Source organism: Streptomyces sp. NBC_00038, from assembly GCF_026343635.1.
Lineage (GTDB): Bacteria > Actinomycetota > Actinomycetes > Streptomycetales > Streptomycetaceae > Streptomyces.
The window spans coordinates 4,238,836-4,296,506 of the sequence record NZ_JAPELQ010000001.1 but is presented as its reverse complement, the minus strand read 5'-3'; the positions used below and the strand labels follow the sequence as shown (position 1 = coordinate 4,296,506).

At 69.3% G+C, this 57,671-nt stretch carries 41 protein-coding genes and 3 rRNA genes (1 of these 44 running past the window's edge); 21 read left to right on the top strand and 23 right to left on the bottom strand.

Translation table 11 applies throughout. The features are described 5' to 3' along the window. Window positions 1–290: 290 nt before the first annotated feature. The 3 genes from OG219_RS19440 (at window position 291) to rrf (ending at window position 5,469) form a co-directional block, all read left to right on the top strand. A 16S ribosomal RNA gene (locus OG219_RS19440) occupies window positions 291–1,818 on the top strand. Between the two features lie 323 nt (window positions 1,819–2,141). Then, window positions 2,142–5,265: ribosomal RNA gene (locus OG219_RS19435) — 23S ribosomal RNA — on the top strand. An 87-nt stretch (window positions 5,266–5,352) separates the two neighbouring features. After that, a 5S ribosomal RNA gene (rrf, locus tag OG219_RS19430) occupies window positions 5,353–5,469 on the top strand. Together the 16S, 23S and 5S rRNA genes form the textbook arrangement of a ribosomal RNA operon. Window positions 5,470–5,589: 120 nt before the next feature. Here the strand turns inward: rrf and OG219_RS19425 are convergent. Genes OG219_RS19425 through OG219_RS19405 form a run of 5 tightly spaced genes read right to left on the bottom strand, consistent with a single transcriptional unit; the run spans window position 5,590 to window position 11,230 of the window. After that, window positions 5,590–6,900 (bottom strand): DUF58 domain-containing protein, encoded by a 1,311-nt coding sequence (locus OG219_RS19425; RefSeq protein ID WP_266828199.1) that lies wholly within the window; start codon window positions 6,898–6,900, stop codon window positions 5,590–5,592. Continuing rightward, window positions 6,900–7,889 carry a MoxR family ATPase gene (locus OG219_RS19420; RefSeq protein ID WP_266828197.1) on the bottom strand — a complete coding sequence of 330 codons (990 nt, stop codon included), beginning with the start codon at window positions 7,887–7,889 and terminating at the stop codon, window positions 6,900–6,902. Before OG219_RS19420 ends, OG219_RS19425 begins: the two co-directional genes overlap by 1 nt. Further along, complete coding sequence (locus OG219_RS19415; RefSeq protein WP_266828195.1) at window positions 7,889–9,094, bottom strand: DUF4350 domain-containing protein; 1,206 nt, start codon at window positions 9,092–9,094, stop codon at window positions 7,889–7,891. The genes OG219_RS19420 and OG219_RS19415 overlap by 1 nt, the downstream gene beginning before the upstream one ends. Further along, complete coding sequence (locus tag OG219_RS19410; RefSeq protein ID WP_266828193.1) at window positions 9,091–9,843, bottom strand: DUF4129 domain-containing protein; 753 nt, start codon at window positions 9,841–9,843, stop codon at window positions 9,091–9,093. Before OG219_RS19410 ends, OG219_RS19415 begins: the two co-directional genes overlap by 4 nt. A 4-nt stretch (window positions 9,844–9,847) precedes the next feature. After that, complete coding sequence (locus tag OG219_RS19405; RefSeq protein WP_266828191.1) at window positions 9,848–11,230, bottom strand: glycerophosphoryl diester phosphodiesterase membrane domain-containing protein; 1,383 nt, start codon at window positions 11,228–11,230, stop codon at window positions 9,848–9,850. Between the two features lie 140 nt (window positions 11,231–11,370). Here OG219_RS19405 and mtnA point away from each other — a divergent pair, with 140 nt between their 5' ends. The 7 genes from mtnA to OG219_RS19370 all read left to right on the top strand — a co-directional run bounded on the left by mtnA (window position 11,371) and on the right by OG219_RS19370 (window position 20,377). Further along, window positions 11,371–12,516 (top strand): S-methyl-5-thioribose-1-phosphate isomerase, encoded by a 1,146-nt coding sequence (gene mtnA, locus OG219_RS19400; protein ID WP_266828189.1) that lies wholly within the window; start codon window positions 11,371–11,373, stop codon window positions 12,514–12,516. Window positions 12,517–12,524: 8 nt separating this feature from the next. Further along, a complete protein-coding gene (gene mtrA / locus OG219_RS19395) occupies window positions 12,525–13,214 on the top strand; it encodes a two-component system response regulator MtrA (protein ID WP_199820881.1) in 690 nt (229 codons plus the stop codon). Between the two features lies 1 nt (window position 13,215). Then, the gene (mtrB, locus tag OG219_RS19390; protein WP_266828186.1) at window positions 13,216–15,294 is read left to right on the top strand and encodes an MtrAB system histidine kinase MtrB; all 2,079 of its coding nucleotides are present in this window, start codon (window positions 13,216–13,218) and stop codon (window positions 15,292–15,294) included. Next, window positions 15,284–17,137: an LpqB family beta-propeller domain-containing protein gene (locus tag OG219_RS19385; protein ID WP_266828184.1), complete on the top strand. Its 1,854-nt coding sequence runs from the start codon at window positions 15,284–15,286 to the stop codon at window positions 17,135–17,137. The genes mtrB and OG219_RS19385 overlap by 11 nt, the downstream gene beginning before the upstream one ends. 160 nt (window positions 17,138–17,297) lie before the next feature. Further along, window positions 17,298–18,416 carry a ComF family protein gene (locus OG219_RS19380; protein WP_266828182.1) on the top strand — a complete coding sequence of 373 codons (1,119 nt, stop codon included), beginning with the start codon at window positions 17,298–17,300 and terminating at the stop codon, window positions 18,414–18,416. 283 nt (window positions 18,417–18,699) lie between these two features. Further along, window positions 18,700–19,425: a ribosome-associated translation inhibitor RaiA gene (raiA, locus tag OG219_RS19375; RefSeq protein ID WP_266836149.1), complete on the top strand. Its 726-nt coding sequence runs from the start codon at window positions 18,700–18,702 to the stop codon at window positions 19,423–19,425. A 205-nt stretch (window positions 19,426–19,630) separates the two neighbouring features. Next, entirely contained in the window at window positions 19,631–20,377 is a 747-nt protein-coding gene (locus OG219_RS19370) for a response regulator transcription factor (protein ID WP_266460726.1), read from the top strand. A gap of 57 nt (window positions 20,378–20,434) precedes the next feature. Here OG219_RS19370 and OG219_RS19365 read toward each other — a convergent pair whose 3' ends face one another. Next, window positions 20,435–21,625, bottom strand: a complete 1,191-nt coding sequence (locus OG219_RS19365; protein ID WP_266828180.1) for a winged helix-turn-helix domain-containing protein — start codon at window positions 21,623–21,625, stop codon at window positions 20,435–20,437. Window positions 21,626–21,815: 190 nt separating this feature from the next. Then, entirely contained in the window at window positions 21,816–22,385 is a 570-nt protein-coding gene (locus tag OG219_RS19360) for a GNAT family N-acetyltransferase (protein ID WP_266828178.1), read from the bottom strand. A gap of 244 nt (window positions 22,386–22,629) precedes the next feature. Here OG219_RS19360 and secA point away from each other — a divergent pair, with 244 nt between their 5' ends. Continuing rightward, the gene (secA, locus tag OG219_RS19355) at window positions 22,630–25,443 is read left to right on the top strand and encodes a preprotein translocase subunit SecA (protein WP_266828176.1); all 2,814 of its coding nucleotides are present in this window, start codon (window positions 22,630–22,632) and stop codon (window positions 25,441–25,443) included. 102 nt (window positions 25,444–25,545) lie between these two features. Here secA and OG219_RS19350 read toward each other — a convergent pair whose 3' ends face one another. Next, on the bottom strand, window positions 25,546–26,202 hold the full coding sequence (locus OG219_RS19350; RefSeq protein WP_266828174.1) for an Rv3235 family protein: 657 nt from the start codon (window positions 26,200–26,202) through the stop codon (window positions 25,546–25,548). Window positions 26,203–26,539: 337 nt separating this feature from the next. On the opposite strand from OG219_RS19350, the gene OG219_RS19345 reads away from it, so the two are divergent. The 3 genes from OG219_RS19345 to OG219_RS19335 all read left to right on the top strand — a co-directional run bounded on the left by OG219_RS19345 (window position 26,540) and on the right by OG219_RS19335 (window position 33,618). Further along, window positions 26,540–27,055: a hypothetical protein gene (locus OG219_RS19345; RefSeq protein WP_266828172.1), complete on the top strand. Its 516-nt coding sequence runs from the start codon at window positions 26,540–26,542 to the stop codon at window positions 27,053–27,055. A 382-nt stretch (window positions 27,056–27,437) separates the two neighbouring features. Next, complete coding sequence (locus OG219_RS19340; RefSeq protein ID WP_266828170.1) at window positions 27,438–28,103, top strand: HAD family hydrolase; 666 nt, start codon at window positions 27,438–27,440, stop codon at window positions 28,101–28,103. A 577-nt stretch (window positions 28,104–28,680) separates the two neighbouring features. After that, complete coding sequence (locus OG219_RS19335; RefSeq protein WP_266828168.1) at window positions 28,681–33,618, top strand: NAD-glutamate dehydrogenase; 4,938 nt, start codon at window positions 28,681–28,683, stop codon at window positions 33,616–33,618. Between the two features lie 76 nt (window positions 33,619–33,694). Here OG219_RS19335 and OG219_RS19330 read toward each other — a convergent pair whose 3' ends face one another. Both OG219_RS19330 and OG219_RS19325 read right to left on the bottom strand, forming a co-directional pair. Then, on the bottom strand, window positions 33,695–34,510 hold the full coding sequence (locus tag OG219_RS19330; RefSeq protein WP_266836148.1) for an ABC transporter ATP-binding protein: 816 nt from the start codon (window positions 34,508–34,510) through the stop codon (window positions 33,695–33,697). 1 nt (window position 34,511) lies between these two features. Further along, complete coding sequence (locus tag OG219_RS19325; RefSeq protein ID WP_266828166.1) at window positions 34,512–35,465, bottom strand: ABC transporter permease; 954 nt, start codon at window positions 35,463–35,465, stop codon at window positions 34,512–34,514. A gap of 179 nt (window positions 35,466–35,644) precedes the next feature. Between OG219_RS19325 and OG219_RS19320 the strand changes: the two genes are divergently transcribed. After that, window positions 35,645–36,361 (top strand): TetR/AcrR family transcriptional regulator, encoded by a 717-nt coding sequence (locus OG219_RS19320; RefSeq protein WP_266828164.1) that lies wholly within the window; start codon window positions 35,645–35,647, stop codon window positions 36,359–36,361. A 26-nt stretch (window positions 36,362–36,387) separates the two neighbouring features. On the opposite strand, the gene OG219_RS19315 is transcribed toward OG219_RS19320, so the two are convergent. After that, window positions 36,388–36,576 carry a hypothetical protein gene (locus OG219_RS19315; protein WP_266828162.1) on the bottom strand — a complete coding sequence of 63 codons (189 nt, stop codon included), beginning with the start codon at window positions 36,574–36,576 and terminating at the stop codon, window positions 36,388–36,390. 197 nt (window positions 36,577–36,773) lie between these two features. Here OG219_RS19315 and OG219_RS19310 point away from each other — a divergent pair, with 197 nt between their 5' ends. After that, window positions 36,774–37,985 carry a sensor histidine kinase gene (locus OG219_RS19310; RefSeq protein ID WP_266828160.1) on the top strand — a complete coding sequence of 404 codons (1,212 nt, stop codon included), beginning with the start codon at window positions 36,774–36,776 and terminating at the stop codon, window positions 37,983–37,985. Continuing rightward, on the top strand, window positions 37,973–38,620 hold the full coding sequence (locus OG219_RS19305) for a response regulator transcription factor (protein WP_266828159.1): 648 nt from the start codon (window positions 37,973–37,975) through the stop codon (window positions 38,618–38,620). The genes OG219_RS19310 and OG219_RS19305 overlap by 13 nt, the downstream gene beginning before the upstream one ends. Window positions 38,621–38,634: 14 nt before the next feature. Here OG219_RS19305 and OG219_RS19300 read toward each other — a convergent pair whose 3' ends face one another. The 3 genes from OG219_RS19300 to OG219_RS19290 are packed head-to-tail and all read right to left on the bottom strand — an operon-like array spanning window position 38,635 to window position 40,980. Then, window positions 38,635–39,333, bottom strand: coding sequence for a class I SAM-dependent methyltransferase (locus OG219_RS19300; RefSeq protein WP_266828158.1), 699 nt, complete (start codon window positions 39,331–39,333; stop codon window positions 38,635–38,637). A gap of 46 nt (window positions 39,334–39,379) precedes the next feature. Continuing rightward, window positions 39,380–40,342 (bottom strand): ADP-ribosylglycohydrolase family protein, encoded by a 963-nt coding sequence (locus OG219_RS19295; protein ID WP_266828157.1) that lies wholly within the window; start codon window positions 40,340–40,342, stop codon window positions 39,380–39,382. Then, window positions 40,339–40,980: a TetR/AcrR family transcriptional regulator gene (locus tag OG219_RS19290; protein ID WP_266828156.1), complete on the bottom strand. Its 642-nt coding sequence runs from the start codon at window positions 40,978–40,980 to the stop codon at window positions 40,339–40,341. The genes OG219_RS19295 and OG219_RS19290 overlap by 4 nt, the downstream gene beginning before the upstream one ends. Window positions 40,981–41,116: 136 nt before the next feature. Between OG219_RS19290 and OG219_RS19285 the strand changes: the two genes are divergently transcribed. After that, entirely contained in the window at window positions 41,117–42,043 is a 927-nt protein-coding gene (locus tag OG219_RS19285) for an oxidoreductase (protein WP_266828155.1), read from the top strand. On the opposite strand, the gene galE is transcribed toward OG219_RS19285, so the two are convergent. Beyond that, a complete protein-coding gene (gene galE / locus OG219_RS19280) occupies window positions 42,040–43,020 on the bottom strand; it encodes a UDP-glucose 4-epimerase GalE (RefSeq protein ID WP_266828154.1) in 981 nt (326 codons plus the stop codon). The two genes, OG219_RS19285 and galE, sit on opposite strands and share 4 nt — an antisense overlap. A 93-nt stretch (window positions 43,021–43,113) precedes the next feature. After that, window positions 43,114–44,370, bottom strand: coding sequence for a glycosyltransferase family 87 protein (locus OG219_RS19275; RefSeq protein WP_266828153.1), 1,257 nt, complete (start codon window positions 44,368–44,370; stop codon window positions 43,114–43,116). Window positions 44,371–44,493: 123 nt separating this feature from the next. Here OG219_RS19275 and OG219_RS19270 point away from each other — a divergent pair, with 123 nt between their 5' ends. Beyond that, on the top strand, window positions 44,494–45,987 hold the full coding sequence (locus OG219_RS19270; RefSeq protein ID WP_323183285.1) for a glycosyltransferase family 39 protein: 1,494 nt from the start codon (window positions 44,494–44,496) through the stop codon (window positions 45,985–45,987). A gap of 124 nt (window positions 45,988–46,111) precedes the next feature. On the opposite strand, the gene OG219_RS19265 is transcribed toward OG219_RS19270, so the two are convergent. After that, window positions 46,112–46,600, bottom strand: coding sequence for a MarR family winged helix-turn-helix transcriptional regulator (locus tag OG219_RS19265; RefSeq protein ID WP_266828152.1), 489 nt, complete (start codon window positions 46,598–46,600; stop codon window positions 46,112–46,114). 124 nt (window positions 46,601–46,724) lie between these two features. Between OG219_RS19265 and OG219_RS19260 the strand changes: the two genes are divergently transcribed. Next, a complete protein-coding gene (locus OG219_RS19260) occupies window positions 46,725–47,138 on the top strand; it encodes an organic hydroperoxide resistance protein (protein ID WP_266828151.1) in 414 nt (137 codons plus the stop codon). A gap of 12 nt (window positions 47,139–47,150) precedes the next feature. Here the strand turns inward: OG219_RS19260 and OG219_RS19255 are convergent, their stop codons facing one another. The 5 genes from OG219_RS19255 to OG219_RS19235 form a co-directional block, all read right to left on the bottom strand. Continuing rightward, window positions 47,151–48,713: a hypothetical protein gene (locus tag OG219_RS19255; RefSeq protein ID WP_266828150.1), complete on the bottom strand. Its 1,563-nt coding sequence runs from the start codon at window positions 48,711–48,713 to the stop codon at window positions 47,151–47,153. 339 nt (window positions 48,714–49,052) lie between these two features. After that, a complete protein-coding gene (locus OG219_RS19250; protein WP_266828149.1) occupies window positions 49,053–51,356 on the bottom strand; it encodes a bifunctional glycosyltransferase family 2 protein/CDP-glycerol:glycerophosphate glycerophosphotransferase in 2,304 nt (767 codons plus the stop codon). A 140-nt stretch (window positions 51,357–51,496) separates the two neighbouring features. Next, entirely contained in the window at window positions 51,497–52,378 is an 882-nt protein-coding gene (locus OG219_RS19245) for a carbohydrate ABC transporter permease (protein ID WP_266828148.1), read from the bottom strand. Continuing rightward, on the bottom strand, window positions 52,375–53,730 hold the full coding sequence (locus OG219_RS19240; RefSeq protein WP_266828147.1) for a carbohydrate ABC transporter permease: 1,356 nt from the start codon (window positions 53,728–53,730) through the stop codon (window positions 52,375–52,377). The genes OG219_RS19245 and OG219_RS19240 overlap by 4 nt, the downstream gene beginning before the upstream one ends. A gap of 11 nt (window positions 53,731–53,741) precedes the next feature. After that, window positions 53,742–55,112, bottom strand: coding sequence for an ABC transporter substrate-binding protein (locus OG219_RS19235; protein ID WP_266828146.1), 1,371 nt, complete (start codon window positions 55,110–55,112; stop codon window positions 53,742–53,744). On the opposite strand from OG219_RS19235, the gene OG219_RS19230 reads away from it, so the two are divergent. Continuing rightward, on the top strand, window positions 55,111–55,272 hold the full coding sequence (locus OG219_RS19230) for a hypothetical protein (RefSeq protein WP_266828145.1): 162 nt from the start codon (window positions 55,111–55,113) through the stop codon (window positions 55,270–55,272). The two genes, OG219_RS19235 and OG219_RS19230, sit on opposite strands and share 2 nt — an antisense overlap. 593 nt (window positions 55,273–55,865) lie before the next feature. On the opposite strand, the gene OG219_RS19225 is transcribed toward OG219_RS19230, so the two are convergent. After that, a protein-coding gene (locus OG219_RS19225) for an FHA domain-containing protein (protein WP_266836146.1) crosses the window boundary here: on the bottom strand, window positions 55,866–57,671 show its end. Its footprint extends 1,872 nt past the window's final position; the window shows 1,806 of its 3,678 coding nt (coding positions 1,873–3,678); the start codon falls outside the window, past its right edge — the gene reads right to left on this strand; its stop codon occupies window positions 55,866–55,868.

Here is a 57,671-nt window from a genome sequence, read left to right as displayed (position 1 = left end):
GTCTGATAGAGTCGGAAACGCAAGACCGAAGGGAAACTGCCCGGAGGAAAGCCTGAGAGAGTCTCTCGGGTGAGTACAAAGGAAGCGTCCGTTCCTTGAGAACTCAACAGCGTGCCAAAAATCAACGCCAAGTTTGTTGATACCCCGTCTCCGGCCAATCGGCCGGGACGAGGTTCCTTTGAAGAAAAACATCAGCGAGGACGCTGTGGACCGTGGGGATTATTCCTCCCTTCGGTTCCGCTCTCGTGGTGTCGCCCCGCAGTCTTTAATTAGACGCAGTCGGGAAAACATTCACGGAGAGTTTGATCCTGGCTCAGGACGAACGCTGGCGGCGTGCTTAACACATGCAAGTCGAACGATGAAGCCTTTCGGGGTGGATTAGTGGCGAACGGGTGAGTAACACGTGGGCAATCTGCCCTTCACTCTGGGACAAGCCCTGGAAACGGGGTCTAATACCGGATAACACTCCTCTGGGCATCCAGGGGGGTTGAAAGCTCCGGCGGTGAAGGATGAGCCCGCGGCCTATCAGCTTGTTGGTGAGGTAGTGGCTCACCAAGGCGACGACGGGTAGCCGGCCTGAGAGGGCGACCGGCCACACTGGGACTGAGACACGGCCCAGACTCCTACGGGAGGCAGCAGTGGGGAATATTGCACAATGGGCGAAAGCCTGATGCAGCGACGCCGCGTGAGGGATGACGGCCTTCGGGTTGTAAACCTCTTTCAGCAGGGAAGAAGCGAAAGTGACGGTACCTGCAGAAGAAGCGCCGGCTAACTACGTGCCAGCAGCCGCGGTAATACGTAGGGCGCAAGCGTTGTCCGGAATTATTGGGCGTAAAGAGCTCGTAGGCGGCTTGTCGCGTCGGTTGTGAAAGCCCGGGGCTTAACCCCGGGTCTGCAGTCGATACGGGCAGGCTAGAGTGTGGTAGGGGAGATCGGAATTCCTGGTGTAGCGGTGAAATGCGCAGATATCAGGAGGAACACCGGTGGCGAAGGCGGATCTCTGGGCCATTACTGACGCTGAGGAGCGAAAGCGTGGGGAGCGAACAGGATTAGATACCCTGGTAGTCCACGCCGTAAACGGTGGGAACTAGGTGTTGGCGACATTCCACGTCGTCGGTGCCGCAGCTAACGCATTAAGTTCCCCGCCTGGGGAGTACGGCCGCAAGGCTAAAACTCAAAGGAATTGACGGGGGCCCGCACAAGCAGCGGAGCATGTGGCTTAATTCGACGCAACGCGAAGAACCTTACCAAGGCTTGACATACGCCGGAAAGCATCAGAGATGGTGCCCCCCTTGTGGTCGGTGTACAGGTGGTGCATGGCTGTCGTCAGCTCGTGTCGTGAGATGTTGGGTTAAGTCCCGCAACGAGCGCAACCCTTGTTCTGTGTTGCCAGCATGCCCTTCGGGGTGATGGGGACTCACAGGAGACTGCCGGGGTCAACTCGGAGGAAGGTGGGGACGACGTCAAGTCATCATGCCCCTTATGTCTTGGGCTGCACACGTGCTACAATGGCAGGTACAATGAGCTGCGATGCCGCGAGGCGGAGCGAATCTCAAAAAGCCTGTCTCAGTTCGGATTGGGGTCTGCAACTCGACCCCATGAAGTCGGAGTTGCTAGTAATCGCAGATCAGCATTGCTGCGGTGAATACGTTCCCGGGCCTTGTACACACCGCCCGTCACGTCACGAAAGTCGGTAACACCCGAAGCCGGTGGCCCAACCCCCTTGTGGGGAGGGAGCTGTCGAAGGTGGGACTGGCGATTGGGACGAAGTCGTAACAAGGTAGCCGTACCGGAAGGTGCGGCTGGATCACCTCCTTTCTAAGGAGCATCTAGGCGCCCGCTCCACGGAGTTGGCGTCCAGGGCCATTACGTCGGCACACGTCCGGCGGTGGTTGCTCATGGGTGGAACGTTGATTATTCGGCACCTCGGTCCATCTCGGGCTGCAAGTACTGCTCTCTTAGGAGGGCGTGGAAAGCTGATCACGAGTGGAGTGGGGTGTCGGGCACGCTGTTGGGTGTCTGAAGGTACGGCCGCAAGGTCTGGATCTTCAGTTGCCGGCCCCAGTGAACTCGCCCGTGAGGGTGGGGTGGTGGGTGGTTGGTCGTTGTTTGAGAACTGCACAGTGGACGCGAGCATCTGTGGCCAAGTTTTTAAGGGCGCACGGTGGATGCCTTGGCACCAGGAACCGATGAAGGACGTGGGAGGCCACGATAGTCCCCGGGGAGCCGTCAACCAGGCTTTGATCCGGGGGTTTCCGAATGGGGAAACCCGGCAGTCGTCATGGGCTGTCACCCATACCTGAACACATAGGGTATGTGGAGGGAACGCGGGGAAGTGAAACATCTCAGTACCCGCAGGAAGAGAAAACAACCGTGATTCCGGGAGTAGTGGCGAGCGAAACTGGATGAGGCTAAACCATATGCGTGTGAGACCCGGCAGGGGTTGCGTATGTGGGGTTGTGGGATTTCTCTTTCACGGTCTGCCGATCGTGAGACGAGTCAGAAACCGTTGATGTAGGCGAAGGACATGCGAAAGGTCCGGCGTAGAGGGTAAGACCCCCGTAGTCGAAACGTCAACGGCTCGTTTGAGAAACACCCAAGTAGCACGGGGCCCGAGAAATCCCGTGTGAATCTGGCGGGACCACCCGCTAAGCCTAAATATTCCCTGGTGACCGATAGCGGATAGTACCGTGAGGGAATGGTGAAAAGTACCGCGGGAGCGGAGTGAAATAGTACCTGAAACCGTGTGCCTACAAGCCGTGGGAGCGTCGGAGTGCATGCTTGCATGTACTCTCGTGACTGCGTGCCTTTTGAAGAATGAGCCTGCGAGTTTGCGGTGTGTTGCGAGGTTAACCCGTGTGGGGAAGCCGTAGCGAAAGCGAGTCCGAATAGGGCGTTTTAGTAGCGCGCTCAAGACCCGAAGCGGAGTGATCTAGCCATGGGCAGGTTGAAGCGGCTGTAAGAGGTCGTGGAGGACCGAACCCACCAGGGTTGAAAACCTGGGGGATGACCTGTGGTTAGGGGTGAAAGGCCAATCAAACTCCGTGATAGCTGGTTCTCCCCGAAATGCATTTAGGTGCAGCGTCGTGTGTTTCTTGCCGGAGGTAGAGCACTGGATAGGCGATGGGCCCTACCGGGTTACTGACCTTAGCCAAACTCCGAATGCCGGTAAGTGAGAGCGCGGCAGTGAGACTGTGGGGGATAAGCTCCATGGTCGAGAGGGAAACAGCCCAGAGCATCGACTAAGGCCCCTAAGCGTACGCTAAGTGGGAAAGGATGTGGAGTCGCACAGACAACCAGGAGGTTGGCTTAGAAGCAGCCACCCTTGAAAGAGTGCGTAATAGCTCACTGGTCTAGTGATTCCGCGCCGACAATGTAGCGGGGCTCAAGCGTACCGCCGAAGTCGTGTCATTCATACAATAGGGCCAACGCCCGTATGGATGGGTAGGGGAGCGTCGTGTGCCGGGTGAAGCCGCAGCGGAAGCTAGTGGTGGACGGTTCACGAGTGAGAATGCAGGCATGAGTAGCGATACACACGTGAGAAACGTGTGCGCCGATTGACTAAGGGTTCCTGGGTCAAGCTGATCTGCCCAGGGTAAGTCGGGACCTAAGGCGAGGCCGACAGGCGTAGTCGATGGATAACCGGTTGATATTCCGGTACCCGCTGTGAAGCGTCAAACATTGAACCAGGCGATGCTAAGTCCGTGAAGCCGTCCCGGACCCTTCGGGGAAAGGGAAGTGGTGGAGCCGACGGACCAGACCTGCAGTAGGTGAGTGATGGGGTGACGCAGGAAGGTAGTCCATCCCGGGCGGTGGTTGTCCCGGGGTAAGGGTGTAGGACGTCAGGTAGGTAAATCCGCCTGGCACATAGTCTGAGACCTGATGCCGAGCCGATTGTGGTGAAGTGGATGATCCTATGCTGTCGAGAAAAGCCTCTAGCGAGTTTCATGGCGGCCCGTACCCTAAACCGACTCAGGTGGTCAGGTAGAGAATACCGAGGCGTTCGGGTGAACTATGGTTAAGGAACTCGGCAAAATGCCCCCGTAACTTCGGGAGAAGGGGGGCCATCACCGGTGATAGCACTTGCTGCTTGAGCTGGGGGTGGCCGCAGAGACCAGCGAGAAGCGACTGTTTACTAAAAACACAGGTCCGTGCGAAGCCGTAAGGCGATGTATACGGACTGACGCCTGCCCGGTGCTGGAACGTTAAGGGGACCGGTTAGTCACTCTTCGGGGTGGCGAAGCTGAGAACTTAAGCGCCAGTAAACGGCGGTGGTAACTATAACCATCCTAAGGTAGCGAAATTCCTTGTCGGGTAAGTTCCGACCTGCACGAATGGCGTAACGACTTCTCGACTGTCTCAACCATAGGCCCGGTGAAATTGCACTACGAGTAAAGATGCTCGTTTCGCGCAGCAGGACGGAAAGACCCCGGGACCTTTACTACAGTTTGATATTGGTGTTCGGTTCGGCTTGTGTAGGATAGCTGGGAGACTGTGAAGCTCGAGCGCCAGCTCGGGTGGAGTCGTCGTTGAAATACCAGTCTGGTCGTGCTGGATGTCTAACCTGGGTCCGTGATCCGGATCAGGGACAGTGTCTGATGGGTAGTTTAACTGGGGCGGTTGCCTCCTAAAGAGTAACGGAGGCGCCCAAAGGTTCCCTCAGCCTGGTTGGTAATCAGGTGTTGAGTGTAAGTGCACAAGGGAGCTTGACTGTGAGACCGACGGGTCGAGCAGGGACGAAAGTCGGGACTAGTGATCCGGCGGTGGCTTGTGGAAGCGCCGTCGCTCAACGGATAAAAGGTACCCCGGGGATAACAGGCTGATCTTCCCCAAGAGTCCATATCGACGGGATGGTTTGGCACCTCGATGTCGGCTCGTCGCATCCTGGGGCTGGAGTCGGTCCCAAGGGTTGGGCTGTTCGCCCATTAAAGCGGTACGCGAGCTGGGTTTAGAACGTCGTGAGACAGTTCGGTCCCTATCCGCTGCGCGCGCAGGAATATTGAGAAGGGCTGTCCCTAGTACGAGAGGACCGGGACGGACGAACCTCTGGTGTGCCAGTTGTCCTGCCAAGGGCATGGCTGGTTGGCTACGTTCGGGAGGGATAACCGCTGAAAGCATCTAAGCGGGAAGCCTGCTTCGAGATGAGTATTCCCACCCCCTTTGAGGGGTTAAGGCTCCCAGTAGACGACTGGGTTGATAGGCCAGATGTGGAAGCCCAGTAATGGGCGAAGCTGACTGGTACTAATAGGCCGAGGGCTTGTCCTCAGTTGCTCGCGTCCACTGTGTTGGTTCTGAAACCACGAACAACCGTTGTAGCCATGCCACGGCTCCGGTTGAACAGTTTCATAGTGTTTCGGTGGTCATAGCGTGAGGGAAACGCCCGGTTACATTCCGAACCCGGAAGCTAAGCCTCACAGCGCCGATGGTACTGCAGGGGGGACCCTGTGGGAGAGTAGGACGCCGCCGAACTCATTGTAGAGAAAACCCCTGTACCGGGAATCCGGTACAGGGGTTTTCTGCGTTTAGGGGGTCTCTCGGAAGCGAGAGACCCCCCCTTTTTTTGTTCTGTGTCCGTTCTTTCGTGTCTGTTTACAGCCGGCCCGCGGCCTTCAGCGCCAGATATGCATCCGCAAGGGCCGGCGCCAGGTCGTCCGGAGTTGCGTCGACGACAGTGACGCCGTGGCGTTGTAGCTGTTCGGCTGTGCGGTGGCGTTCCGTCTGGGCCTGGGCTGCGGCTGCTGCCTCGTAGACCGCTTCGGTGTTGCCCCTGGCCGTTGCCATCTGGGCGATGTGCGGGTCCGCCACTGATGCCACGAGGACTGTGTGGCGCTGGGTCAGGCTGGAGAGTACGGGGAGCAGGCCTTCTTCGATGGGGGCCGCGTCCAGGGTCGTCAGCAGCACGATCAGGGAGCGGCGTGGGGCTGTACGGAGTGCTGTGGCGGCGAGGCCGCGTGCGTCCGTCTCGACGAGTTCCGGTTCCAGGGTTGCCATCGCCGTGACCAGGGACGGAAGGAGCTCGCCTGCCGCTCGGCCCTGGACGAGGGCGCGTACACGGCGGTCGTATGCGAGGAGGTCCACGCGGTCGCCGGCTCGGGAGGCGAGTGCCCCGAGGAGGAGGGCGGCGTCCATGGAGGAGTCGAGGCGGGGGGCGTCGCCGACGCGGCCTGCAGAGGTGCGGCCGGTGTCGAGGACGAGAAGGATGTGGCGGTCGCGTTCGGGGCGCCAGGTGCGTACGGCGACCGTGGTCCGGCGGGCTGTGGCGCGCCAGTCGATGGAACGGGTGTCGTCGCCGGGGACGTACTCGCGAAGGCTGTCGAATTCCGTGCCCTCGCCGCGGGTCAGCACGCTGGTGCGGCCGTCGAGTTCGCGGAGCCGGGCCAGTCTGGACGGGAGGTGCTTGCGGCTGGTGAAGGGCGGCAGGACTCGTACCGTCCAGGGGACTTTGTGGCTGCCCTGGCGGGAGAAGAGGCCGAGGGGGCCGTACGAGCGGATGGTGACGCGGTCGGACTGGCGGTCGCCGCGGCGGGTGGGGCGTAGGCGGGTGGTCAGGCGGCGGCGCTCGCCGGGCGGGACCGTCAGACGGTGGCGGGAAGCGGCTACTTCGGTGCCGGGTTCCCAGCTGCTGGGTGGCCAGGCGTCGCGGAGGTGGGCGCGCAGGGGGCGGCCGGAGGGGTTGGTGACGGTCAGGGTGACGTCGGCGGTTTCGCCGAGGCGTACCGAGGTGTCTCCGGAGCGGGTCAGGCCGAGGCGGCGTACGGGTGCTGCCAGGGCGGCGTCGCAGGCGCAGGCCAGGGCCAGGGGGGCGTTGACGGCGAGAATGCCTGCCCAGCTCGGCTCCCAGATGCCGATGGGGAGTGCGCCCAGGGCTGCCAGGAGGGCGGCGCGTCCGGTGAGTGCCATCAGCGGGGGACGGGGACGTGGGCGAGGATCGCGTTGATGACGGAGTCGGCGGTCACGCCCTCCATCTCGGCCTCGGGACGGAGTTGGATCCGGTGGCGGAGGGTGGGGAGTGCGAGGGCCTTCACGTCGTCCGGGATGACGTAGTCGCGGCCCGTCAGCCAGGCCCAGGCCCGCGCTGTGGCGAGGAGGGCCGTCGCGCCGCGCGGGGAGACGCCGAGGGTGAGGGACGGGGATTCGCGGGTGGCGCGGCAGATGTCCACTACGTAGCCGGTGATTTCGGGGGAGACGGATGTCTTCGCGACCGCGGCGCGGGCGGCTTCGAGGTCGGCGGGGCCCGCTACGGGGCGTACGCCGGCGGCGCGCAGGTCGCGGGGGTTGAAGCCCTCGGCGTGGCGTGTGAGGACGCTGATCTCGTCCTGGCGGGAGGGGAGAGGGATCGTCAGTTTGAGGAGGAAACGGTCCAGTTGGGCTTCGGGGAGGGGGTAGGTGCCCTCGTACTCGACCGGGTTCTGGGTCGCGGCGACCAGGAACGGCTCGGGGAGTGGGCGAGGGGTGCCGTCGACCGTGACCTGGCGCTCCTCCATGGCTTCGAGGAGGGAGGACTGGGTCTTGGGCGGGGTGCGGTTGATCTCGTCGGCGAGCAGGAGGTTCGTGAAGACCGGGCCGGGCTGGAAGGAGAACTCCGCGCTGCGGGAGTCGTAGACGAGGGAGCCGGTGATGTCGCTCGGCATCAGGTCGGGGGTGAACTGGACGCGCTTGGTGTCGAGTTCCAGCGCGGATGCGAGGGCTCGGACGAGCAGCGTCTTGGCGACTCCGGGGACTCCTTCGAGGAGAACGTGTCCGCGGCAGAGGAGGGCGACGACGAGGCCGGTCACGGCGGGGTCCTGGCCGACCACGGCTTTCGCGATTTCGGCGCGCAGGGCCTCCAGGGAGGCACGGGCGGCGCCCTGGTCCCCGGTGTTCCCGGCGTTGTCAGTGGTCGGGTCCATCATGAATGGCGTACCTCTCTTTCGAGGGCGTCGAGTTGGTCGGCGAGGGAGATGAGGGCCGCGTCGTCGCGGGGTGGCGGCCCGAAGAGGAGGGAGTGCAGGGCCTGTCCGTCGCCTTGGTCGCGGAGTTGGGCGGACAGGGCGTGGAGCAGGGACTCGGGCGCGTGCGCCTGGGTGACGGGGACGCCTACGAGGGGGGCGAGGCGAGTGCGGGTGGTGGAGCGCAGGGCGGTGGCCGCGCGGTCGCGGGCGTTGGCCTTGCGGTAGAGGCGGGCGCGGCCTTCGACGGTTTCGGAGGCGCGGATCGCCACGGGGAGGCGTTCGGGTACGAGGGGGCCGAGTCGGCGTGCCCTCCAGAGGGCGGCCAGGCCTGCCGCGATGAAGAGCTGCAGCGTGCCCCAGAGCCAGCCCGAGGGGAGCAGGTCGAAGAAGCTCTGGTCGCCGGCGTCGGTGGCCGAGGCATCGGAGAGCGAGGGGAGGTACCAGACCAAGTGGGGGCGGGAACCGAGCAGTTGCAGGGCGAGCGAGGCGTTGCCGTGCTCGTCGAGGCGGGAGTTGTAGAGGATGTCTGGGGCGCCGAGTACGACGGTGTCGCCGTCTCCCTCGGGGGCCGGGATGCGCAGCAGGGTGGGCAGGCCGCCGCTGGGGTAGCACGCGTCGGTGTCGGGATCGGCGGTGGTGTAGCGGATGCCGCCGGTGTCGGCGGTGCCCGCGCGCTGGGCGGCGGGCAGGTCGCAGCTCGGGGAGAGCTTCGAGTCGAAGCTGATCGCGGGGTCGGCGGTGACTCCGGGGGCGAGGGTGCCGAGGGAGGGCGACGCCGGGGAGATCAGGATCGTACGGCCGCCGGAGTTCTCGGTCGTCGCGTGCAGGAGGGTCTGCTGTCGGTCCGTCAGCAGGTCCGGGGCGGCGATCAGGAGGGTGGTGTCGGGGGCGGCCGCGGCGCGTGCCTCGGCCAGGGTGGTGACCACGCGCGTGGAGACGTCGCGGTCCGCCAGGAGTTCGGCGACGGCGCGGCTGCCGGAGGGATCGGCCGAGCGCGGGTCGAGGCGTCCGTGCTGGGAGTTGGAGCGGACCGCGGCGATCGCGACGGCTGCCGCCAGGAGGATCACGAACGCGAGGACGACCCCGCGGGCACGCGTCCACCGCTGGCGGACGGTGGGCGAGGCCGAGGTCGAGGAGGTCGACGGGAGGGTGGCCTCGGTCATGGGGCGGCCCCCTGGCGGGTGTTGTGGGCCGTGCTCCGGGCGCTGCTGCTCGCGAGCACGGGTTTGGCGCGCTCCAGGTCGCGGTCGAGCTCGGTGAGGCGGTCGTACGTGCCCGGGGCTGCGGCTCGTCCGCCGTACGTGACGTCGTCGAAGTCCCTTGCTGCGGCGCGCAGTCGGTCCGTGTGGGAGGGCAGGGTCCGGGCCGCTTCGGCGGCTGCCTCGTCGGCGGTGCGGCCGGGGCGCGGATCGAGAAGGGCGCGCTCCTCCAGGGAGCGGACGATGGCGCGCATGCGTTCCTGGACGGCCTGGTTCCAGTGGCCCTGGGCGGCGTGCGCGTCGGCCGACGCGCGGTGTTCGGCGGCGCTGCGGGGGCGGTCGTCGAAGAGTGCCGGGGCCGATGTGGGTGCGCGGTGCGGGGTGCCCAGGCGCCACCACAGCGCGGCCGCGACCGCCAGTACGGCCAGCACGATGACGGCAAGTCCGAGCGCTCCACCGGGGGTTGCCGTGGAGGCTGCGCCGAACAGTTTGTCGATCCAGTCCCAGACGGCGTCCAGGGCGCGCTGGGCCAGGCTGGGGTCGTTCTCGTGGTACATCGGCTTGGACAGCTCGCGCTCGGCCGCCTCCCGCGCGGGGTCGCGTGGGATCGTCACCGGCGGTTCGTCGTCGGTGAGCGGCAGTGCCAGGACGGCTGTGGCGCCGTTGTGCGGCAGTGTCAGTACCGCTGTGAGAACTCCCCCCGCCAGGCTCACCGCATCAGCTCCCCGGGGTGGTGCCGTGGGCGCTGGAGCCGTAGTCCTGGAGGCCGGCCGCGCGCGCGAGGTCGAGGTCGAGGGCCTCGCGGCGGATGCGCTGGTCGATGTAGAGGAGCACGGTGACGCCGGCGGTGATCGGGAAGGTGAGCATGGATCCGATCACCGAGCCGATCCCGCTGACGATGAGGAACGTCCAGCCGAGGGAGCCGCTGTCGCTGCTGAAGAAGCCGGTGACGCCGTCGCCGCTCAGGGCCGCGGCGATGACGGCGAACGGGATGACGATGATCGAGGCCATGATGTTGGCGATGATCGTGGCGAGCAGCTGGATGCCGAGGACCCGCCACCAGGAGCCGCGGACGAGCTTCGCGGAGCGGCTCATCGACTTGAAGACGCTCTGCTTCTCCAGCATCAGGGCGGGCGAGGCGAGCGAGAAGCGGATCATCAGCCAGAGGGCGACGACACCGGCGCCGAGTCCGCCGATGACGGCGAGGGCGATGCCCGCGTCGCCCGAGGCGGTCACTCCGACGAGTACGCCGGGCAGGGTGCCGACGCCGACGATCACGATGGCGATGAGCGGCAGCAGGACGGTCAGGCCGAACAGCTTCGGAAGCTGAGGACGGGCATCCCGCCAGGCCTCGGAGGTGGTCACCGGCTTGCCGAGCACCGCGCGGCTGGTCACGGTCGTGAGCAGGGCCGTCGCGATGATGGTGCCGAGCAGGGTGATGAGCAGGACGGCACCGGAACTCGCCAGGGTGGTGCCCAGGGCGCTGCCCAGTTCACTGACGGTGGCGGTCGAGTCGTTGAGGGTGTCCGTGGTGGCGCTGTCGTCCAGGACGAAGCCCTGGAGCAGGATGACCGCGATCTCCGTGACGACCGCGACGGTCAGCGAGATGCCGAGGACGGTGCGCCAGTACGTGCGCATCGTGGAGACCGCGCCGTCGAGGATCTCGCCGATGCCGAGCGGACGGAGCGGGATCACGCCGGGCTTGGCCGCGGGCGGCGGGCCGCCCCAGTTGCCTCCCCAGCCGCCGGGACCACCGGGGCCTCCGTAGCCGGGACCCTGGCCGCCCCAACCGCCGTGTCCGCCACCGCCGTTGCCCCCCTGGCCTCCGTATCCGCCTGGGCCGCCGGGGTGTTGGCCGCCCCAGCCCGGGCCGGGCGGAGGTGGTGGCGGGGCCTGGCCGGGGACGGCGTCCTGGGGGCTGGGGGCGGACCACTGGCCGGGCGGGGGCTGCTCTTTGGACCACTTCGAAGGAGTTTCGGGCTGGTCCGTGCTGCCCTGGTCCGTGGGCTGCTCCGTGGGCTGAGCGGTGCCGGAGGTGTCCGGCTCCTGCCCGTCGGAGGGGGCAGATCCGGGCGAGGCCCAGCCCGGAGTGTCGTTCATCGTCGCTCCTTCACGGTGCCCGTCCGCAGGCGCGGCGGCAGGTTGGCAGCCATCGTGCCACGGTGTGCGCGACTGGGGACCGGGGGTCGTATGAGCTGCACACCTTCAATTGTCCGCCCGGTAAGGGGCAGACTGGGCGAATGGCTGATCAGTACGCGCAATACCGCGAGGACAGTGGGCCGGTGGAGATACCGGCGATCCGCTGGGACGAGCCGCCCGAAGGCCCCGTACTGGTCCTTCTCGACCAGCGGAGACTGCCGGCCGAGGAAGTCGAGCTGGTGTGCACGGACGCGCCCGCGCTGGTGGAGGCGATCCGGACGCTCGCCGTGCGCGGGGCGCCGCTGCTCGGCATCGCCGGGGCGTACGGCGTCGCGCTCGCCGCCGTACGCGGCTTCGACGTGGATGATGCCGCCCGTGCGCTGGCCGGGGCCCGGCCGACCGCGGTGAACCTCGGCGTGGGAGTGCGCAGGGCGCAGGCGGCGTACAGTGCGGTGCTCTCCGGTGGTGGTGATCCGGAGCGGGCGGCCGGGGCGGCGCTCGCTGCGGCGCGGGCCCTGCACCGGGAGGATGCCGAGGCCAGCGCCCGGATGGCCGGGCACGGACTGGCACTGCTCGACGAGCTGCTGCCGGGCGGCGGGCACCGGATCCTGACGCACTGCAACACCGGGGCGCTGGTGTCCGGAGGGGAGGGCACGGCGTTCGCGGTGGCCCTCGCGGCGCACCGGGCCGGGCGGCTTCGCAGGCTGTGGGTGGACGAAACGCGGCCCTTGCTGCAAGGTGCTCGCCTGACGGCGTACGAGGCGGCGCGCACCGGAATGGCGTACACCTTGCTCACGGACAACGCGGCGGGTTCGCTGTTCTCGGCGGGGGAGGTGGACGCGGTGCTGATCGGGGCCGACCGGATCGCGGCCGACGGTTCGGTCGCGAACAAGGTGGGGAGCTATCCGCTCGCGGTGCTGGCCCGGTACCACCATGTGCCGTTCATCGTGGTGGCGCCGGTGACGACGGTGGACCTGGACACTCCGAACGGGGCGTCCATCGAGGTCGAGCAGCGCGCAGGTCATGAAGTGACGGAGATCACAGCACCGCAGGTGCAGGTGGCGGGAGTGGAAGCGGGAGGCGGGATACCGGTGGCACCCCTGGGAACCCAGGCGTACAACCCGGCATTCGATGTGACGCCGCCCGAGTTGGTGACGGCGATCGTGACCGAAGAGGGCGCTGTGTCGCCCGTGACAGCTGAGGCGCTTGCCGAGCTGTGTGACAGGTCACGCCAGGTAACGATTTAGTTAATGGGATGATGTCGTTTATGAAGGGACGAGTCCTTGTCGTCGATGACGACACCGCACTGGCCGAGATGCTCGGCATTGTGTTGCGTGGTGAAGGTTTTGAGCCGTCTTTCGTAGCCGACGGCGACAAGGCGCTGGCCGCTTTCCGTGAGAGCAAGCCCGATCTGGTGCTCCTGGACCTGATGCTTCCCGGCCGGGACGGTATCGAGGTGTGCCGCCTGATCAGGGCGGAGTCCGGGGTGCCGATCGTGATGCTCACGGCGAAGAGCGACACCGTCGATGTCGTGGTGGGCCTCGAGTCCGGCGCCGACGACTACATCGTGAAGCCGTTCAAGCCAAAGGAGCTGGTTGCGCGGATCAGGGCGCGGCTGCGCCGTTCCGAGGAGCCGGCGCCGGAGCAGCTGGCCATAGGTGATCTTGTCATCGATGTGGCCGGTCACTCTGTGAAGCGGGACGGGCTGTCGATCGCGCTGACGCCGCTGGAGTTCGATCTCCTGGTGGCGCTGGCCCGCAAGCCGTGGCAGGTGTTCACGCGGGAGGTGCTCCTCGAGCAGGTGTGGGGCTACCGGCACGCGGCGGACACCCGCCTGGTCAACGTCCATGTCCAGCGGCTGCGCTCCAAGGTCGAGAAGGACCCGGAGCGGCCGGAGATCGTGGTGACCGTCCGTGGCGTCGGTTACAAGGCCGGACCGAGCTGACATGTCCCGGGACAGTGCCGCTTCGGCGCCCGGTGAGCCGGGGGTCCGGTCGGGGCGGCCTGTCGGCCGGAAGGTGACGGGCTCCCGCTGGGCCCAGTTCGTCGAGGGCGGGCTGCTTCAGGGCGGAGTCCAGGGCAGCCCGGTCCTTCGGCTGTTCATGCGCTGGGTGCGCCGTCCGCTGCTGCCCGTGATGCGGCTGTGGCGGCGCAACATCCAGCTCAAGATCGTCGTCACCACGCTGCTGATGTCGCTCGGCGTGGTGCTGCTGCTCGGCTTCGTCGTCATCGGGCAGGTGCGCAACGGCCTGCTGGACGCCAAGGTGAAGGCCTCGCAGAGCCAGGCCACCGGTGGATTCTCGGTGGCCGAGCAGAACGCGGACTCGGCGGAGACGGCGAACGGTGCCGACGCTTCGAGCACCGACGGTCGTCCCGCGAAGAACGTCAGCCAGTGGATGAGCGACCTCGTGGTGTCCCTCTCCAGCGGTGGCCAGGGTGCCTTCGACGTCGTCACGCTCAGCTCCACCGCGGCCGGTGCCGGCGGCGCCGGGCTCGGCCCGCGTTCCTCCGGCAACGTCGACCCGACGCTGAGCGTGCCGGAGGACCTGCGCACCCGTATCGACGACAGCACGGCGGCGGCCCAGAGCTATACGCGGGTCGTCTACAAGGACGCCAAGGACTCGCAGCCCGCGCTGGTCATCGGCAAGCAGGTCACCGACCCCAACGGCGACAAATACCAGCTCTACTACCTCTTCCCGCTGACGCAGGAGGAGAAGTCGCTGAGCCTGGTCAAGGGGACGCTCGCCACGGCGGGGCTGTTCGTCGTGGTGCTCCTCGGGGCCATCGCCTGGCTCGTGGTGCGCCAGGTCGTCACGCCGGTACGGATGGCCGCGGGCATCGCCGAGCGGTTGTCCGCAGGGCGCCTCCAGGAACGTATGAAGGTCACCGGCGAGGACGACATCGCGCGGCTCGGCGAGGCCTTCAACAAGATGGCGCAGAACCTGCAGCTCAAGATCCAGCAGCTGGAGGACCTGTCGCGGATGCAGCGGCGGTTCGTGTCCGACGTCTCGCACGAGCTGCGTACGCCGCTGACGACCGTGCGGATGGCGGCCGACGTCATCCATGACGCGCGCGTGGACTTCGACCCGATGACCGCCCGGTCCGCCGAGCTGCTCGCCGACCAGCTGGACCGATTCGAGACGCTGCTCGCGGACCTGCTGGAGATCAGCCGCTTCGACGCGGGTGCGGCGGCCCTAGAGGCCGAGCCGATAGACCTTCGTGAGGTCGTACGAAGGGTCGTCAGCGGGGCCGATCCGCTCGCCGAGCGCAAGGGCACCCAGATACGGGTCGTCGGCGACCAGCAGCCGGTGATCGCCGAGGCGGATGCCCGGCGGGTGGAGCGGGTGCTGCGCAATCTCGTCGTCAACGCCGTGGAGCACGGCGAAGGCAGGGACGTCGTGGTCAAGCTGGCCGCGGCGGGTGGCGCGGTCGCGGTCGCGGTGCGCGACTACGGGGTGGGGCTCAAGCCCGGTGAGGCGACCCGGGTCTTCAGCCGCTTCTGGCGGGCGGACCCGGCACGCGCGCGTACTACGGGCGGAACCGGGCTCGGGCTGTCCATCGCCCTGGAGGACGCGCGTCTGCACGGCGGCTGGCTGCAGGCCTGGGGTGAGCCGGGTGGCGGTTCGCAGTTCCGGCTCACGCTGCCCCGGACGGCGGACGAGCCGCTGCGGGGGTCGCCGATACCGCTGGAGCCCAAGGACTCACGACGTAATCGTGGACTTAATGAGGCCGGTCTGCCGCTCGGGGGCGGTGGCAAGCTCGCGACGGTGCCGGTGCAGCAGCCCACGGGCGGGAGCGCGCCGCAGCGGACGCCCGTGGTGCCGCGCATGGCAGGGGCGTCCCCCACGGCCGATCCGACGGCGCTGCCGGGCAACGGCGCGCGCGTGGTGCCCCGGCCGACCGGCGCCGTACGACGTCCGGACGACGCACCTGCCGCGGGCGGGGAGCGGACCGTGCAGCAGCGCGAGCCCGTCGGCGGGGAGCCGGAGGGGCTCGGACAAGGGGAGGCATTTCGTGGGCGCTGACCGCGAGCGGAGAAGCGGTCGACGGCGTCCGGTGCGAGTGGGGGCGTACGTCGGCTGCGGCGCGCTGCTGCTGGCCGGGTGCGCCTCGATGCCGGACCGCGGGGATCTGCGTGACGTCGAGTCCACGCCGCGAGCGGACTCGCAGGTCCGGGTCTTCGCGGTGCCACCGCGGGAGGACGCTCAGCCGGCGGAGATCGTGCGGGGCTTCCTGGAGGCGCTGACCAGCGACGACCCGCAGTACGAGACGGCATTCAAGTACCTGGCGGCGACCGCTCGCAAGACGTGGGATCCCTACCGGTCCACGGCGGTCCTCGCGGACGGACCCAACACCGAGCTGGTGCACTCGGCGAGCAGAGAAGGCGACGAGGACGGCTTCCTGTACCAGCTGAGCGGCAGGAAGGTAGCCACGGTGGACGCGCAGCACGCGTACGCGCCGGACTCCGGCTCGTACACCGCGTCCGTGCATCTCATTCAGCAGAAGGACAAGCAGTGGCGCATCGACGGGCTGCCCCCGGGTGTGGTGATGGGCAAGTCCGACTTCGAGCGCAACTACGAGTCCGTCAACAAGTACTACTTCGCTTCGGACGTGTCCTCCGGGACGGATGGACAGGGCGGACTGCTCAGGACTGTCGCCGACCCGGTCTATGTGCGCGGGGAGGTGGATCCGATGACGGAGATGGTCCGCACCCTCCTGGAGGGGCCCACCAGTTGGCTGGACCCCGTGGTGACGTCTAGCTTCCCCTCCGGTACGGAGCTGAAGAAGGGCGTCAAGTCCCTCTCGCCGGACGACCGCAACTGGGTCACCGTTCCGCTGAACAGCAAGGCCGACCGTGTCGGAGAGGCGCAGTGCAACAAGATGGCGGCCCAACTCCTCTTCACGCTCCAGGACCTGACACCCACGGGGGTGGAGGAGGTGGAGCTGCAGAAGTCGGACGGCTCGCAGCTGTGTGCGGTCGATGCGGACGGGGCGGAGACCGTGGCCTCGCACGGCACGGGGCAGGCGCCCGTCTACCAGTACTTCATCGATGCCAAGCAGCGTCTTGTACGGATGCCCAGCGGCAACGGGGACAAGGATCCCGAGCCGGTGCCCGGTGCGCTGGGCGAGGGTGACACGAAGCTGCGGGCGGCAGCGGTGTCGCGGGACGAGGACATCGCGGCCGGGGTCTCGACCGACGGGAGTTCGCTGTATGTCGGGTCGCTGGTGTCGGGCAGTTCGCTCGGGGAGGCGGTGCTGCACAGCGAGGGCAAGACCGCGGACGACCGGCTGACGACGCCGAGTTGGGACGGACGGGGCGACCTGTGGGTGGCCGATCGCGATACCAAGAAGCCCCGGCTCCTTCTGCTGGAGAAGGGTGCGGGCGAACCGCTGGTGGTGTCGGCACCGGGCCTCGACGGGCGTATCGACGCCGTGCGGGTCGCCGCCGACGGGGTGCGGATCGCGCTGATCGTCGAGAAGGACGGCAAGAGCTCACTGCAGATCGGGCGTATCGAGCGCGACACCAAGTCCGGTGAGCGGCCCGTCGTCTCGATCCTCGAACTGCGTGCCGCGGCACCGCAGCTGGAGGAGGTCACGGCCATGTCGTGGGCCGGGGACAGCCGGCTCGTGGTGGTCGGGCGCGAGGAAGGCGGCGTGCAGCAGATGGGGTACGTCCAGGTCGACGGCTCCACTCCGGTGGGTACGGCGCCCTCCGCGCTGACGGGCGTGAAGGAGATCGCCGCTTCCGAGGACGAGCGGCTGCCGCTGGTGGCGCACTCGGAGGAGGACGGGATCGTGCGGCTGTCGTCGGGGGAGCAGTGGCAGAAGGTGGTCAAGGACGGGACGGCGCCGGTCTATCCCGGGTAGTGCTCGGTCCATCCCGGGTGGCGCCGCTGTCTTGCGGGTGACGGCTGTGCGGGTGGCGTGTCTGCGGGTCGGCGGAGCTTTCCGGCGGCCGCGCCGGTTGTCCACAGGGGGTTATCCACAGGGGTGGCCGGTCGGCCCGTGCCTTGGCACAGTGGTGGGCATGCGGGGGTGGTGGCAGGACCTCACGGATCTGGTGCTGCCGGCCGAGTGCGGGGGCTGCGGGAGGCCTCGCACGGTGCTCTGTACCGAGTGCCGTGCCGCCCTGACCGGGGCCGCACCGAGCCGGGTGCGACCGGTGCCGGAGCCGACCGGGCTGCCTGTGGTGCACGCGGCGGCTCCCTACGAGGACGAGGTACGGGCGGTGCTCCTCGCCCACAAGGAACGGGGGGCGCTGATGCTCGCGGGTCCCCTCGGGGCGGCCCTGGCCGGGGCTGTGCGGGCGGGACTGGGGTACGCGGGTCTCCCAGTGCAGGAGAGGCGGCTCACGGCCTCGGAGGGCTCGCTGAGGGGCGGGAACGGGCAGCTGTGGACCGAGGCTCCGTCGGGAGCAGGCTGCGGGTCGCCGGGGACTGTCGGTGGTCGGCCGAGGGCGAGCGGGTCGCGAAGGGAGCAGGGGGGTCGGCCGTGGGTTCGGGACGACCGAGCGGGAGTCGGTGGCGGGCAGCCGTGGGCGGGGAGCGGGCAGGTGCCGCCGGGAGCTGTCGGCGGAGTCGGGCGCGGGGGCGTGCTGCTGGTTCCCGTGCCCTCCTCGCGGCGGGCGGTGCGGGCGCGAGGCCATGATCCGGCGCGGCGGATCGCTCTCGCCGCGGCGGGTGAGCTGCGTCGTACGGGGACTCCGGCCCGGGTGCTCGCAGTGCTGCGGCAGAGGCGTGCCGTGGTGGACCAGGCGGGGCTCAACTCCCGGCAGCGGCTGGACAATCTCGCGGGCGCCCTGGAGGTGGCCGCAGGGGGTGAACGGCTGTTGGCGGACGGCGGCCGGATCGTGCTCGTGGACGACTTGATGACGACGGGCGCCTCGCTGACGGAGGCGGCTCGTGCCGTGCGGACGGCGGTGCCGGACACCGACGCCGACGACGCCCACCGGGTGGCGGAACGGGTAGCGGCAGGGGACTGCGGGGCAGAGAAAACGGCGGCCAGGGCAGACGGAGCGCAGGCGGCCCGGGGTGTGGCGGGCCGGCGCGGAACGGGAGGCGCAGTGGGTATGGGCGGAGCGGGAGTCATGATCTGCGCGGCAGTGATCGTGGCGCCACCGGACTCGTTCGAAATAAACCGGAACTGACCAGGAACTTGCATCGTTGCAGGTAATGACTCGACCAATTCACCTGAACGGAGGTACGCCGCAGTAGAGGGTGACGACATCCGTCCGGGCGAGATATGTTCGGTTGTGAGGCAATGGCGCAGGCCGTACCTCGTTAATCCGAATGCCGTGCCGCGGGTTTTTTGCAATCACCCGCTTCGGTTGGGGTGTAGATCTTGCCCATGGGGGAGGAGGAGGTGAAAGTCACCGAGTCCGAGGTTCCGGGACTCACCGGAGCCTGGTGCAAAAGGGAGACGCCCCGCCAGTGGAGTGGGGCTATCCGGGAACGGAGTTCTGCGTGGACATCGTCGTCAAGGGCCGCAAGACCGAGGTGCCCGAGAGGTTCCGCAAGCACGTGGCCGAGAAGCTGAAGCTGGAGAAGATCCAGAAGCTCGATGGCAAGGTGATCAGCCTCGACGTCGAGGTGTCCAAGGAGCCGAACCCCCGTCAGGCCGACCGTTGTGACCGAGTGGAGATCACGCTCCGCTCCCGCGGTCCGGTGATCCGGGCGGAGGCCTCGGCAAACGATCCGTATGCAGCACTCGACCTGGCGGCGGACAAACTCGAAGCCCGGCTGCGCAAGCAGCACGACAAGCGCTACACCCGCCGTGGTACCGGCAGGATCTCGGCCGCAGAGGTCGCCGACCGCGTTCCGGGCGCCGCGACGCTCAACGGAGACGGCAGCGTCGTCCACGACGAGGAACCCGACAGCGTGCCGACCAAGAAGGTCGGCCCCCTCGAGGTCATGGGCGAAGGCCCCCTCGTCGTCCGCGAGAAGACCCACGTGGCCGCACCCATGTCCCTCGACCAGGCCCTCTACGAGATGGAACTGGTCGGGCACGACTTCTATCTGTTCGTCGACTCCGAGACCAAGGAACCGAGTGTCGTCTACCGGCGGCACGCGTACGACTACGGCGTCATCCACCTCAACACGGACCCGATGATCGCCCGAGCAGGGTCGGACGCGCCGGGCGGAGCGCTCGGCGGCTGACCCACGCCGGTGACAGCTGAACCGGTGCCCCTGGAGCGCCTGTGCGCCCCCAGGGGCACCGGTGTGCGACCATTCGCGCCCCGCGCTGTCACCGCGCTGTCGCCCGGGCATGGAATCATGGCGGTACCGGCCCAACCCGTGGGCCGCTGCCTTGGGTTGGCGATGGCACAGAAACACAGGCCGCGGCCTTCAGGGGGAGGGAACGATGGCGGACAGCTTCGGACCGATGCGTGACGCGGATGCCGGCGACGGCGTCGTCGCCATGGGCCCGGACGCGGGGTCTCCACGCAAGGAGCCCATCCGGGTCCTGGTCGTGGACGACCACGCCCTCTTCCGCCGCGGTCTGGAGATCGTGCTCGCGGCCGAGGAGGACATCCAGGTCGTCGGTGAGGCGGGTGACGGAGCAGAGGCGGTCGACAAAGCGGCCGATCTGCTGCCCGACATCGTGCTGATGGACGTACGGATGCCGAAGCGGGGCGGGATCGAGGCGTGCACCTCCATCAAGGAGGTGGCCCCCAGCGCGAAGATCATCATGCTGACGATCAGCGACGAGGAAGCCGATCTCTACGACGCGATCAAGGCGGGCGCGACCGGTTATCTCCTCAAGGAGATTTCCACGGACGAAGTGGCCACCGCCATTCGCGCGGTGGCCGACGGGCAGTCGCAGATCAGCCCCTCCATGGCGTCGAAACTGCTCACCGAGTTCAAGTCGATGATCCAGCGCACCGACGAGCGCCGACTGGTGCCCGCACCGCGGCTGACGGAGCGCGAGTTGGAGGTTCTCAAGCTCGTCGCCACGGGGATGAACAACCGTGATATCGCCAAGGAGTTGTTCATCTCCGAGAACACGGTGAAGAACCATGTGCGCAACATCCTGGAGAAGCTGCAGCTGCACTCCAGGATGGAGGCCGTGGTGTACGCGATGCGGGAGAAGATCCTCGAAATTCGCTAGTCACTCGGGTGAGTTGGGTGAGTGGGGTGAGTCCGGCTCGTCGGGTTCGCCGGGTGGTCACGCGAGTGCGTGTGACAGCTCTCTGGTGAGTGGCGCGCGCAGCTCCGGGGCGTCCACCCGTTCCACGCGTACGTCCGTGCAGTCCACCCAGCTCGCGGCCTCCACCAGGGCCTGGGCCACCGCGGGGACGGCCTTGGGACCGTCCAGCGTGACCTGCTTGGCGACCAGGGTGCGGCCCTCGCGGGCGGGGTCCACGCGGCCGACGAGCCGGCCGCCGGCGAGGACCGGCATCGCGAAGTAGCCGTACACCCGCTTCGGCTTGGGGGTGTACGCCTCCAAGCGGTGGGTGAAGCCGAAGATCCGCTCCGTGCGGGCCCGCTCCCAGATGAGGGAGTCGAACGGCGACAGCAGCGTCGTACGGTGGCGGCCGCGCGGGGTCGTTTCCAGGGCCTCCGGGTCCGCCCACGCCGGCTTGCCCCAGCCCGCCACCGTCACCGGGACCAGGCCCGAGTCGGCGATCACCGCGTCGACCTGCTCGCCCTTGAGGCGGTGGTAGTCGGCGATGTCCGCGCGCGTGCCGACGCCCAGGGACTCGCCTGCGAGGCGGACGAGGCGGCGCAGGCACTCCGTGTCGTCCAGCTCGTCGTGGAGCAGTGCCTCGGGGATCGCGCGCTCGGCGAGGTCGTACACCCGCTTCCAGCCGCGGCGTTCGGTGCACACCACCTCGCCGTACATCAGCGCGCGCTCCACGGCGACCTTGGTGCCCGACCAGTCCCACCACTCGCTGGTCTTCTTCGCGCCGCCCAAGTCCGTGGCCGTGAGGGGGCCTTCGGCGCGGAGCTGCTTGATGACCTGGTCGTAGGTGCCGTCCGGCAGGTCGTGGTTCCAGTGCGGGCGGGCGCGGTAGGAGCGGCGGCGGAAGGCGAAGTGGGGCCACTCCTCCACGGGGAGGATGCAAGCCGCGTGGGACCAGTACTCGAAGGCGTGGGGTGCGCCGTCGGAACCCGGTGTCCAGTACGCCTGGTCCACCGTCTTGCGGCCCACCGCGCCCAGGCGGGCGTACGGGATGAGTTCGTGGGAGCGGGCGAGGACGGAGATCGTGTCGAGTTGGACCGCGCCGAGGTGTCGCAGGACTCCGCGTACGCCGCCCCTGCGGTCGGGGGCGCCCAGGAAGCCCTGTGCCCGTAGGGCGATGCGGCGGGCTTCGTCGGTGGAGAGCTCGGTGGTGGGACGCGGGAGGCTCGTCATGTCCTCACGGTAGGCGGTGCCACTGACAGTGGGGGTGGGTTGGGGCCCCGTGCTGGGGCGCGCACGCTGCATGGGTGCCCGGCGATTGGGCTGGGGTCGGGTGGGTCGCGCAGCCCGGCGCTGTACGGGGTGCCGCTGTGCCCACCCGTGCCGCCCCTAGCGGTACGCATGCCCACAGCTAGGAGGGTTGCTATGACGGTGTTGGCAAGTACGGGGCCGTCGATGGGAGGCCCAAGTCTGAGGGGAGTAGAGAAGCTACCCAGCAGTCTCTGCGTACGCCCTTGTTGTTGATGGCGGAGCGGAGGGTGCCTTCCAGGGTGAAGCCGGCGTTTTCGGCTACGGCGCGGGAGGCTGTGTTGCCCACCTGGGCGCGCCATTCCACGCGGTCGAGGGAGATGTCGGTGAAGGCCCAGCGGGACGCGGCGGTCGCGGCCTCGGTGATGTAGCCGTTGCCGCGGTGTTCCTTCTTCGCCCAGAAGCCGATCTCGCCGGTGCCCAGGGAGCGCATCGTGATGGCGAGCATGCCCACCAACTCCCCCGAGGGGAGGAAGACCCCGAAGGTGAACATGGAGCCGTCCGCCCAGCCGTCGGGCACCATCTGGTCCGTGAATCCCGCCGCGTGCTCGCGGAGATAGGGCGACGGGATGGTGGTCCAGCGCTGGATGTCGGGGTCCTGGACGGCGTCGTACACGGCGTCGGTGTCGTGCGGGCCGACGGTGCGCAGCAGGAGACGGTCCGTGGTCAGAGTGACGGGGTCCATCGGCCGATTCTGCTCGGGCGAGCGGAAGGACGCCATTCTTTTGCTGAGAGTGAGTGCCTCATTACTTTTCGCGACGCGAACGCGGCACCTTCCGCAACCCCTGCCCGTTGTCCTAGTGGCTGTCACGGGCAGACCTCCCGGCGCGGTGGGGTCCTCGCTTACGATGGCCGTTGCTCAAGCTGCAAATTGAATCTGTCATTGAAACCGACCGTCCCAGGCCCGACCGGCAAGGAGACAAACCCTCGTGTCCGTCCTCTCGAAGATCATGCGTGCAGGCGAAGGCAAGATCCTGCGCAAGCTGCACCGCATCGCGGACCAGGTCACCTCCATCGAAGAGGACTTCGTCGACCTCTCCGACGCCGAGCTGAGGGCCCTCACCGATGAGTACAAGCAGCGGTACGCCGACGGCGAGAGCCTCGACGACCTGCTGCCCGAGGCCTTTGCGACCGTCCGCGAAGCCGCCAAGCGCGTCCTTGGCCAGCGTCACTACGACGTGCAGATGATGGGTGGCGCCGCGCTCCACCTCGGCTATGTCGCGGAGATGAAGACCGGTGAGGGCAAGACCCTGGTCGGCACGCTGCCGGCGTATCTGAACGCGCTCACCGGAGACGGCGTCCACCTCATCACGGTCAACGACTACCTGGCCGAGCGCGACTCCGAAATGATGGGCCGCGTCCACAAGTTCCTGGGTCTGAGTGTCGGCTGCATCCTCGCCAACATGACGCCGGCCCAGCGCCGCGAGCAGTACGCGTGCGACATCACGTACGGCACGAACAACGAGTTCGGCTTCGACTACCTGCGCGACAACATGGCGTGGTCGCAGGACGAACTGGTGCAGCGCGGCCACAACTACGCGATCGTCGACGAGGTCGACTCGATCCTCGTCGACGAGGCCCGTACGCCGCTGATCATCTCCGGTCCGGCCGACCAGGCCACCAAGTGGTACGGCGACTTCGCCAAGCTCGTCACGCGCCTGAAGAAGGGCGAGGCGGGCAACACCCTGAAGGGCATCGAGGAGACCGGCGACTACGAGGTCGACGAGAAGAAGCGCACCGTCGCCATCCACGAGCCCGGCGTCGCCAAGGTCGAGGACTGGCTGGGCATCGACAACCTGTACGAGTCGGTGAACACCCCGCTCGTCGGCTACTTGAACAACGCCATCAAGGCCAAGGAACTGTTCAAGAAGGACAAGGACTACGTCGTCATCGACGGCGAAGTCATGATCGTCGACGAGCACACCGGCCGTATCCTCGCCGGCCGCCGCTACAACGAGGGCATGCACCAGGCGATCGAGGCGAAGGAAGGGGTGGACATCAAGGACGAGAACCAGACGCTCGCCACGATCACCCTGCAGAACTTCTTCCGCCTCTACAGCAAGCTCTCCGGCATGACCGGTACGGCGATGACCGAGGCCGCCGAGTTCCACCAGATCTACAAGCTCGGCGTCGTCCCGATCCCGACCAACATGCCCATGGTCCGCAAGGACCAGTCGGACCTGATCTACCGCACCGAGGTCGCCAAGTTCGACGCGGTGGTCGACGACATCGCCGAGAAGCACGAGAAGGGCCAGCCGATCCTCGTCGGTACGACGTCGGTCGAGAAGTCCGAGTACCTCTCGCAGCAGCTCTCCAAGCGCGGCATCCAGCACGAAGTGCTGAACGCGAAGCAGCACGACCGTGAGGCGCCGATCATCGCCCAGGCCGGCCGCAGGGGCGCGGTGACCGTGGCCACGAACATGGCCGGCCGTGGTACGGACATCAAGCTCGGCGGCAACCCCGACGATCTCGCCGAGGCGGAGCTGCGCCAGCGCGGCCTCGACCCCGAGGAGCACATCGAGGAGTGGGCCGCGGCGCTGCCCGCCGCCCTGGAGCGGGCCGCCAAGGCGGTGGAGGCCGAGTTCGAGGAGGTCAAGGACCTCGGCGGGCTCTACGTCCTGGGCACCGAGCGGCACGAGTCGCGGCGCATCGACAACCAGCTGCGCGGTCGTAGCGGCCGTCAGGGAGACCCGGGCGAGTCCCGCTTCTACCTGTCGCTGGGTGACGACCTGATGCGCCTCTTCAAGGCCGCGATGGTCGAGCGCGTCATGTCGATGGCGAACGTTCCCGACGACGTACCGATCGAGAACAAGATGGTCACGCGCGCGATCGCGTCCGCCCAGTCGCAGGTCGAGCAGCAGAACTTCGAGACCCGTAAGAACGTCCTGAAGTACGACGAGGTCCTCAACCGGCAGCGCGAGGTCATCTACGGCGAGCGCCGCCGCGTCCTGGAGGGCGAGGACCTGCAGGAGCAGATCCAGCACTTCACGGACGACACGATCGACGCGTACATCGAGGCCGAGACCGCCGAGGGCTTCGCCGAGGAATGGGACGTGGACCGGCTGTGGGGCGCCTTCAAGCAGCTCTACCCGGTGAAGGTCACCGTCGAGGAGCTGGAGGAGGCCGCCGGCGACCGTGCCGGTCTGACCGCCGACTTCATCTCGGAGTCCATCAAGGACGACGTCCACGAGCAGTACGCGGCCCGCGAGGAGCAGCTCGGCTCCGAGATCATGCGTGAGCTCGAGCGCCGGGTCGTGCTGTCGGTCCTCGACCGCAAGTGGCGCGAGCACCTCTACGAGATGGACTACCTCCAGGAGGGCATCGGCCTGCGCGCCATGGCGCAGAAGGACCCCCTGGTCGAGTACCAGCGCGAGGGCTTCGACATGTTCACCGCCATGATGGACGGCATCAAGGAGGAGTCCGTCGGCTACCTGTTCAACCTGGAGGTCCAGGTCGAGCAGCAGGTCGAGGAGGTTCCGGTCCAGGACGCCGGTCCTTCCCTGGACAAGAAGACGGACGCCGTCCCCGCGGGTGCGCGTCCCGAGATCCGCGCCAAGGGGCTCGACGCCCCGCAGCGCCCGGACCGGCTGCACTTCTCCGCACCCTCCGTGGACGGTGAGGGCGGCATCGTCGAGGGCGACTTCGCCAGCGACGACGACGAGCCGGTGCGCTCCGAGTCGGACGGCCTCACGCGCGCGGAGCGTCGCAAGCAGCAGAAGGGCACGCGTCGCCGCAAGAAGTGACCGGCGGTTCGGCGGTCCAGTTTTCGGCTTGAGGGCCGGGCACCTTTGGGTGCCCGGCCCTTTGCGTCTCCTCTTGGTCGTGTGAGGGGGGTGGCCCGAGGGTCAGTCGTCGTTCGTGTGTGGCATGCGGGGGCCGCCCAGTTCGACCGCCGTGCAGCGCCAGCGGAGGTCGGGGGCCTGTTCCAGGCGGAAGGCCATGGCGCGGAGCTGGTCGCCCGCCCCGATGCGGGCGAAGGCCTCGATCGCGCCGGGGCGCGGCACGTAGTAGCCGATGTCGCGGACGACCGGGCGGGTGCCACGGGTGCGCAGGAGGCCGCGTTCGGCGAGCCAGGCCAGTTCGTCGTAGGCGCGGCTCGCGGTGTGGCGCAGCATGCAGTGGACGGGGCGCTGGCCGCTCAGTACGGCGAGCAGGAGGTCGGCGAAGAGGTCGGTGGGGCGGGGGCGGAAAGCGGGCCTGTGGGGGGCCTGGGCGGGGGCCGGCCTGTGCGGGGCCTCAGGGGGCGCGGTGAGGGTCGTGGCTCCGGCCGACGCCGTTGGGGGGCGGGTTGCGGGCGGCGTTGTCGGCGGGCGGGTTCCGGGTGTTGTGGTGCGCGTTGCGCCTCCGCCGGGGGTCGTCGGGGGTGGGCTGCCTCCCGGGGTCGTACGAGGGGTGCCGCCGCCCGGTGTGCGCGGTGAGGAGCTGCCGGGGCGGCGGGAGTCCTGGCGGCCGGGCGGGCGGGTGCCCGGGTGGCGCGGCGTCCTGGTCATCACCTTGTTCATGCACGTCCCCGCTCGACGGGCCCGGTTTGATACCGGGCGGTAACTTTTGCGTTGGGGATCTTGTACGAGGCGGGGGCGGGGCTTCGCAAGGACGTGGGGTGCGCGTCGGGGTGGCCGGAAAGTTCACCCATCAGGGTGGCCAGGGGGTGCGGGAGGCTTGGGGCGGGCGGGGTGTACCGGGTGAATCGCGGGCCCGGGGTGGACGGCTCGGAGGGTGCGGTCGGGGACTCGAAAGGGGACGCCCGCACGTATCCTGAAGGCCCTCCCCGGAGGCGCGGGACCGCCCTTCCCGGAGCCCTCCGACTGCGAAACTCCCCGACTACGAAAGCGGCCAGCCATGCGCGTCTACGTCCCCCTGACCCTCTCCGGGCTCGCCGAGGCGTACAAGACGGGGGAGCTGGGGGCGGGGCCGATCGTCGCGTACGCCGTCACGCCCGCGTTGCGGGAGTGGTATCTCTCCGACGACATCGAGGAGCTCGAGTACGCGGCGTTGAACCGTGCCGCGGTGGCGTCGCTGCGATTGCTGGCGGTTGATCCGGGGGCTGTGCGGCGGCGGGTGGTTGTCGCAGTTGATGTGGCCGACCGGGACGCGGTCGGGGATCCCGATCGGGGGCTGGATCCTGGGGCGCTCGGTGAGGTTCGGGTTTCTGGAGCTGTGCCCTTGGCCAAGGCGGCTGCTGTGCATGTCGACCTTGTGGATGCGGAGGGTGATGTCGGTGCCGCCGTGGAGGCGCTGGGGGCCGCTGATCACGGGGACGATGACGCGCAGTTCGTCGTGGACGGGGCTGAGGATCACGAGTTGTTGTGGTTCGCCACGCAGGAGATTCCCAACCTGGTGGGGTTGGGGGACTGAGGGTTCGCTTCGCCGGGTTCGGCGCCCGGGGTGGGGCTGAGGTTGGGGTGGGTGCGCTTGCCTGCGCTTGCAGGGTGCCGCTGTGCCCACCCGTGCCGCCCCTAGCGGCACGCATGCCCACAGCTATGACGGACGGGTGGGTGGGCTGCCGCCCCTAGCGGGACGCATGCCGACAGCTGGGACGGACGGACGGGTGGGTGGGCTGCGGCCCCTAGCGGGACGCATGCCGACAGCTGGGACGGACGGACGGGTGGGTGGGCTGCGGCCCCTAGCGGCACGCATGCCCACAGCTATGACGGACGGGTGGGTGGGCTGCCGCCCCTAGCCGCACTCATGCCCACAGCCACGACGTGTGTCAGTGGGGGCGGGTACGTTCTTGTGTATGGGGAAGTACGGAGCAGCGCACATCGTGTGGGACTGGAACGGGACTCTGTTCCACGACAATGACGCGATCATCGGGGCGACGAACGCGGCGTTCGCCGAGTTGGGGCTTGAGCCGATCACCATGGAGCGGTACAGGGCTTTGTACTGCGTTCCGGTGCCGAGGTTCTATGAGCGGCTGATGGGGCGGCTGCCGACCGACGCCGAGTGGCAGATCATGGACGAGACCTTCCATCGGTACTACGCGGAGCACCGGCTGGGGTGCGCGCTCACCGAGGGAGTGCCGACGCTCCTGGCGGAGTGGGGGTCGGCGGGGCGTAGCCAGTCGATACTCAGCATGTACGGGCATGACGAACTGGTCCCGCTGGTACGGGGGTTCGGGATCGAGCCGCACTTCATACGCGTCGACGGGCGGACCGGGCCCTCCGGCGGCAGCAAGGCCGAGCACATGGTGCGGCATCTGGGCGCGCTCGCCGGCGTGGAGCCGGCCCGCGTGGTGGTGATCGGTGACGCCGCCGACGACGCGACAGCCGCCCGGCACGTGGGTGCGCAGGCAGTCCTCTACACCGGCGGTTCGCACGGCCGCGCCAGTCTGGAGGAGGCGGGCGTGCCCGTGGTGGACAGCCTGGAGGAAGCCGTCGTGGAGGCGGAGCGGCTGGCGGCCTGACCAAGGCTCTGGTGGTGCCGGCCGGGGTGAGGAATCCGTAGAGGAGGGGTCTGTCGACGGGCCCGCTCGGCGGGTAACCCGCCCGCACTGCACGCCCCCGCCCCTTTCGTCCCTGTGCAGAGTGTCAAAGTTCGACCCCTGCTTTTGTACACATACGGCTCATGACGACCCCCGGGTGGGGAGCGATAGCCTTGTGGCGTGATCAGCGCGATATCCCGCGGGGGCATTGGTGCCCCTGCCCCGCGCCCGGAGAGCACGGACGACATCCGTGACCGGGCGGCGGTCGCTGATCTTCGCAGGCGGGTCGGGGAGTCAAAGGCAGCACGGACACCCGGAGCGACATCCACAGCGCCGAGGGCACCCGAGGCAACGCCTGGGGCACCCGAGGCACCGGCGGTGCCGAGAGCAGCGTCACAGTCGCCGCGGGTGCCGAGAATGGCCGATAACCCCCCGCTCATCTCTCCGTGCGGCATAGCGTCGAACCAGACCGGACACCCCGCGTCAAGACGTTGCGTCGGAGAAGAGACCGTACTTCCTTCAACGTCACGCAATGGCGCGCGACAGGAGCCAGAGGACAATGCAGACCAAGCTGGACGAAGCCAAGGCCGAGCTGCTCGAACGGGCCGCCCGGGTAGCTGAGAACAGCCCGGTCGGGGGGCACCTACCGACTGGGACGACGGGCGAGGGCACCCCCGACCGGGACACCGTGCTCGCGTTCCTCCAGCGCTACTACCTGCACACCGCAGCGGAGGACCTGACCGACCGCGACCCGGTCGACATCTTCGGAGCCGCCTTCTCGCACTACCGCCTGGCCGAGAACCGCCCCCAGGGCACGGCCAACGTGCGGGTCCACACCCCGACCGTCGACGAGAACGGCTGGATGTGCAGCCACTCCGTCGTCGAGGTCGTGACCGACGACATGCCCTTCCTCGTCGACTCGGTCACCAATGAGCTTTCGCGCCAGGGGCGCGGCATCCACCTCGTCATCCACCCGCAGGTCGTCGTGCGGCGTGACCTCACCGGCAAGCTCATCGAGGTCCTGCCGACCCGGCCCACCGGCGATCTCCCGCACGACGCCGCCGTCGAGTCCTGGATCCATGTCGAGGTGGACCGCGAGACCGACCGCGCGGACCTGAAGCAGATGACCGCCGATCTGCTGCGCGTGCTCTCCGACGTCCGCGAGACCGTCGAGGACTGGGAGAAGATGCGCGACGCCGCGCTGCGCATCGCGGAGGAGCTGCCCAAGGAGCCGACCGCGGACGACCTGCGCGACCAGGAGGTCGAGGAGGCCCGGGAGCTGCTGCGCTGGCTCGCGGACGACCACTTCACCTTCCTGGGATACCGCGAGTACGAACTGCGGGACGACGACTCGCTCGCCGCCGTGGCCGGCACCGGGCTCGGCATCCTGCGCTCCGACCCGCACCACAGCGGCGAGGACAGCCACCCGGTCAGCCCGTCCTTCGAGCGGCTGCCCGCCGACGCCCGAGCCAAGGCCCGCGAGCACAAGCTCCTTGTGCTGACCAAGGCCAATAGCCGCTCCACCGTGCACCGGCCCTCGTACCTCGACTACGTCGGTGTGAAGAAGTTCGACGCCGAAGGCAATGTGATCGGCGAGCGGCGCTTCCTCGGGCTCTTCTCCTCGGCCGCGTACACCGAGTCCGTGCGGCGGGTTCCCGTGGTGCGCCGCAAGGTCGAGGAAGTCCTGCGCGGCGCCGGGTTCTCGCCCAACAGCCACGACGGGCGCGACCTGCTCCAGATCCTGGAGACGTACCCGCGCGACGAGCTGTTCCAGACACCGGCGGACGAGCTGCGGTCCATCGTCACCTCCGTCCTGTACCTCCAGGAGCGGCGCCGGCTGCGGCTCTACCTGCGCCAGGACGAGTACGGGCGTTACTACTCCGCCCTCGTCTACCTCCCGCGCGACCGCTACACCACCGGCGTACGCCTGCGGATCATCGACATCCTCAAGGAAGAACTCAACGGCACCAGCGTCGACTTCACGGCCTGGAACACCGAGTCGATCCTCTCCCGGCTGCACTTCGTGGTCCGTGTCGAGCCGGGCACCGAGCTGCCGCAGCTGTCCGACGCCGACAAGGAGCGGATCGAGGCCCGGCTCGTCGAGGCCGCCCGCTCCTGGGCCGACGGCTTCGGGGAGGCGCTGACTGCCGAGTTCGGCGAGGAGCGTGCCGCGGAACTGCTGCGCCGGTACGGTGTCGCCTTCCCCGAGGGGTACAAGGCCGACCACAATCCGCGCGCCGCCGTCGCCGACCTGGTCCACCTGGAGAAGCTGACCAGGGACGACACCAAGGACTTCGCGCTCAGCCTGTACGAGCCGGTGGGCGCGGGCCCCGGTGAGCGCCGCTTCAAGATCTACCGCACCGGCGAGCAGGTCTCCCTCTCCGCGGTCCTCCCCGCGATCAACCGCATGGGTGTCGAGGTCACCGACGAGCGTCCGTACGAGCTGCGCTGCTCGGACCGTACGACCGCCTGGATCTACGACTTCGGGCTGCGGCTGCCCAAGTCCCTGAACGGCAACGGCGATTACCTCGGTGACGACGGCCGCGAGCGGTTCCAGCAGGCCTTCGCCGCCACCTGGACCGGCGAGGCCGAGAACGACGGCTTCAACGCCCTCGTGCTGAGCGCCGGGCTCAACTGGCGGCAGGCGATGGTGCTGCGCGCGTACGCCAAGTACCTGCGCCAGGCGGGCTCGACCTTCAGCCAGGACTACATGGAGGACACCCTCCGCAACAACGTCCACACCACCCGGCTGCTCGTCTCGCTCTTCGAGGCGCGGATGTCGCCGGACCGGCAGCGCGCCGGTGTCGAGCTGACCGACGCCCTCCTGGAGGAACTGGACGCCGCTCTCGACCAGGTGGCCAGCCTGGACGAGGACCGGATCCTGCGCTCCTTCCTCACCGTCATCAAGGCGACCCTGCGGACGAACTTCTTCCAGGAGGCGCTGGGCGCGAAGCCCCACGAGTACGTCTCCATGAAGTTCGATCCGCAGGCCATCCCGGACCTGCCTGCGCCCCGGCCGGCGTACGAGATCTGGGTGTACTCGCCGCGCGTCGAGGGCGTGCACCTGCGGTTCGGCAAGGTCGCGCGCGGCGGGCTGCGCTGGTCCGACCGGAAGGAGGACTTCCGGACGGAGATCCTCGGTCTGGTCAAGGCGCAGATGGTCAAGAACACGGTCATCGTGCCGGTCGGCGCCAAGGGCGGCTTCGTCGCCAAGCAGCTGCCCGACCCGTCCGTGGACCGCGACGCCTGGCTGGCCGAGGGCATCCGCAGCTACAAGACCTTCATCTCCGCGCTGCTCGACATCACCGACAACATGGTGGCCGGTGAGGTCGTCCCGCCCGCGGACGTCGTACGGCACGACGAGGACGACACCTACCTCGTGGTCGCCGCCGACAAGGGCACCGCGACCTTCTCGGACATCGCCAACGGGGTCGCGGAGAGCTACAACTTCTGGCTCGGCGACGCCTTCGCCTCCGGTGGCTCGGCCGGTTACGACCACAAGAAGATGGGCATCACCGCGCGCGGTGCCTGGGAGTCCGTGAAGCGGCACTTCCGGGAGCTGGGCGTGAACACCCAGACGCAGGACTTCACGGTGGTCGGCGTCGGTGACATGTCCGGTGACGTGTTCGGCAACGGAATGCTGCTCAGCGAGCACATCCGGCTGGTCGCGGCCTTCGACCACCGGCACATCTTCATCGACCCGAAGCCGGACGCCGAGACCTCGTACGCCGAGCGGCGCCGCCTCTTCGAGCTGCCGCGCTCCTCGTGGGCCGACTACAACAGCGAGCTGATCTCGTCCGGCGGCGGCATCTTCCCGCGTACCGCCAAGGCCATCCCGATCAACGCGCACATCCGCGAGGCCCTCGGCATCGAGTCCCGCGTCGCCAAGATGACCCCGGCCGACCTGATGAAGGCGATCCTCCAGGCACAGGTCGACCTGCTGTGGAACGGCGGCATCGGTACGTACGTGAAGGCGTCCACCGAGACGCACGCGGACGTCGGCGACAAGGCCAACGACGCGATCCGCGTGGACGGCGCCGACCTGCGGGTCAAGGTCGTCGGCGAGGGCGGCAACCTGGGGCTCACCCAGCTCGGCCGGATCGAGTTCGCGCAGCACGGCGGCAGGATCAACACCGATGCCATCGACAACAGCGCGGGCGTGGACACCTCCGACCACGAGGTGAACATCAAGATCCTGCTCAACGCGACGGTGGCCAACGGCGACCTGACCGTCAAGCAGCGCAACAAGCAGCTCGCGGAGATGACCGAAGAGGTCGGCGCCCTGGTCCTGCGCAACAACTACGCGCAGAACGTGGCGATCGCCAACGCGCTGGCCCAGTCGCCCGACATGCTCCACGCCCAGCAGCGCTTCATGCGCACCCTGGTCAGGGAGGGCCACCTCGACCGCGCGCTGGAGTTCCTGCCCACCGACCGGCAGATCCGCGAGCGGCTCAACTCCGGGCAGGGGCTGACCGGTCCGGAGACGGCCGTCCTCCTCGCCTACACGAAGATCACGGTCTCCGACGCGCTGCTCGCCACCTCGCTGCCCGACGACCCGTACCTCCAGCGCCTGTTGCACGCCTACTTCCCGACCGCGCTGCGCGAGAAGTTCCGCGAGCAGATCGACGGGCACGCGCTGCGCCGCGAGATCGTGACGACCGTCCTGGTCAACGACACGGTCAACACGGGCGGTACGAGCTTCCTGCACCGCCTCCGTGAGGAGACCGGCGCCTCGCTGGAAGAGATCGTCCGGGCGCAGACCGCGGCCCGCGCGATCTTCGAGTCGAGCAAGGTGTGGGACGCGGTGGAGGCGCTCGACAATGTCGTCGCCGCCGACGTCCAGACCCGGATCCGGCTCCACTCGCGCCGGCTCGTCGAGCGCGGCACGCGCTGGCTGCTCAACAACCGGCCGCAGCCGCTCCAGCTCGCCGAGACGATCGGCTTCTTCAGCGACGGGGTCGAGCAGGTCTGGTCCGAGCTGCCCAAGCTGCTGCGCGGCGCGGATCTGGAGTGGTACCAGCAGATCTTCGACGAGCTGTCGGGCGCGGGCGTCCCGGACGAACTCGCCTCGCGGGTGGCCGGGTTCTCCTCCGCCTTCCCGACGCTGGACATCGTCGCGGTGGCCGACCGCACGGGCAAGGACCCGATGGGCGTCGCCGAGGTCTACTACGACCTCGCCGACCGCCTCGGCATCACCCAGCTGATGGACCGCATCATCGAGCTCCCGCGCGCCGACCGCTGGCAGTCCATGGCCCGCGCCTCCATCCGCGAGGACCTGTACGCGGCCCACGCGGCGCTCGTCGCCGACGTCCTCTCCGTCGGCAACGGAACCTCCACTCCCGAACAGCGCTTCAAGGCCTGGGAGGAGAGGAACGCGGCGATCCTCGGCCGGGCCCGCACGACCCTGGAGGAGATCCGCAGTTCGGACGCGTTCGACCTGGCGAATCTGTCGGTGGCTATGCGGACGATGCGGACGCTGTTGCGGACGCATTCGTAGCCGTACGCGGTACGCCGAAGGGGGCGCCCCCAGCCGTGATGGCTGGGGGCGCCCCCTTCTTCCTGTCTGTCGGGCGCTACTTGCCCGTGAACGCCTCGTACTCCTTGAGCACATCCTCCGTCGGCCCGTCCATGCGGAGTTCCCCCCGCTCCAGCCACAGCACCCGGTCACAGGTGTCCCGGATCGACTTGTTGTTGTGGCTGACCAGGAACACCGTGCCGGCGGTCTTCCGCAGCTCCCGGATGCGAGCCTCGGAGCGCTTCTGGAAGGAGCGGTCGCCGGTCGCCAGGGCCTCGTCGATCATCAGGACGTCGTGGTCCTTGGCGGCGGCGATGGAGAACCGGAGCCGGGCCGACATGCCGGACGAGTACGTGCGCATGGGCAGCGTGATGAAGTCGCCCTTCTCGTTGATGCCGGAGAAGTCGACGATCTCCTGGTATCGCTCGCGCACCTGCTCCTTGGACATGCCCATCGCGAGGCCGCCGAGGTAGACGTTGCGCTCGCCCGTGAGGTCGCCCATCAGGGCCGCGTTCACGCCGAGGAGCGAGGGCTGGCCATCGGTGTAGATCCTGCCGTTCTCCACCGGGAGGAGACCCGCGCACGCCTTGAGGAGCGTGGACTTGCCGGAGCCGTTGGTGCCGATCAGGCCGATGGCCTCGCCCCGGTACGCCGTGAAGGAGACGTTCTTGACGGCGTGCACCTTGCGGACGCCGGCCGCCTTCTCGGACTTCTCGCGGCGCATGATGCGGTTGAGCGCGGCGGTGGCGGAACCGCGGCCGCCGCCGGTGCCGTTGACGCGGTAGACGATGTCGACGCGGTCGACGATGACGGTGGGGACCAGCTCACCGGGGGTGTCGACGGGGGCGCTCGCGGGGGTGCTCTTCGTGATGATGTCAGCCACGGCCGTACGTCTCCTCAGCCTTCCAGAAGTACAGGAAACCGCCCACGCCCGCGAGCAGCGCCCAGCCCGTCGCGACCGCCCACACGTGCGGCGGCAGCTGACCGGCGTGGAAGCTGTCGATCAGTGCGAACCGCATCAGGTCGATGTAGATGGCGGCGGGGTTGGACTGCAGCGCGACCAGGACCCAGCCGGGCAGGTCCTGGTGCCTCAGGACGTGCTCGATGCTCCACATGACGCCCGAGATGTACATCCAGGTGCGCAGCAGGAAGGGCATGAGCTGCGAGATGTCAGGGAACTTCGCGCCCATCCGCGCCATGATCATCGCGACGCCCGCGTTGAAGACGAACTGGAGCGTGAGGGCGGGGATGACGAGCAGCCAGGACATGCTGACCGGCACTCCGAAGGCGAGCAGGATCACGACCAGCGCGCACATCGAGAACAGCAGCTGCTGGAGCTGCTGGAGGCAGTACGACACCGGCAGCGCGGCCCGCGGGAAGTGCAGGGCCCGTACGAGCCCGAGGCTGCCGGAGATCGCCCGGGTCCCCGCCATGATCGAACTCTGCGTGAAGGTCCACACGAAGACGCCGGTGACCAGGAACGGGATGTAGTCGGGGATCCCCTTACTGGTGCCCATCAGGATGCCGAAGATGAAGTAGTAGACCGCCGCGTTCAACAGCGGGGTCGCCACCTGCCAGAGCTGGCCGAGCTTCGCCTGGCTGTACTGGGCGGTGAGCCTCGCGGTGGCGAAGGCGGTGATGAAGTGGCGCCGCGCCCACAGCTGGCGGATGTACTCGGGCAGGGAGGGTCGGGCACCGCTGACGGTGAGGCCGTACCGGGCGGCGAGCGCCTCGGCGGACTCGTCGGTGGTCCGGCCGACGGTCTGACCGGCGGTCTCGTGGGTGGGGGAGACCGACGTCGGGGGCGGTGTGTCGAGGACCTGGCTCACATCCGCTGCTTTCGTTCGGGGGGTGGGGTGCGAGTCGCTCGGTTCCGTCCTTGACCTGTTCATACGCCGTCTTTACCGTCTTCTTACGTCGGGACGGGACCGTATCGTCGCAACGTGAGAGTAGGCCTTTTCTACGTCGGAACGCAACCGTTTCGTCGTAACGCCCTATGCTGGAGCGCATGACGACGAACGCCGACGCCACCGGGACCATGAACGGCACCGTGACCGGTGCCGGGGCTGCGGCGAAGGGTGGAAAGCGGTCCGGAACCGGGCCCGGGGCCGGGACCGTTCCGGGTAAGGCCCCGCGCCGCCGGGCTCCCGCCGGGGCGGCAGTCCTCCGTGAGGATGTGACCGAAGCCATCCGCCTCGCCGTCTTCGAGGAGCTCGCGGCCGTGGGCTACGCCCGGATGTCCATCGAGGGCATCGCGCGCCGCGCGGGCGTGGGCAAGACGGCGGTGTACCGGCGCTGGCGCTCGAAACTCCACCTCGTCCTCGACCTGGTGTCGGCCGTCGCGGTCCAGGGCCTGCCCGCGCCGGACACCGGCTCCCTGGAGGGCGACCTGCGGCTGTTGTACGAGGTCACCTCCCGCGCGCTGCGCCACCCGGTGGCCGGCCAGATCATCCCCGACCTGCAGGCCGAGGCGGCCCGCAACCCCGAGATCGCCGACGCCATGCAGAAGGCCCTGCGCGAGGGCCAGCAGGGCGTCGCGAACGGGATCGTCGCGGCGGCCGCCGCCCGCGGAGAGGTCCGCGAGGGAATCAGCCTCGACCTCGCGCTCGACCTGATGTCCGGGCCCCTGTACTGGCGGGCGGTGGTGGTCCGCAGCCCCAAGCTGCCGAAGGGGTACCTGGCGAGCCTGGCCCGGGCCACGGCGGCGGCGCTCAAGGCGCTGTGACGGCCGCGCCGAGCCGCTGAGGCCGGTCAGGCCTGCTGCCGCTGTCCGCGGTCCCGCATCAGGCTGACGCCCGCTCCGAGTGAGACGACGCCCATGCCGACGGCGGTCATGATCCCCTGCGAGCCGTCCACGACGAAGGGGGCGACCGCGGCGACGGCGAGGTTGAACAGGAACAGGAACCAGAGGACGGGCTTCGAGGAGAGCAGCGACTTCATGACGGGTTTCCTTCGCTTCAGGGGGCTGTGAACCAGGGGCCGTGAACCCCGGGGACCGACTGAGATCAACGATCCCGTCGTCCGCTCGCCGCTTCGAGGGGGTGCGCTCCCGAAGTGGTGGTGTAGCGGGCTACACCATCCAGAGGCCGGGGGGCCGAGAGGGTTCGCGGCGGTCGCGGTCGCCTAACCTGATCAGCATGCGGAACACGGTGCGGCAGGCGGCTCGGGCCACGGTCCAGCTGGCCAGGGGCGTCGTGCTGGCCTTCTTCTCGATCATCTTCATCACCGTGCTGCTGATCACGGCCGTCGGCACGCTCGCCGTGGTCGGTGCCGGGCTGCTGCCTGAGACGGCGCTGCTGATACGGCGTATGGCCGGGGCCAAGCGACGCGCGGTGGCCGCGTGGACGGGCCGGGAGATCCCCGAGGCGTATCTGCCCATCGAGGGCCCGCTGCGCGAGCGGCTGCGCACGGCGGTCCGTGACCCCGGCACGCATGCCGATCTCCGCTGGATGGTCGCGTACTACGGGTACGGCTGCCTCGGGTTCCTGGCGCTGCCGCTGTGGCTCGCGGGTCTGCTCGTCGACGGTGTGTGGCAGGGGCTGCTGGGTCGTGAGGCGGTCGTACTCCCGTTGATCAGCCGTCTCGCGGACCTCGACGCGGCTTGGTCGACCGCCCTGCTCAAGCCCTCGCCGAAGGCGCGGCTCGTCGAGCGGGTCGAGGAGCTGACCGAGACCCGGGCGGGTGCGATCGCCGCGCACGGTGCCGAACTGCGGCGTATCGAACGGGACTTGCACGACGGCACGCAGGCACGCCTGGTCTCGCTGTCGATGCGGATCGGGCTGGCGAAACGGGCGTACGAGCGCGACCCGGAGGCCGCGCGCAAGCTGCTCGACGACGCCCAGGACCAGGCCGAGGAGGCCCTGACCGAGCTGCGCCACGTCGTACGCGGCATCCATCCGCCGATCCTCACCGACCGGGGGCTCGCGGGAGCGGTACGGGCGTTGGCCGCGGGATGGGGGTCCCCCCGCTCGAGCGGAGCCGAGAGTGGGGGAGGGCTGGATGTCACCGTGCGGGTGGACGGACTTGAGGACCGCCATGTGGACGGTGCGGAGGACGGGCCGCGGCCGCCGGCTGCGGTCGAGGCGGCCGCGTACTTCGTCGTGGCCGAGGCCCTCACGAACGCGGCGAAGCACAGCGGGGCGGAGCGGGCGTCGGTCCAACTGGTGCGGTTGCCTGGGGGGTTGAGGGTTGTCGTACGGGACGAAGGGCGGGGCGGGGCCGATGAGGCGGGCGGTTCCGGGCTGCTCGGCGTGCGGCGGCGGGTCGCCGCGCTCGATGGGACCTTGTTGCTGACCAGCCCCCTCGGGGGGCCGACCGTGATCGAAGTGGAGCTGCCGTGCGTGTGGTGATCGCGGAGGACAACGCCCTCCTGCGGGAGGGGCTCGTACTGCTTCTCACCTCCTCCGGCCATGAGGTCGTGGCCGTGGCCGGCAGCGGGCCCGAGGTGCTGCCCGCCCTCCTGGAGCACCGTCCGGACGTCGCCGTCCTCGACGTCCGGATGCCGCCGGGCTTCCGCGACGAGGGCCTGCGCGCGGCGCTCGCCGCCCGTAGGGAGATCCCCGGGCTGCCGGTGCTCGTGCTCTCGCAGTACGTCGAGGAGTCGTACGCCGCCGAGCTGCTCGGAGGTGGTGCGAGCGGGGTCGGCTACCTGCTCAAGGACCGGGTGGGCCGGGTCGACGAGTTCCTGGACGCCCTGGAACGGGTCGCCGCCGGCGGCACGGCCCTCGACCCCGAGGTCGTCACCGAACTCCTCACCCGCCGCCGCGACTCGCCCCTCGACTCGCTCACCCCGCGCGAACGCGAGGTCCTGGAGCTGATGGCCGAGGGCCACGACAACACCACCATCGCCAAGACCCTCGTCGTCACGGAACGCTCGGTCAGCAAACACATCGGCAACGTGTTCCTGAAACTGGGCCTGCCACCGAGCGACAGCGGACACCGGAGGGTGCTGGCCGTACTGGCGTATCTCAACAGGGAGTTGTGAGGGTCAGGGCTGGGTCAGGGCTTCACGGCGAGGAAGCCGAAGAGGTCCGGGATGCCGCCGGGGCCTGTCTCGGCGGTGCGCACCAGGCGCAGGCCGGCCGCCGTGGTGGCGTTGAGGAGGTCGGCGAGCGGGAGGTGCCAGGCGCCGACGCGGGCGCGGACCCCCGCGGGGTTCCACGCGTCGAAGGAGCGGGAGCGGTCGGCGTACCGCTCGTCGACGACGATCCTCGGCAGGTCGCTCCAGTCGGCGAACGCGCCGATGTAGCAGGGGTGCACGCCCAGATGCGCGAACCGGCCGCCGGGGCGCAGGACGCGGGCGATCTCCCGCAGCACGGCCGCGTAGTCGGGCACGTCCGTATGAGCCAGCACGCAGGCGGCGGCGGGCAGCGAGGCGTCCGCGAACGGAAGCGCCGTCGCGTCCGCCCTCACCACGGGCAACCTGCCCACCGCATACCGGAGTTGCCCACCCGACAGATCCACACCCACCGGCGCCCACCCCAGCCCACCCAGCACAGGCGCGTGAGCCCCCGTCCCGCAACAGACGTCCAGACACGTCCCCTCACCAGGACCCAGCAGCTCCTCGAGCGTGCCGTGCACCCGCTGGATGTACTCACCGGCCGTGCCGGGCGACATGAACTCGTTGTACCAGTCGGCGTGTTCGTCGTACGTCGCTGTCGTCGTGGTGCCTGTGCCTGTGCTCGTCTCGGATCCCATGCCGTCGACGCTAGGGAGGGCGGACAGGGCTGTGTGGGCTGTTCGCTCAAGGCTTTGGGGGGTGTTCCTGTCGGGAGGCCGCCAACCGGCTTGCAAGGTCGGTGAGTTCCGGTGCTCGCAGTGTTCGCCCGCCGGAGCCCGGCAGGGGTACGTGAAGGGGCTCGGTCCATCGGGGCGGAATGGCTTCCGCGCCGTGTACGGCTCCGGCCAGGGTGCCCGTCACGGCCGCGACGGTGTCCGTGTCACCGCCGAGGTCGATCGCCGCGCGCACGGCCTCCTCGTAGGAGTTGGTCGTCCGCAGGGACCATACGGCGGAGCCCAGGCACGGCCATACCGCGCCGTTGAACTCGGTGGCCTGATCGGGGTGCCAGTCGGGGGCGAGGACGATGGCGTAGCGGGCGCGGTGGTCGGGGTGGACGGCGGTGAGGGTTTCCGGGATCGCGGTGAGGGGGTCGTGGCCGTCGAGTGCCACCCGGACCAGTTCGTGGAGGAGCGCGGTGCCTTCCCAGGCCGCCCGGTCGCCGTGGGTGAGGGCGGCGATGCTGCGGGCGGCGGCCATGGTGGCGGTCCGGCCCTGCGGGGCGAAGTACACGGCGGAGGTTGCCGCCCGCATCAACGAACCGTTGCCTGCGGCTCGTTGGTTCTCCTGGAAGTGGATCGGCGCGGCCAGGTCCCAAGGGTCTCCGCTGGTGAGGACCGCCTCCGTCTGCAGGCCTATGTCCTTGGGGTCCGCTGCCGCCCATCGCTGGAACCTGCGGAAGATGTCCGGGAGTTCGAGGCCGTCGTGATCGAGGAGCGACTCACCGACCAGTACGGCCATCTGCGTGTCGTCCGTGGCCTCGCCCGGCTCCCAGCCCCCGCCTCCGCACATCTCCCCGCCGTGACCGGGGGTGGGGAAACGTGCCGTGAACGCCCCTTCGGGGCCGAACTCGAAGGGGGCGCCGAGGGCGTCGCCCACCGCGGAGCCGAGCACTGCGCCGGTGGCGCGGGAGTCACGGGCGAAGGTCATTGGGGGAGCGTACGGGGGTGCTCGCCCGGCCCGGGAGCGTCCGGGGCGCTTCCCCTGAGGGTGAAGGCGATCACGTTCTCCAGGTCGGTGTCCGGTGTCGCGGTGGGGTGTGTGCCGCTTACGGCGATGCTGGCGTAGCCGTGGAGGGTGGTGAAGAGGGGGACGGCGATGCTTTCGATGGGGCCCTTGCGGACCTCGCCGCGGTGCTGGCCCTCCTCGATGAGGCGGGTGGCCAGTTCGCCCATGTTCCGGGAGGCGGCGACCAGGGCCGCGGAGGCCTCCGGGTCGTGCTTGATCGAGAACATGAGGTCGAGGAGTTCCGCGTTGGCGGTGGCGAAGCCGACGTAGGAGCGGGCGAGGGCGCCGAGGCGGTCGGCGAAGGTCTCGTCCGCCGTCTCCTGTGATGCGGCCAGCGTCTCGCCGAGGCGCTCGAAACCGACCAGGGCCAGCGCGTCGAGGAGCGCCTGCTTGTCCTTGAAGTGGCGGCTCGGCGCGGCGTGGCTGACGCCCAGGTCGCGGGCCAGTTCGCGCAGGGACAGGGCGGCGGGGCCCTTCTCCCTGAGCGTCTCCTCGGCGCGGGTCAGCAGGGCGGCGCGAAGGTCGCCGTGGTGGTAGCGGCGTGTCTGGCGAGTCTGCATGGCCCTCAGTGTAATGGCCATGTGAACGCTGGCTACATTGTTGTCGGCGTCAGCATTGTTGGCATTGGCATCATTGTTGGCAGCAGCAGTATTGTTGGCGTTGACAGCATTGTTGTCGACGCCTACATTCGGGGTCATGGCTACCAAGCAGAAGTGGAACGCAAGCGACATCGTCGACCAGACCGGCCGTACCGCCGTCGTGACCGGCGCCAACAGCGGGCTCGGTATCGCCACCGTCGACGCTCTGGCCCGTGCGGGCGCGCACGTCGTACTCGCCGTACGGGACGTGAAGCGTGGCGAGGCCGCCGCCCGCACCGTCCAGGGCGCCAAGGGCACCGTCGAGGTGCGCCGCCTCGACCTCGCGGACCTCGCCTCGGTGCGGGAGTTCGCCGAGTCCTGGCACGGCGACCTGGACCTGCTGGTCAACAATGCCGGCGTCATGAACATCCCCGAGGCCAGTACCGTGGACGGCTTCGAGATGCAGTTCGGGACGAACCACCTGGGGCACTTCGCCCTGACCAACCTGCTGCTGCCGTACGTCAGGGACCGCGTGGTCACCGTGTCGTCCGGTGCCCACAAGATGCCCGGCAACGTTCAGATGCGCTTCGACAATCTGAACCTGACCGGCGAGTACTCAGCCACGGCCGCCTACAGCCAGTCCAAGCTCGCCAACCTGCTCTTCACCCTGGAGCTGCAGAGCCGGCTGGCCGCCGAGGGATCGTCCGTACGGGCTCTCGCCGCGCACCCCGGCTGGGCCGCCACCCAGCTCCAGAGCCATGACGGAAGCGCCGTGCGGCGCGCCTTCATGGCGGTGGGCAACCGCTTCATCGCTCAGGACAACACGGCCGGCGCCCTGCCCACGCTGTACGCCGCCACGCAGGATCTGCCCGGCGCCAGCTACGTCGGACCGGACGGCTTCGCCGAGATGCGCGGCGGACCGGCGCTCGTCGGCCGGTCGGCCGCGGCCAGCGACCCGGAGTCCGCCGTCCGCCTCTGGGCAGCCTCCGAGGAGCTGACCGGCGTCACCTTCCCCCGGCTGGCCGACCTGGCGGTCAGCGTCTAGTCCCGCGCCGCCTCCGGATGCAGCCGCACCCACCCCGCCCACGCCGAAGTGATCATGTCCTGGACGTCGTACTTCGCCTTCCAGCCCAGTTCCACGGCGATGCGGTCGGCCGAGGCCACCACGCGGGCCGGGTCGCCGGGGCGGCGGGGAGCGGTCACGGGAGGTCGGTCGTAGTGGGTGATCGCGTTGATGTGGTCGATCATCTCGCGGACCGAAACGCCTTCCCCGCGGCCGATGTTGAGAGTCAGGTCCCTGCCCGGGGACGACTGCAGGGCGCGGGCCGCGATCACATGCGCCTCGGCCAGGTCCACCACGTGGATGTAGTCGCGGACGCAGGTCCCGTCGGGGGTCGGGTAGTCGTCGCCGAAGATGCGCGGCGGTGCGTCCTCGGTGAGCTTCTCGAAGACCATGGGGACGAGGTTGAAGACGCCGACGTCCGCGAGTCCGGGCGTCGCCGCTCCCGCCACGTTGAAGTAGCGCAGCGACGCGGTGGACAGGCCGGTGGCGTGGCCCGTCGCACGGACCAGCCACTCACCCGCCAGCTTCGTCTCGCCGTACGGGCTCATCGGCACGCACGGCGTCTCCTCCGTCACCAGGTCCACATCCGGCATGCCGTACACCGCGGCCGACGACGAGAAGACGAAGGACGGGACCGACGCGGCGGTCACCGCCTCCAGCAGTACCCGCAGGCCCTCGACGTTCTCCCGGTAGTAGTGCAGGGGCAGTTCCACCGACTCGCCGACCTGCTTCTTCGCCGCCAGGTGTACGACGCCGGTGACGGAGTGTTCATCGAGCGTGCGGGCCAGGAGTTCGGCGTCCAGGGTCGAGCCGACCACCAGCGGGACACCGGAGGGCACCCGCTCCTCGATCCCGGTGGACAAGTCGTCGTAGACCACGGCCTGTTCGCCCGCGTCGAGCATCGCGCGGACGACGTGCGCCCCGATGTAGCCGGCGCCGCCGGTGATCAGCCAGGTCATGTGCGGCAGTCCCCTCGTGGGTGAGCTGGGTGAGCTGGGTGAGCTGGGTGGGCCCGTGAACCGGTGGTCCCGCCCGTGTCGTTCGGTCGCGTCTCAGTGAATCAGGCGAAGGGGCTCCGGGTTCCGGGCCGGAACGTTCGACTGCGCCGACTCCGTCACGGGTGGTAGGCCCGACCGACACAGCCGTGTGAAGGACAGCGCCGCCGCGGACGCCAGCAGGCCGTTGCGCAGGAGCATCAGCAGGCAGCCCGTCCACGTGCTGTGGACGACCTCCTCGTACATGACGGGGTACACGACGGAGCTGACCGCCGTCGCCGCCACGATCAGCGCCGCCACCGGGCGCTGCGTGGTGTGCCGCGAGGTCAGGCACACGGCGGCCAGGCCGAGCAGCCACACCATGTACTGGGGGCTGATCACCCGGCTGGTCACCGTGAAGAGCAGTACGGCGGCGAGGGCGGCGTCGTACGGAGTCGCCGCCGTCCAGTGCCGTGCGCGCACCCGCCACAGCAGCAACAGCCCGAAGGCGCCGACGGTGAGGGCGAGCGAGACGGCCGCGACGGCGGGGACGTACGGGCCGACGAACTCCATCGCGCCGTACTGGTAGCGCACGCTGCCCGGCCACCCGGCGTGGCGCGCGAAGCCGAGGACCGTGCCGCCGAGCGACTCGATCTGCACACCCCGGCCGCCCTGCTGGCGCAGGAAGCCGAAGGGGTTGCCGAAGGCGGCCGTCAGCAGCGTGAGCATGGCTGCCGCCGTGACCACCGCCGACGTCCAGGCCCCTCGTGTCGTACGGCCCCTCGGTGTGCCGATGAGCACCAGCGCGGGCCAGACCTTCACCAGAGCGCCCAGCGCGGCGAACGCCCCGCACGCGCGCGTAGAGCGCGACAACGTCAACAGGGAGATGACGGCGAAGGCCGTGACCTGCACGTCGTAGCGAACGAGCGGGAGGTGCATGAGGAGGGGAAGCGCCGCCGTCCACAGGGCCGCGCCGCGCAGAGTCCGGCCGGGGCGGGTGCCCGCGCGCGTGAGGGCGATCGTGATCGCGGCGTCCGTTAGGAGGGTCAGCGTCACGAAGGCGGTGAAGTACGTCAGGGCCGGCAGCAGCGCGGGGGCGAGCAGCACCGGGCCCGCGCCCGGCGGGTACTGCCACAGCCGGTCGTCCGTCGGGAAGGAGCCGTGGGAGAGCACGCCGTACCAGCGGAAGTACAGGTTGCCGACCTCGCGCGAGACCCCGCCGTGGCCGAGCGGGCGGAGGTGGTCGTGGGCGAGCAGCCACAGCATCAGGGCGCGGGTGGCGAGCCAGGCGGCGGCCAGGAGGAGCGGGCGGTGGTGTTTCGTCGAGGTGCTCATCAAGGCCGGATCGTAAGCCGCACGGATGGGGTAAAAGTGTTGATACGCCGTCAATGCCCTTCAAAGGTTGTTTAATCGCACAAGATCTTGCTCATGGTGAGCTCGTGGGCAAGGCGGTCGGAGGTGGGACGCACCGAAGCCGTGGCCGTGCTCATGCCCGTGACCGTCATGCTCGCGATCGGGCTCTGGGGCCTCGACCGCGGCGGCATGTGGCGGGACGAGGCCGTCACCTTCCAGGTCGCGCGGCGCTCGGTTCCGCAGATCTGGCAGCTGCTGCACAGCGTGGACGCGGTGCACGGCCTGTACTACCTCCTCATGCACGTCGTCCTCGCCCCGCACCCCGGCGAGGTCGCCCTCCGGCTCCCGTCGGTCTGCGGGGCCGCCGCGACCGCGGGCCTCGTCGCCGCCCTCGGCGTCCGCCTGTGCCGCCCGCGGGTCGGCCTGTGGGCCGGCCTGCTGTACGCCGTCACGCCCATGACCGGGCACTTCGCGCAGGAGGGCCGGTCGTACGCGCTGGTCGCGGCCGGGGTGGCGGCGGCGACGCTGCTTCTGGTGAGGGCGGCGCGCACGGGAGGCTGGTGGGCGTACGGCGGGACGGTCGCCGTCACCTGCCTGCTGCACGAGTTCGCGGTGCTGGTGCTGCTCGCGCACGCGACGACCCTGGCGCTCGCGCGGGTGCCCCGGCGGATGTGGTGGGGCTGGGGGTGCGCGGCCGGCGCCGCGGTGCTGGTGCTGCTGCCGCTCGCCCTCGTCTCGAAGGGCCAGTCCGCGCAGGTCGCGTGGCTGCCGGTGCCCGGGGTCGGAAGCGCGGACCGCCTGCTGCTGGCCTTCGCGGGCCCGAGGCAGCTGGTTCTCGTGCCGTACCTGGTCCTCGTCGCACTGGCCCTGCGGCTCCCGCTCGCGCGGCGGGGCGAGCTGGCGCTCCGGGCGGTCGCCCTGCCCCTGATGGTCGTCCCGCCCGCGGTGCTGATGACGGTGTCCCGCTTCTGGCCGCTGTACGACGAGCGCTATGTGCTGTACGCCCTCGCCGGGGCGCCGCTGCTGGCCGCGGCCGGGGCGGAACGCCTGGTGGCGATGGTGCCGCGGTTGGCCATCGGCGGCCTCACCGGCGTCCTCGCCATCGCCCTGGCCTTCGTCTGGCAGTTCCCCCTGCTCCGGCAGGACCGCACTCCCGACCGCCGCCCCGACAACCTCGCCGCCGTCTCTGCCGTCGCCGGGCGCGAACTGCGGCCCGGGGACCCGGTGCTGTTCCTGCCCTCGCTCGTACGGCGCTCCGCGCTGGCGTACCCGAACGGCTTCCGCGGGGTGCGGGACATCGCGCTCAGGGAGCCCGGGCCGATGTCCGGAACCCTGTACGGGCAGGAGACGGACCCGGGCGAACTGCGACGGCGCCTCGACCGCCTCGACCGGGTGTGGGTGGTCGCCGAGCCGTTCGCGCTGCGGCCCGCCTGGTATCCGGGGAGCGCCACCGAGCGGCTCAAACTCGCCGTGGTCGGCGAGGAGTTCGTGCCTCGGGAGGAGGTGGCCCGGAAGGGGGTGACGCTTCGGCTGTACGTGCGCAGGAGCGCCCCAGGAGGGGGTGACGCACCGGTTTACGCGCACAGAGGCGCCCCGTAGGGGTGACTCTTCGGCTGAACGCGCACAGAAGCGCCCCGTAAGGGGCGCGGGGAACTGCGCGATCAGCCCCCACCGGCCCGCGGCTTCGAACCGCCCCTTGCGAAGCTCGGGCGCAGCCCGGCGTCTAATCCAGCGCGGCCTCGTCCAGCGCCGCCGTCAGGCGGTCAAGACGCTCCCGAAGCTCACGGATCTCCTCAAAACTCGCCCCCGTCGCCGCAGCGATCCGCCGCGGCACGAGCAGCGCGCGCTCGCGCAGAGCGACGCCCTCCTCGGTGAGCTGAACCCGCACGGAACGCTCGTCGAGGGCGCTGCGCTCACGCCGTACGAGCCCCGCCGTCTCCAGCCGCTTCAGCAGCGGCGACAGCGTCCCGGAGTCGAGCCGGAGATGTTCACCGACCTTCTTCACCGGCAGCTCGCCGTGCTCCCACAGCACCAGCATCACCAGGTACTGCGGGTAGGTGAGCCCGAGGTCCTTGAGGAGCACGCGGTACACGCCGCCGAAGGCGCGCGACGCGGCGTTCAGGGAGAAGCAGATCTGGTTGTCGAGGAGCAGGAAGCCCCCGTCGGGCGTGGCCCCCGGGCTCGGAGTCGCCGGGGTCGGCATGGCGGTCATGGGTCAAGGATAGCCCAAGTCCGCCATTTAGTTGTGCACAATTGAATTGCGTGCTCTAATTGAGTCCGTGAGGCGGCCGGACCGGCCGCTCCGGCAAGACCTTGACTCGAGAGGGACGCTCCCCATGGACGCGATCTACACCGCTGTCGCCACCGCCACCCACGGCCGCGACGGCCGCGCCGTCAGCTCCGACGGCAAGCTCGACCTCCAGCTCGGCATTCCGGTGGAGATGGGCGGCAGTGGCCAGGGGACCAACCCCGAGCAGCTCTTCGCCGCCGGTTACGCCGCCTGTTTCGCCAGCGCCCTCGCCGTCGTCGGCCGCATGGCGAAGGTCGACGTCAGCGAGGCCGCGGTGACCGGCGAGGTCGGCATCGGCAAGCAGGGCGAGGGCTTCGCCCTGAAGGTCACGCTCCGCATAGAGCTGCCCGAGTCCGTGGACGAGGCCACCGGCCGCAAGCTGGTCGAGCAGGCCCACCAGGTCTGCCCCTACTCCAACGCGACCCGCGGCAACATCCCCGTCGACCTCGTCATCGAGTAGTCACCGGACACCTCAGCGCCCGACCCGCGCCAGCACCTCGCCCGTCTCCTCGCTCCACGCCACCACCACCGCCTCCTCGGGCACCCGCTGCGTGCGCGTCAGCAGCAGCCAGTGCACGTGGTAGCGGCGGACCACGGCGGTGCGCCCGGCGCGGGTCGACGACGGGGCGAGGTAGGTGCGGACCGCCGCGAGCCGCCGCTGCCGTTCCCGCTCGTCGAGGGCGGGATCCGGCAGGGCGGGCGCGGCGAGGTCCACGCCGTGGCCCGGGATCAGACGGACCGCGTAGTACCCGTCCGCGATGACCGCCTCGCCGGGTCCGATGTGCCGCGCCGCCCATGCGTACGTCGGCCAGCGCGGCGGCTGTTCGAAGCCGACCGGGTCGAGCGAGCGCGGCACGACCGCCCCGGCCTGCACGGTGAGGAAACCGACGCAGGCCCCCGCGGCCGCCACCGCCCCGAGCCCGCGCCGCCACGCAGGCCAGGGTGGCGGCGCCGCCAGCTCCACCGCGAGCGCGAACTGCGGCGCCACCAGCGTGAGCCCCAGGATCCCGCCGTACACGTAGTGCCCGCTAACCCAGCCGTACGCCACCGCGGCGCACTCCAGCGCGAACATGAGCACGAGCGGATCCCGTCTCGACCTCCGCGCCCGCAGCCACAGCGCGGGCACTCCGGCGAGCGCCAGCCAGAAGTGGCCCGGCATTCCCTCGTACAGCGCGTGCACGCCGTCGTTCCCGGCCGTCGCGAAGACATCGAAGTACGGCCAGCAGTACGCCACCAGCAGTGCCGTCCCGCCCGCCAGCGCCCACCGCCCCACCACGGCCGCCCGCCACCCGCGTTCCCATCCCACGACGAACGCCACCGCGCCGAGCACCGCCGCGACGAACGTGACCGGGTGCACCAGCAGGATCAGCCCGTACAGGGCGCCCAGCCCGGCGTACCCGGAGAAGCTCCCGAGTCCGCTCGGGCCGACGTACCGGATCGCACGGCTGCCCCCGCAACTGCCTCTTCCCGCGCGCGTACCCGTCAACGCCCAGGCCCAGAAGGCCAGTCCGACGGCGAACGTCGAGGGGTCGCCGAGGTTCCCCGTCATGGGCATCAGCCCGAGGAAGCCGCTCCACGAGACGCGCTCGGTGCCCCACAGGAGCGTCATCGCGGCGAGTGCGAGCACGGGCGCCCAGGCCCTGCGCGGTGCCAGGACGCGGACGAAGCGGCCGATGCCGGTCAGCAGGACCAGCAGGTTCAGCGGTCCCGACAGCCGTACGACCTCCCAGCCGCCCAGGCCCGTGAGCCGGGCGAAGGCTCCCTGCGCGACGGCGTACGGCGAGTAGTACGGGCTGCCCGCGCCGGGCAGGTCCGCCGTCGGGTGGAGAGGGTGGAGGAGACTCGCCCTGAGCCGTTCGACGACCGCCGCGTGCTGGCCCGCGTCGCAGCACAGCGGGACGCGCCAGTACGCGAGCGGCATCACCAGCCAGAACAGGCCGCCGAACACCTGGTACGGGGTCGGGCGCCAGGAGGCACCGCCGCGCAGTGCGGTGGCGCCGCGCACGGCCCCTCGCAGGACGAGGTCGGCGCTCACCGGGTGGAGGAACGGGGCTGGGCGGAGGCTTGGGGCATTTGTCGTGTATTCCCGCGCGCGTCGGCCGCCTAAGCGCTCCGCTGGAAGTGCCGGAGGGTGCCGTCGATCGTCTGCGGCACCGTCGTGGCTGGTCGCGCGGTTCCCCGCGCCCGTTCAGGGCGCCGGCGAACCGCAGCGGACTTCATCCGCCCTGCTCAGCGGTCCGTCACCTCATTGGGTGTGCTCGGCGGCTCCGGGAGCGGGCGCCGAGGTGGGCTTTCATCGCCCCGGGCGCCCGGCCGGCCGCCAGGTGACCGGGCGATTGGGTGTGGGCCTGCTGGAGGACATGGGCGTTCCGGTTCAGAGGGTCTCGGAGACGGAGACGGAGACGGAGACGGAGACGGGGACGGGCATGGGCACCGGCCCGGCGGGTCCCGGCACGGTGGCGAGGGGCGCGAGCTGGAGGGCCGCGGCGGCCGACGGGACGGGGTGCCGTTCGGACAGCGGCACGACCGGCGTCCCGCTCTCGCCCAGCACGACCCGGCGTACGACCCGCTCGGCGGCGCGCCCGTCGTCGTACGGGCAGAAGCGCTCCCGGAACGCGGCCCGCAGCTGCGTCGAGCGCGAGCCGCGCCAGTGCCCGGTCGCGAAGATGTCGATCAGCTCGTCCTCGCTGCGCGCGACCGCGCCCGGCGGGAAGGCGCGCAGGTCGAAGTAGGTGCCGCGGGCCGCCTCGTACGCCTCCCAGTCGTCGGCGTGGACGACGATCGGGCGGTCGAGGTTGGCGTAGTCGAACATCAGGGACGAGTAGTCGGTGACCAGCGCGTCCGAGGCGAGACACAGGGACTCGACGCTCGGGTGGTCGGAGACGTCGATCAGGCGGCCGCCCGAGGCGTGCGTGAGAGGGGCGTCGTACGAGTGGTGCGCGCGGGTCAGCACCACGAAGCGCGGGCCGAGTCGGCGCAGGACGCGCTCCAGGTCCAGGGTGTGGCGCTGGGTGCGGCGGTAGTCGCGGTACGTCGGCGCGTACAGGACGGCGACAGTGCCCTCGGGGATGCCGAGCGACTCGCGAAGCCGGGCCACGTCCGCCGAAGTCGCCTGCTGGAACACGTCGTTGCGCGGAAGGCCGTACTCCAGCGTCGTGTACGAGGACGGGAACACGCGCTCCCAGATCAGGGTGGAGTGGCGGTTGGCGGACAGGCAGTAGTCCCAGTCGTCGGCGCCGCGCAACAGCTCGGCGAAGTCGGTGTCGCGGGCCGCCGCCGGGCGGTCCTGGAGGTCGAGGCCCATGTGCTTGAGCGGGGTGCCGTGCTGGGTCTGGACCATGATCTGGCCGGGGCGCTTCACCAGTCCGCCGTCGAAGTCGACGTTGTTCACGAGGTACTTGGAGCGGGCGAGCGCCGTCCAGTACGCGGCCGAACCGGGGCGGACCCTGCGTGTCGAGGTGGGGATCGTGTGGTGGTGCTCGGGGCGGGCGATCCACGTGGTGCGGATGTGCGGCGCGAAGGTGCGGAACGCGGACTCCAGGGCGCCCGGGTTGCAGCCGTGGCCGCGGCCCCGGTGGCTGGAGAAGACGGCACGGTCGGCGCGCAGCGGGAGGCGGCGCTGCACGCGGTAGTGGAGTCGCAGGGCGGCGCCGCGTGCCCGGTGGAGCAGCTTCGAACCGAGCTTCAGGGCCCGCTTGTTGAGGCTCGACGCCAGGGAGAGGAGACGGTAGGTGCGGTGGGTGCCGAGGCGGACCAGGGCGTGCCGCAGGCGGGTGCGGATGCGGACCTTGGCGCCCGGGGTGCGGTAACGGCGGTAGTGGTCACGGGACTTGCGCAGGAAGTCGGCGCGGGAGACACGCGGCAGCCGGCCGCGCTCGACGAACACCGTGGAGACGTGGTCGACCATGCGGCGGAACAGGACCGGCCGCCAGTGGGCCAGCTCCGGGTGCGAGTCGAGATACGCGAAGACACGGTCGTACTGCTCGAAGATGTCGAAGTGCCTGGTGGCCCTTGTGGTGTTCGTGGTGAGGCCGCTGGTCCGGCGTCGGCGGTGGTGGACGCAGACCCGGTCGAGGGTGGCGATCGTCTCCGCGGACATCAGCACCGGATACGTCCAGGGCGTGGCCTCGTGGCAGCCGGTCGGGAAGGTGAAGCCCGCGCGCTCGACGAACTCCCGGCGGTACGCCTTGTTCCACACGACCGGCAGGGCCGTGAGCAGCCCCGGCCGGTCGTCCAGCCGGAAGGGGGCCGGGCCTTCCTCCGTCAGCTGCTGCGCCGACTGGTCGCGGACGGCCTCGCCCGACCAGTACGTGCGCGCGAAGTCATGGACCAGGACGTCCGGTTCGGAGGTCTCCTTCAGGCGGTCGGCGATGGCGCGCAGCGCGTCCGGGGTGAGGGTGTCGTCGCCGTCCAGGAAGATCAGGTAGTCGCCACTCGCCAGTGCGAGGCCCGCGTTGCGGGCGCGGCCCGGGCCCGCGTTCTCCGCCAGGTGGACGGGGCGTACGCGGGCGTCGCGGGCCGCGAACTCGTCGATGAGCGCGCCGCAGGCGTCCGGCGAGCAGTCGTCCACCGCGATCAGTTCGAGGTCAGGGTAGGACTGTCCGAGGACCGATTCGAGGCATTCGTTCAAGTACGCCTGAACCTTGTACGCGGGGACGATGACACTGAACCTGGGCAAGGCACATCCATGGGTCGGCGCGGGCAGACTGCCCGGGAACGGCCGAAGGGGTCACCTGGTTACGCGAGTTGCGGCATCCGGGGGAATTCCGGGTGCCGCAACTCTGTGCGTCCGCCGCCACTTCATCGGTGCGTCTGCCGCTACTTCACCGCGCCCGCCATCACCCCGGACACGAACTGCCGCTGGAACGCGAAGAACACGGCCAGCGGGATCACCATCGAGATGAAGGCGCCGGGCGCCAGGATCTCGATGTTGCTGCCGAACTGCCGCACCTGCTGCTGCAGGGCCACCGTCAGCGGCTGCGAGTTCGAGTCCGAGAACACCAGGGCGACCAGCATGTCGTTCCACACCCACAGGAACTGGAAGATCCCCAGGGACGCGATCGCGGGCGCGCCCAGCGGAAGGACGACGGTCGCGAAGAGCCGCGCCTCTCCCGCGCCGTCCAGACGTGCCGCCTCCAGGAGTTCACGCGGGATCTCCGCGAAGAAGTTGCGCAGGAGGAAGATCGCGAAGGGGAGTCCGAAGCCCACATGGAAGAGGACGACACCGATGATGTCGCCGAAGATCCCGATCTTCCCGAAGAGGTTGGAGAGCGGGATCAGCGCCACCTGCACGGGTACGACGAGCAGCGCCACCACCGCCATGAACCACCAGTCGCGGCCCTTGAAATCCATCCACGCGAAGGCGTACCCGGCCATCGCGCCGATGATGACGACCAGCAGGGTCGCCGGGACCGTGATCCAGATGGTGTTGAACAGGGCGCTGGTGACGTCGTCGTTCTCCAGGAGCGACTGGTAGCTGTTGGTGGTCAGCTGGGCGGGGGCCGAGAAGACCTTCCACCAGCCCGACGCGGCGATGTCGGTCGGGTCGCGGAACGACGAGACCAGCAGGCCGAAGGCGGGCACCAGCCAGAACAGCGCGACCAGGAACAGGAAGACGCGCAGCGCGCCGCCAGCCGCGCCGCTCGCCACCCGGGCGGCGAGGGAGCGCTTGGCGCGTACGGACGTGTCGAGTGCGGTCACCGCTGGCGCTCCTTCCTGAGACGGCGGAGATTGACGTACATCATCGGCAGCACGAGCAGCAGCAGGATGACGCCGATCGCGCTGCCCACGCCGTAGTTGCCGCCGCCGCCGAAGGAGGACTGGAACAGCTGCAGGGCAAGGACGTTGGCGTCGTCCTGACTGGGCTGCGGCGCGATGATGTAGATCAGGTCGAAGATCTTCATCACGTTGATCATCAGCGTGACCAGGACGACGATCAGGACCGGTGCGAGGAGGGGAACGGTGACCCGTCTGAACACCTGCCACTCGTTCGCGCCGTCGACTCTTGCCGCTTCGAGGAGGTTGCGGTCGACCCCGGCGAGACCCGCGGCGATCAGGACCATCGCGAAGCCCGCCCACATCCAGACGTAGCTGCCGATGATGGCCGGTGTCACGAGGGTCGGGCCCAGCCAGTCGATGCCGTTGTATGGCGCTGCGAAGTTCGAGCCGGGTAGGCGGATTTGGGCTCCGTCGGCCGCTGCGGGGAGGGTGAAGGTGCCGTCGGCGCCGCTGGTGGCGGAGGCGACTGTCTTCCCGTCCTTCACGGCCTCGACCTTCACGCCCTTCAGCGCCTTCTCGCCCGGGTCGATCCTGCCCTTCTCGCCGCCTCCGCCGAGCTTGAAGTCCAGCCAGACGGTGCCGGTGATGCCCTCGCCGGTCGCTGTTTTCGCGTCCTCGGGGGTGCCGGGGAGCTTGTTCGGTGCGATGCCGACCAGCGGCAGCAGGGCCGGCGAGCCCGCCTGGAGGGTTCCCGTGCTTGTGAAGGAACCGCCGCCGGACGCCTTCAGGTCGCTCACCTGGGCGTTCGGCCTCGCCTTCGGATAGACGGAGGAGTCGACGAACGCGTCGTGCACGGACGTCACGATCGCGTTGGCCACGCCCTGCTCCGGGTCCTGCTCGTACACCAGCCGGAAGATGATGCCCGCGGCCAGCATCGAGATCGCCATCGGCATGAAGATGATCAGCTTGAAGGCCGTACCCCAGCGGACCCGTTCGGTCAGCACGGCGAAGATCAGGCCGAGCACCGTGACCAGTGCCGGGGCGACGGCGACCCAGATCGCGGTGTTCTTCACTGCGGTCAGTGTCGAGTCGGTGGTGAAGATGTCGATGTAGTTGTCCAGGCCTACGAAGCCCGAACCGGCGGCGTCGTAGAGGCTGCGCCAGACCGAGTACCCGATCGGGTAGACCACGAGCGAACCGAGCAGGACGAGGGCGGGCAGCAGAAACAGCACCGCCACCCACAGCCTCGTACCGGTCACGCTCTTGCGCGTTCTTCCGACGGAGGGCACCGGCAGATCGCCGGTGCCGCCCGCCTTCGCTGTCGAAGACGACATCCCGCGCGCCGTCAGCTGCTCTTGTACGCCTTGGCGGCGTCGGCCTCGAGTTTGCTCTGGGCGCCCGCCACGTCCGATGGGTTCTTCAGGAAGTCCTGCAGGTCCTTCCACTCGCCGACACCCTGCGTGCCACCGAAGGCCGCCGGGGCCTGGTCGGACATGTCGAAGCGGAAGTCGTCACCCGCGGCGAGCAGGGCCTTGGCGATGTCCCGGGTGACATCGTCCTTGTAACTGGCCTGGTCCATCTCCTTGTTGGGGGAGAGGAAGCCGCCCTGTGCCGCCCAGATCTCGGCCGCGTCCGTCGAGGCGAGGAAGGTCATCAGCGCCTGGGCGCCCGCTCCGTCCTTCAGCGCCACGGCGACGTCGCCGCCACTGACCACCGGGGCCTGGTCGCCGACCGCCGGGAACGGGAAGACCTTCGCGTCCGTGCCGACCTTCGCCTTCGTGTCCGCGTTGATGTTCGCCGTCACGAAGTCGCCCTCGAAGACCATCCCCGCCGGGGTGTCACCCGAGAACGTCTGCGTCACCGACTTCGGGAACTCCGTCTGCAGCGCGCCCGAGCGGCCGCCCGCGATCAGGTCGTCCTTGCCCCACAGCTCGGCGAGCGTGGTGAGCGCGGCCTTGACGGAGGGGTCCGTCCACTTGATCTCGTGGGCGGCCAGCTGGTCGTACTTCTCCGGGCCCGCCTGGGAGAGGTACACGTTCTCGAACCAGTCGGTGAGGGTCCAGCCGTCGGCTCCGCCGATGGAGACGGCGGGGGAGCCGGCGTCGGAGAGTGTCTGCGCGGTGGCGATGAAATCCTTCCAGGTGGTGGGGGTTTCGGTGATGCCGGCCGCTTCGAAGGCCGCGGTGTTGTACCAGACCAGGGACTTGTTGGCGGCCTTCACGTAGATGCCGTACTGCTTGCCCTCGTACGCGCCCAGGTCCTTCCAGCCCGCTGAGAAGTTCTTGTCCAGTTGGGCCTGGGCGTCCGTGCCGATGTCCTTCAGCCAGCCCTTGTCGGCGAACTGGTGCAGGACGCCGACCTGGGGGAGGAACGCGACGTCCGGGGGCTTGCCGCCCTCGATCTTGGTACCGAGGAATGTGGAGGTGTTGTTGCCGGTCGGCACGAAGTTGACCGTGGCGCCGGTGCGCTTCTCGAACTCGTCGAGGACCTTGGTGAAGTTGGCCTGCTCCGGGCCGGTCCAGACCGCCGCGACTTCGAGGGTCTGCCCGTCCAGCTTGGGGAGTTTCACGGTGCTTTCTGCCGGGCTGCTGCTGTCCGTGCCGCCCGTGTTGTCGTCGCTGTCGCCGCCGCATGCGGTGAGTGTGAGGGCGCCTGCGATGACCGCGGCCGCGGTGGCTTGTGCGGCTCTGCGTGACCTGTGGTGTGTCGAGCTCATGGGCGACCTGCGTGTACGAATCCTGCTGCGCATCTTTGCCCCGTTCATCGTTCCTCGTCGAACGTCCGGCGCTGTCCCGTGCGGTCTGGTCTACGCCCGTGTCTGCGAGGGCGGCAAGAGCGCCGACGCTGTCAAGGTAGCGATCGTGACCGCGTCGTGACGTGTTCTGGCGGGGGCGCCTTGTGCCGGGTGGTGGGTCGGGGGCGTGCCGGTACGTCCGCCCGTCGCCGCCGGATCAGACGTTGGGCGAGGAGGGGAGCGTCCGGTGACGCGGGCGTACGCGACGGGCTTTGGACGTACCGGCACGCCCCCTTGCGCCGGTGGAGTGGCTGCGGGCCGTCTCGGCTTGCGGCGGCTGCGGTGCTTCCCTTACGGGTCCCGGCCGGTGGGTCTTCGACGGGTTCGGTGCCGGGTCGATCCCCCGCCCACCAGTGGGCGCACCATCCAGCCCGTCCGCCGTCCGAGGACGGGGCGATGCCTTCCCGATCCCCACCCGACCATGGTGGCCGCATCCTTCAGCCTCAGGGAGGCATATCCGGCCCGTCCGCCGTCTGAGGACGAGGTGATGCCGTCCCGATCCCCACCCACCCGTGGGGGCTCCGCTCTTCGGCCCGGGTAGGCACCATCAGCCCGTCCGGCGTTTGAGGACGAGCCCTTTGGGCGATTGGGGGTCTGGGGGCGGAGCCCCCAGGTACGGGTTGGGTAGGGGCGGAGGGGGCGAAAGGAAATGGCGTTGGCACCGGTGCCGGGGGGTTAGAGGAGGGAGGGGACCTCGGTGGCGGATACGGAGCGGGCGGCTCGTTCCAGGGCGCTGGCCAGGAGGGCCAGGTCTGTGGGGCCGTTGCCGAGTTCTCGGACGGGGCGGCGGGCCGGGGGGTCGCCCATGCGGTGCCACTCCAGGGGGACGACCGTGGGGCGGAGGGTGGCTGTGCGGGGGATACGGCCCGTGACCCGCCCGGCCTGGAAGGGCGTGACCCGTCCGTCGGGGGCGAGTAGGTGACCCCGCCCGGGAGAGGGTTCGTCCGGCCCCTGTGTCGGCGACACCGCGTCCAGCGTGACCCGGATCGCCGCGGCACGGGCGAGTTCGGAATCCGCGGTACGCCCCTCCACCCCGGCGGCCGCCACGAGATGCACCCCGAGCCGCTCCCCTTCACGGGCAACCGCCTCCAGCGCCCGTACGACCGACCCGGCCGAAGGCCGCCCCAGCGACCCCAGCGCGGGGGAGAGCAGCGCGTCCAGATCGTCGACGACCACGACGAGCCGGGCGAGCGGCGGCCCCGGCTCCGTACGCTCCCGCGCGGCTGCCGGCCGCAGCCGCAACGTCGAACTGGGCGGCGCATCGAGATCCCCCGCGCCGGAGGACCCTCCACCCGCCGACCGCTGCGTGACCATCCGCCCCGACACCTCGCGCCGGGTGTGCCACTCCGTGAAGTCGAGCCGGCCGAGCAACTCCGACCGCCGCTTCAGTTCGGCGCTCAGGGACTGGGCGAACTCCCGCATCCGTACGGGGTCGTTGGCGGCCAGGTGCGTGGTGACATGAGGGAGGTCCGTACAGACGCGCAGCCCCTCGCCATTGCCCCCGGTGCCGTCCCGGCCGTCTATCAGGACGATCCCCAGCCGGTCCGGGCGCTCCGCGGCGGCGAGGGACGCGGCGATGGAGCGCAGCAGTTCCGTACGGCCGCTGCCCGACGGGCCCTCGATCAGCAGATGCGGGCCCTCGGCCGCTAGGTCCACGCAGACCGGCCCACGCGGCCCGGCACCGAGCACGGCCCAGCCGCGCCCGCCCAGCGCCTCCGCGTCGTCGCCCGCGTCCGCCCAACGTGCCATCAGCGACGCCGGGGTGGCCCGCGCCAGCCCCAACTCGTCAAGGAGCCGCGCCACATGAGGCAACGGCACGGACACCCGCGTATGCCGCTCCCCTTGCGCACCATCCGTACGCAAAGGAGCCAACGCCCGCGCGAAACGCTCCGCCCACGCCACCGACACCGCGTCGACCGCGGCGACGGTGCCACGGCCCACGGGGCCACGGGGCATGTGTCCGGGGGAGTGGGTGTGGTGAGGGGGGTGAGAAGAATTGAGGTGTGCGGGGGTGGGGCGGAAGGATCCGGCGTGCGTGGATGTGGATTCGGCGGGCGCCGAGTTGCCGTGCGTGGGTGCGTGTGGGGATCCGTCGTTGTTGCGGACGGTGCGTGCCGAGCCGTCTTGGGACGGTTCGCCGCGTGTGGGCCCGCTGTTCGTGGATCCGGGACGGGTCGACTCGGAGTGCCCGGCAGCGGAGTGCGTGGCCTCAGGGCCTTCAGGGGCGCCCTGCGCCACCCGCAGCAACCGCAGCGCCGTGGCCACATCCCCGCTGAGCAGCGCGACCGCCCCGCACTCGCGGAACGCCGGTGACGTCTCGCACGCCGCCTCGTACGTGTCCCTCACAGGGGACGCGGGTGATGCCGATGCCGTCTCGGCGAGGCAGATGACATGGATGCCGGCCCGTGAACCCTCGTGTGCCAGCCGTGCCACGGACTCGCGTACGTCGGCTCCGCCGGGGTCGCCGTCCACGACGACGAC

Bases quoted from the DNA above. Each gene is read 5' to 3' on its own strand.
- OG219_RS19365 (WP_266828180.1), bottom strand. From the start codon at position 21,625: ATGACGAGCCTCCCGCGTCCCACCACCGAGCTCTCCACCGACGAAGCC.
- OG219_RS19310 (WP_266828160.1), top strand. From the start codon at position 36,774: ATGCGGAACACGGTGCGGCAGGCGGCTCGGGCCACGGTCCAGCTGGCC.
- OG219_RS19380 (WP_266828182.1), top strand. From the start codon at position 17,298: ATGCGGGGGTGGTGGCAGGACCTCACGGATCTGGTGCTGCCGGCCGAG.
- OG219_RS19300 (WP_266828158.1), bottom strand. From the start codon at position 39,333: ATGGGATCCGAGACGAGCACAGGCACAGGCACCACGACGACAGCGACG.
- OG219_RS19240 (WP_266828147.1), bottom strand. From the start codon at position 53,730: ATGTCGTCTTCGACAGCGAAGGCGGGCGGCACCGGCGATCTGCCGGTG.
- OG219_RS19425 (WP_266828199.1), bottom strand. From the start codon at position 6,900: ATGGCACTCACCGGACGCGCCGCCCTCCTGGCAGCCCTGGGCGCACTC.
- OG219_RS19420 (WP_266828197.1), bottom strand. From the start codon at position 7,889: ATGGACCCGACCACTGACAACGCCGGGAACACCGGGGACCAGGGCGCC.
- OG219_RS19360 (WP_266828178.1), bottom strand. From the start codon at position 22,385: ATGGACCCCGTCACTCTGACCACGGACCGTCTCCTGCTGCGCACCGTC.
- OG219_RS19315 (WP_266828162.1), bottom strand. From the start codon at position 36,576: ATGAAGTCGCTGCTCTCCTCGAAGCCCGTCCTCTGGTTCCTGTTCCTG.
- OG219_RS19405 (WP_266828191.1), bottom strand. From the start codon at position 11,230: ATGAACGACACTCCGGGCTGGGCCTCGCCCGGATCTGCCCCCTCCGAC.
- OG219_RS19415 (WP_266828195.1), bottom strand. From the start codon at position 9,094: ATGACCGAGGCCACCCTCCCGTCGACCTCCTCGACCTCGGCCTCGCCC.
- OG219_RS19260 (WP_266828151.1), top strand. From the start codon at position 46,725: ATGGACGCGATCTACACCGCTGTCGCCACCGCCACCCACGGCCGCGAC.
- OG219_RS19295 (WP_266828157.1), bottom strand. From the start codon at position 40,342: ATGACCTTCGCCCGTGACTCCCGCGCCACCGGCGCAGTGCTCGGCTCC.
- OG219_RS19290 (WP_266828156.1), bottom strand. From the start codon at position 40,980: ATGCAGACTCGCCAGACACGCCGCTACCACCACGGCGACCTTCGCGCC.
- OG219_RS19335 (WP_266828168.1), top strand. From the start codon at position 28,681: ATGCAGACCAAGCTGGACGAAGCCAAGGCCGAGCTGCTCGAACGGGCC.
- mtnA (WP_266828189.1), top strand. From the start codon at position 11,371: ATGGCTGATCAGTACGCGCAATACCGCGAGGACAGTGGGCCGGTGGAG.
- galE (WP_266828154.1), bottom strand. From the start codon at position 43,020: ATGACCTGGCTGATCACCGGCGGCGCCGGCTACATCGGGGCGCACGTC.
- OG219_RS19320 (WP_266828164.1), top strand. From the start codon at position 35,645: ATGACGACGAACGCCGACGCCACCGGGACCATGAACGGCACCGTGACC.
- OG219_RS19265 (WP_266828152.1), bottom strand. From the start codon at position 46,600: ATGACCGCCATGCCGACCCCGGCGACTCCGAGCCCGGGGGCCACGCCC.
- mtrB (WP_266828186.1), top strand. From the start codon at position 13,216: ATGTCCCGGGACAGTGCCGCTTCGGCGCCCGGTGAGCCGGGGGTCCGG.
- OG219_RS19370 (WP_266460726.1), top strand. From the start codon at position 19,631: ATGGCGGACAGCTTCGGACCGATGCGTGACGCGGATGCCGGCGACGGC.
- OG219_RS19285 (WP_266828155.1), top strand. From the start codon at position 41,117: ATGGCTACCAAGCAGAAGTGGAACGCAAGCGACATCGTCGACCAGACC.
- OG219_RS19350 (WP_266828174.1), bottom strand. From the start codon at position 26,202: ATGAACAAGGTGATGACCAGGACGCCGCGCCACCCGGGCACCCGCCCG.
- OG219_RS19340 (WP_266828170.1), top strand. From the start codon at position 27,438: ATGGGGAAGTACGGAGCAGCGCACATCGTGTGGGACTGGAACGGGACT.
- OG219_RS19235 (WP_266828146.1), bottom strand. From the start codon at position 55,112: ATGAGCTCGACACACCACAGGTCACGCAGAGCCGCACAAGCCACCGCG.
- OG219_RS19345 (WP_266828172.1), top strand. From the start codon at position 26,540: ATGCGCGTCTACGTCCCCCTGACCCTCTCCGGGCTCGCCGAGGCGTAC.
- mtrA (WP_199820881.1), top strand. From the start codon at position 12,525: ATGATGTCGTTTATGAAGGGACGAGTCCTTGTCGTCGATGACGACACC.
- OG219_RS19275 (WP_266828153.1), bottom strand. From the start codon at position 44,370: ATGAGCACCTCGACGAAACACCACCGCCCGCTCCTCCTGGCCGCCGCC.
- OG219_RS19230 (WP_266828145.1), top strand. From the start codon at position 55,111: ATGGGCGACCTGCGTGTACGAATCCTGCTGCGCATCTTTGCCCCGTTC.